Here is a 43340-nt window from a genome sequence, read left to right on the forward strand (position 1 = left end):
GGCGCGCCGTCGACTGGGGCCGGCCCGGCGTCACGCCGGGCAGGCCCCTTTCGACGGTCGGCTCACAGGAAGCGCCGGATCGGGGTGACGGCGGCTTCCTCGGCGCGTTGCAGCACTGCCCGTCGTCTCCATCGAGTGGGCTGGACGCCCAGGCTGTGGCGCAGGTCCGCCTTGTGGTCGCGGTCGAGGAAGGCAGTGAACTCGTCGTCCAGGACGGCGAGCATCACTTCTTCGTCGTGGTCCATGGACCGGCGGTTGAATTTGTGGATCCGACGAGAGAAGCGACCGAGTCCACGGTGATGATCTTGGCGTGCATCATGGTCGGCTGGTACCGGCGGATGTGCACGCCGGCCTGCGGCAGACGCGTGTAGTGGTGTTGACCGGCGAGTTGGCAGGCGCGCTGGTCGGTGTGGGGGCCAGGCAGCAGGATCTCGACCTGCACGCCGCGACGTGCGGTCTGGCACAGTAGGTCGCTGAAGTAGGCGTCAGGGGCAATGTAGGCCGTGGCCCGCCGGAAGCGTTCCTCGGCGGAGGCGAGCACGACCCGGATGAGGGTTTGCAAGTCCTGCCGGCCGATGCTTGCGGAGCCGCGCACGACCTGCTCGGCCCAGTTCTGCGCGAACGCGGCCGCGATGCCGTCCACGGCCTGGCCTTGCACCTGGACGTGGGTGTCGCGCCGCTCGGCAGGGTTGCGGGCATTACCGCTCCATTCCTCCGCGATGCCGACGCCGCCGGTGAGGGCGGGGTGTTCGTCGACGATGAGGGCCTTGCGGTGGCAACGGTGGTTCTGTTTGAACGGTGTCAGCCACACGGGTTTGCGGAACCAGGCCACCTGCACGCCCGCGGCGCTCACGCGGTCGAGCCGCCGCTCGATCTCCTTGGCGCCGAAACCGTCGAGCAGCAGTCGCACGCGCACCACGCGGTCGGCCAAAGTGACGACCGCCTGGCGTCGGACCCTCCTCTGTCCCTCGCTGGGCGCCATGTCGATGCCGGACTTCGCGATTGGCAGGTCTGGTGCGAAAACTGCTGCAACAGTGCAGAATTGACGGCCCGTCGCTATAGGGAAGCGGCCGGTGGGTTACGCACCTGGAGACTGCATGTCGGTGGGGAAGCAGGCGCTGTTCGAGCGGCTGGACAGGGGTCCGTCCTTCTTGTTCCTAGGACAGGGTTATCTATCCCTCGAGACCGGACAGGACCCGCTGGTAGGGCCTCTGACCAGGGCACTGGGCATGGCCAACTTGCCCGAAAACGTATACCAAGCAATTCTTGGCGCTGCTCCAGACAGCCGTGACGCTGCTGCCAGGGCGGTGAACGATGCTGGACGCGTACTGGTACTGCCGCCGTCGTTGAAGACCACACTGGAGTTCCCTTGGAACGGCGTGCTCTCGTCGGCCGTCGATCCGTCGTGGCGGCTGGGTCTCAAACAGCACTGGCGGACGGTTCAGGAGACTGTGCCCCAGCGCGACCGGACGCGCCTGTCACGTGACAGGGCCGACGTTCAGGCGCTCATGCTCTTCGGAGGCGTTGACCAGCCGGCTGACGAAAGACCGCCCGCGACGAAGATGGAGTTGTCGCGACGCAGAGCGCTGGCAGCCGAGGCCCTGTCGCGTATCGTGACGGACGGACTGACCCCGCGCGGTTTGCTGGTCCTGGAAGGGTGGTCCCTCAACGACTGGCTCGACCCCGAGACTCTCTACAGTCAGATCTGCGACGCGGTCCCGAACCAGGTGCACCTGTTCTCCGCGACCGATGAAATCCTCGCGGACGAGTTCATCCGTGAAGCGATCAATCTCAAGGTGCTTGTCCCACATCGGGAGACATTCGCCTCCCTGGTGGAGGAAGCGCGCAGTACGGGTCGTTTGAGCGATGGCGGACCGGCCACTGCCTCGACCCACGCGGTACGGGTCGGCGATCGGCGCCTGCCCATCGACCGGAGTCGCTGGCAGCGGATTCTGCCGCATGCCCGCCCGGTGGACGTGGATCTCCTCGATGATCCGCCTGCTGAATCCAGGCATCGGCGCTTCCAGAAGTTTCGCGAGTTTCTCGGCGCGAGTGACGGCTCGCCCACTTGGTGGGCGCATGCCCGCGCCCTCCCCTTCCAACGCGGCTTTGAGAAAGCCTTGACGGACTTGATCGAAGGTGCAGCCGCATCACCGGAGCGACGGGGACCACTTCTCGTCGTCGGCCAGTCGGGGACGGGCAAGAGCGTCGCTCTGGCTCGACTGGCCTTCCAGACGGCCCGGACGGGCAGGCGAATCGTTCTCCATATCCCGCGCAAGTCGACGCGTCCGGAGTATCAGGCACTTGATGACTTCTGCCTGTGGGCGGAGGAACAGTCGGGAGCCAACACTCTGATTGTGTGGGACGGCATGTTGGAGCCTGAGGAGTACCAGCGACTCTTCGACTATCTGCGCAGCCGGGGCCGAAAGGTGGTCATGGTTGGCAGTTGCTACTGGGATGCAGACCAGTTCGGCGACGGTGATAGGAGGCGTGGGAGAACCGACAAGCAGGTGAGGACGACGCCCCCCCGGTACCAGCGGGGGAGGGATTTCATCGAGGCGCCGGCCACCATCGCCGGCAAGGAACTTGGCCGCTTCACCCGATACCTGGCGGACTTCGGCATCGTTCTCAAAGGCGCGGACGAGGCGATCGTAGCTCGTGATCGATCGTTCCTTTCGGCTCTGTACCGCCTCCTGCCCGACGCGCATGCTCCTCTGTCCCGTGGCTTGGTGCTCGAGTTGAGGCGTTCAGAGGAGCGCCTCGGATATGCCGCCCGTACGAGAATCAGTTACGAGCCACCCACAATCATGGCGGCGGCCCTGCAGGACGCCGGCCTCCTTCACGGACTGGAAGTACTCCCGGGCACCACGCAGGAGGGAGCGGCCGCATGGAAGGACGACCCATACGAGCGCATCCTCAGCTTGGTCCTGCTGATTCACAGCCACGGCCTCCGCACGCCACTCGAACTCGCCCTTCGCACCATCGGTCGCGACGGCGTCCGGAATCTTCCGGACCTGCTGAGTGGCATAGACATCATCCGCTGGGACGAGGACGAACAGGGTAACTACACCCTCGGAGGACGTAACCAGTTGGAGGCAACCCTGCTGACTGGCCACCGCAGATGGGGAGAAGAGCGGGAGGCGGCTCAGATTGCCGAAGTGATTGAGCTGGTCCGGCCTGATTCGCGAGCCCGTAACGGGGGCCCGGAGATCGAGTTCGTCATGGCGCTCCTCACCGCGATCGGTCCGCAGAAGAACCGGGAGCAGCGGAAGTACGGGTCACAATACCTGCTGATCGCCGACTCCATCGCCAAGCTGAGAATGCTGGTCACGAACCCTGTGATTCATGCACGGCTCACCCACAAAGAAGTGAACATGCGGCGTGAGTGGGCGGTGTGGGACCAGCGTCGGCAGGGACCTGACGTCAACCTGCGACGCCGCGCCTTGGAGGCAGCACAAGAGGCAGTGGACGAGGCGCTGCGGGAAGCGGAAGACCTGGGTCACCGACGAGACATCCGCCTTAACCTCTACGTCGAGCAGGCCAGCGTCCGCGGCTCGCAACTATACGAACTGCTTCACTCTGGACCCAACGGCGGCATCCCTGATCCGTTGCCGAGCGAGGAGTATGTCTCGGGTGAACTCGGGGCTCTCAAACGAAGCGTCCAGTCGGCTCTGGAGTGCGAGGCGACCAACTACTACCCGGTGGATGTGCTCTGTTGGGCGACCCGGGACACGTTCAAATCGGGCGTGCTGCCCGACGAGGCTGCTGCCACTCTGATAGGTGACTGCCTGAGCGCTCTGACGGCGATCGACCCGGAGGCTCTTGAGCCGGGACAGGCCGGCCTCTATCACAGCAAGTTCGTCGAAATCGCCTCACTGGCGAGCAATCATTTCCTGGCTGAGCAGCAGTTGAAAAAGCTTGAGGCGTACGATGAGCCGCTGGCCGCCTTCTTCTACGCGCTGAAAGTCAGCGGCTTCATCAACAATGAACCCGACCATGACGGAGTTCAGCGTGCTCTGGAACATCTCAGGAGGAATCCCCTCCGGCTCCAAGACGAACGCTGCGTACGCCTTGCTGTTGACTTGCTGTGGTTCGCGCGAACCGGTGAGCGATTCCTGTCGGGCGAGCGCCAGACCTTGCCGCTGGACCAGACTGGTTGGCAGGAATGTCTCGAGCTCACGGAACTTGCGTCGGCCTACGACGCGATGCCTTCGCTCAGGGTCCACTTCATGCGCGCGCTGGCGCTCTTCCACCTGGGCAGTGTCGACCGGGCGATAGATGCATTCCGGGACCTGGATCGACTCTCACTGGAGCAGCGGGATCGCCGTCGCGTGATCAACGTCTATGTGTCGAGCTTGGAGGACGGTACTCCACGAATCTTCCGGGCCCGAGTCCTTCGGGTCGACGCGGACTTCCAGGGTGGCCGCTGCTGGGTCGAGGAATACCAGCGGGAGCTCCCCTTCGACCCGTCCGGCTTCGGTGCCGACCAGGCCGTCGAAGGCAGGACGCTTGACGCCTACATTTCCTTCAACATGATCGGTCCGCGACTGGAGCCTCCACGGGAACCTGGAGAGCGTCGTGGGCCCACGCTTCTGGGGCCCGCCGCCCGTCGCCAGAGCGAAGTGCGAGGTGCGCGGTGACAACGACGCAGCCCATCCCGCAGGTCGAGCCTGGGGCCGCCTGGAATCGCATCACCGGCGTCCAACGGAGCCTCGACCGCCTCGCCCGCCACCTGTTGAAGCGTGCAGCGGGTACGGACGTCAGTCTGCCTCCACCCGACTTCACGCACCCGCAGACCGCATTCTTCTTCGCCACGATCTGGATGCGGGCGTGGTACTCGGAGGCATGGGCGGCGTCCAGCAGGTGGCTTTACGAACAGTCTGCGGTCCTGGGACACACGCCGCCCGAGAAGGATTTTGCGGACACGATGCGCCGGTTGCGCGCGTTCCTGGTCCATCACATGGATGCGTCGGAATCCGAGGGCGAGGAGACCGAGCGAATCTGCAACGAGTGGTTCGAAAGAGCCTGCGGGTCCGTAGTACCCCAGTCCACCGTTGAATGGCAGCACTGCTTGGCCAAGCTGCTCGAACAGAATGAGGCGTATGCCCACTTCATGCTGGCCATAGCCAAGTCCGTTGAGCGGAGTCCGGAGAAATCCACGCTGGTGTTGCAGTGGTGTGCCGCCTTGGAGCGTCAGGATTATCCGCGTTACAGGCAAAGTCTTCAGGAGGCTGCGGGAGATCTGGGGCTGCAGCGGCTCAACGATCAAAAGCTGAACAGCATTCATGCTCGGTACCGAATGCGGTGGGCGAGGGCACTTGAGAAGCTCGCGCACGACGCCGATTTCGATCACGAGATCCGTCTGCGCGCCGAGTGGGCGCTACTCGCCGACACGAGCGGGGTGTTGATCGTTTCCGCATCGAACGTCATGGAGGCACTCGGCCTTTCCCCCGGCCCCCAGGTGGCCCGCGCTCTGCGTCTCGCACAGGTCCTCCAGGAGTTCCACCCCGATGACTCGGCCGAGCAACTGCTGCAGCGTCTTTCCGTGCAGTGGGACGCTGTGCGTCAATAGCCGCGCGCCGACACATGAGGGGACAGACCACGGATCGGGAATCGCGGCCCGCCCCCTCGTGAGGGAAAGATCAGGTTGGTGGGGGCCTTATGCCACCTCGTCGGCGGGCGCGTTCGTACATCGCGTCGACGGGGGCGTCGCCGACGATCCGCTTCCGCACGGCGAGCCCGTCCGCCGCGCGGGCGTTGGGCGTGGTGGTGGACCGGCCCTCCAGCGGAAGCCGGACGCCGCGGTCCGTGCGGACGTCGTTGGTGGCGTGCTGGCGTGCAGGAAGTCGAAGACCCGAGCCATGCCGGCGTACGGCACCGCCTGGTGGACGACCTCCTTGGCCTCCACCGGAGTGACACCGACGGTGAGGGCGGCGCCGAGCGTCACCCGGTACTCCGCGACCGCGCCGACGCGATCATCGAGGCGAGCTGGGTCATGAGCCGGGTGCGTTCGGAAAGGCCGCCGGTGTGGCGCAGCACCTCGCCGAAGGCGAAGTTGTCGAAGTTACTCGATCAGCTCCGGGTCGGTGACGGCGAGGGTGGAGGCGTGACCGCAGAACCGTCGCTCATGTGCCGCTGCGGCGGCGGGGTTCGGCGTGCGGGCGGTCACGGGCGCACCAGTGTCTTCAGGGCCTCGCGGTCGTTCATGGCGCGGTAGCCGTCGGCGATCTCCTCCAGGGAGACCGTGCGGTCGAAGACGCGTCCGGGCCGGATCGAGCCGTCGAGAATGTGCGGCATCAGCTCCTCGATGTAGGCCCGGGCGGGCGCGACGCCGCCGGTAAGGGTGATGTTGCGCATGAAGTCGGCGAAGCCGAACGGCACGTCGGTGAACTGCGGGGCACCGACGCGGCTGACGGTGCCGCCGTCGCGGACCACGCCGAAGCTCTGTACGAGCGCGTCCTTCAGGCCGACGCACTCCAGGACCTTGCGGGTGCCCTCGCCGCCGGTGAGTTCGCGGACCCGGGCGACGCCCGCGTCGCCTCTCTCGGCCACGACGTCGGTGGCGCCGAAGTCGCGGCCGAGGTCGGTGCGGGCCTGGTGGCGGCCCATGAGGACGATCTGTTCGGCGCCGAGCAGCTTGGCGGCGATCACGGCGGAGAGCCCGACCGCGCCGTCCCCGATGACGGTGACGGTGTCACCACGGTGGACGCCGGCGGTGCGGGCGGCGTGGTAGCCGGTGCACAGCACGTCGGAGAGGGTGAGGAGGTCCGGGAGGAGTTCGGAGTCCTCGGCGACGGGCAGCTTCACCAGGGTGCCGTCGGCCTGCGGGACGCGGGCGGCCTGTCCCTGGCCGCCGTCGACGCCGTTCACTCCCCACTGTCCGCCGTGCCGGCAGGAGGTCTGCAGGCCCTCGCGGCAGTAGGCGCAGGTGTTGTCGGCCCAGACGAACGGTGCGACGACCACGTCCCCGGGCTTGAGGGTGCGTACCTCGGAGCCGGTCTCCTCGACGACGCCGAGGAACTCGTGGCCCATGTGGCGGGGGGTGTCGGTGGGCGCCAGTGACTTGTAGGGCCACAGGTCGCTGCCGCAGACGCAGGACAGCACGATGCGCACGACCGCGTCGGTGGGGTGCTGGATCTTCGGGTCGGTCACGTCCTCGACGCGGACGTCTTCGGCGGCGTACATCAGGGTGGCTCGCACGGGTGGTGCTCCTTGGAGAGGGGGAAGAGGTGCGGGGGCGGTCAGCGGGGTTCGAGTCGCAGGGTGGAAGCGCGGGCCTGGTCGGTCAGGACGTGCTCGACGATGCTGGTGTAGCGGCCGTACTTCTTCCGGTAGGCCGCGTCCACCTCGGCGTACTCGTGGGGGTCGGCGTGGCGGAAGGTGACGTCGGCCCGGACGCCACCGGCCTCTACGCGTCCCTGGTGGCGGGAGCGGGTGCCGCGGTACCAGGGGCCGTCGACGCCCTTGACCGAGCGGACGTAGAGCCGGTCACCGGCCCGAACGACCCACATGGTCACGGGGGCGCGGAGGCTGCCGTCGCCGCGTTCGGACTCCAGGTCCAGTTCTTCCGCCGCACCGATGCTTGCCAGGTCGGAGCCGTTCCAAGTGGTCATGGTTCTCACCTTCCACGGATGGGGGGAATGCCGGCGTCCTCTGGACGCGTGGCGGATGTGCCTCGGGCACCGCGCCGCCGTCACCGCTGAGACGGATCGGGCGCGTCATGCCTTCAGACCGGCGAAGGTCGAGCCGTCGACCACGAACCGGTACCCGACGCCCGAGGCGTGGATCCGCTCGTAGGCGGTGTTGACGTCCTGCGGACCGACGTCGCGGCGCTCGATGGTGACCGGGGAGAGCGGCCGGTGGCCTCGTGGGCGCCGAACGCCCTGACGGTGGCGGACATGTGGGTTCCTCCTTACGGGTTACGGGTGGTGCGGGGTGGGCCGTCAGGCTTCGGGGATGGCGCGGCCGTAGTCCGCGAGGGTGACGGCCTCGGGCTCGGGGCCGCCGCGCCGGCCGGTTTCCAGCGCGTCCAGGGCGGTCAGCTCCTCCGCGGTGAGCTCGAAGTCGAAGACGTCGATGTTCTCGGCGATGCGGTGCCGCTTGGTGGACTTCGGGATCACTGAGCGGCCCTGCTGGAGCCCCCAGCGCAGGAGCACCTGGGCCGGGCTTTTGCCGTGGGCCTCGGCGATACGGGTGACGGCCGGGTCCTGAAGGACACTCCTGCGGTCCTCGCCGTAGCCCCGGTAGAAGGTGATGCCACCGATGGGGGACCACGCCTGGTTGAGGATGCCGTGGGCGTCGTCGAAGTCGAGGACGGCGCGCTGCTGGAAGTAGGGGTGGATCTCCAGCTGGTTGACGGCCGGGACGACGGAGGTGGCGTCGAGCAGTGTCGCCAGGTGGTCGACCATGAAGTTGCTGACGCCGATCGCGCGGACCTTGCCGTCGGACAGCAGCTTCTCCAGGGCCCGGTAGGCGGCAAGGGTCCGCTCGAAGTCCGACGGCAGCGCCTGGTGCAGGATCAGCAGATCGATCTGGTCCACGCCGAGCTTCGCCGCGCTCTTGTCGAACCCGTGCAGGGTCTCGTCGTGGCCGTAGTCGCTGATCCAGATCTTGGTCTCGACGAAGAGCTCCTCGCGGGGGACACCGGAGTCGCGGAGCGCCTGGCCGACCTCGCGCTCGTTGCCGTAGGCGGCGGCGGTGTCGATGTGCCGGTAGCCGAGGTCGAGCGCGGCCTCGACGGCGGCCCTGGTCTCTTCGGGAGGGGTCTGGAAGACGCCGAGTCCGAGGGCGGGCATCTCGACGCCGTTGTTGAGGGTGAGGGTCTGCATCAGAGGGTCCTTTCCTTGCGGGGTGTCCGCGACGGCACGATGAGGATCAGAACGGTGGCGACGGCCAGGGCGAGTAGGACGGCGGAGCCGGTCAGGGCTGCTCCGGAGCGGGCCGCGATGTCGGCGGCCGAGTGGCCGGTGGAGACGGAGGCGGCCACGGCGGTCAGGATGCTCAGGGCCAGCGCGCTGCCGATCTGGTGGACGGTGTTGACCAGGCCGGAGGCGGCGCCCGCGGCGGAGGGGGCGACTCCGTCGACGCCGCTGGAGGTCAGCGGGGCCAGCGTCAGGCCCTGCCCGGCGCCGATGAGTACCATCGGCAGGCCCACCCCGGTCAGGTAGGGGGTGTGCAGGCCCAGACGGCTCAGCCACGCCATGCCGGCCGTGGTCAGAGCGACCCCGGTCACCAGGACCAGCGGCCGCGCGACCCGCTCCAGAAGGCGGGGCACCTGGACAGCGAAGACGAAGTTGACCAGCGTCATAGGCAGGAACGCCAGGCCGGCCTGCAGCGGGGTCCAGTGGTAGACGCTCTGCACGAACTGGGCGGTGAAGAAGAATCCCATCATCGCGCCCATGTAGAGCATCCGGGTGACGTAGGCGCCGCTGCGCTCCCGGCCGGCGAACAGCCGCAGCGGGACGATCGGCTGTGCGGCCCGCCGCTCCACCGCCACGAACGAGGACAGCAGCACTGCGCCCGCTGCCAGCGGTATCAGGGTGGCGGGGGCGGTCCATCCGACGTCGGCGGCGTCCACGATGCCAAGGACCAGCGCGGTGGAGCCCAGTGTCGCCAGCAGCGCCCCCGCCACGTCGAAAAGGCCGCCCCGGCGCTCGGTCTCGGGCAGGTACCGCAGGGCCATCACCATCATCAGGACGCCGACGGGGACGTTGAGGAAGAACCCCGCCCTCCACGAGATCAGGTCCGCGGTCAGCCCTCCGACCACCAGGCCGAGAGCCGCGCCGAGGCCGGCCACGGCGCTGTAGGCGGCCATCGCCCGGTTGCGGGCCCTGCCCTCGGCGAAGCTGCGCGTGAGCAGCGACAACGCGGACGGGGCCAGGACGGCAGCGCCGACGCCCTGGAGTGCCCGGGCACCGATCAACCACCACTGGGTCTGCGCGGCGCCCACCAAGAGCGAGGTGAGCGAGAAGACGACCAGGGAGAACAGGAAGACCCTGCGGTGTCCGAACAGGTCACCGGCCCGGGCGCCCAGCAGCAGCAGTCCGCCGAAGACCAGGACGTAGGCGTTGGTGATCCAGGACAGGCCGGTCTCGGAGAACCCCATGGCGGAGCGGATCTGCGGCAGCCCGGTGAAGACGATCGAGTTGTCGAGGATGACCATGAAGTAGCTGACGCAGATGATCGCGAGGACCACCGTCGCGTGGGCCGGGGTCCTGCCCGCCCGCTTTGCCGCGGGCGCCGACGTGCGCTGTGCGGTGGTGGTCAAGGTGTCACCGGCCCCATCGGCAGCTTCCCGGCGTCGGTCGTCGTGGTGAGCGCCCGAGCGGCGGGTACGGTGGCGCCCCCACGCGCGGTGGCGTCCATCGCGTTGATCGCAGGTTGCCTGTTCACGGTCGCACCAGCACCTTGAGCGCCTCGCGCGCGTCCATGGCCCGGTATCCCTCGCCGACCTCGTCGAGAGCGACGGTGCGGTCGAAGACCCGGCCGGGCTCGATCCGGCCCTCCAGAACGTCGGGGAGCAGCTCCTCGATGTAGGCGCGGGCCGGGGCGGGCCCTCCGGTCAGTGTGATGTTCGGGCCGAAGAGGCTGCCGAAACCGACCGGTGCCTCCTCGTACTGTGGTACGCCCACCCGGCTGATGGTCCCGCCGGCCCGGACCACTCCGTACGCCTGCTCATAGGCGGGCCGGTGCCCTACCGCTTCCACGACGATCGGGCTGCCGCCATCGGTGAGCTCGCGGACCTTCTCGATGCCTTCGCCGCCGCGCTCGGCGACCACGTCGGTCGCCCCGAACACACGGCCCAGGTCGGTGCGGGCGGTGTGTCTGCCCATGAGGACGATCTGCTCGGCGCCGAGCCGCTTGGCGGCGAGCACGGCGAGCAGACCGACCGCACCGTCTCCGATCACGGTGACGGTGCTGCCGCGCCGCACCCCGCCGCGCACCGCGGCGTGGTGCCCGGTGCCCATGACGTCGGAGAGGGTGAGCAGGGACGGGATCAGCGCGTCGTCGGCACCGACCGGCAGCTTGACCAGGGTGCCGTCGGCGAGCGGAACGCGGGCGGCTTCGCCCTGCCCGCCGTCGATGCCGTTCAGGGCCCAGAAGCCGCCGTGCACGCAGGAGGTCTGCAGCCCCGCCCGGCAGTGTTCGCAGGTGCCGTCCGAGTAGGCGAACGGGGCGACGACCAGGTCGCCCTTCTTCACCGTGCGGACGCCGCTGCCGGTCGCCTCGACCACGCCGATGAACTCATGTCCCATCCGGACCGGGCCGTCGGCACCGGGCATGGACCGGTAGGGGTGCAGGTCGCTGCCGCACACACACGCAGCGGTGATGCGGACAACGGCGTCGGTGGGCTCCTTGAGGGTCGGATCGGCCACGTCGTCGACGCGGACGTCACCGGCTTCGTACATGAGCGCTGCGCGCACGGTGCTCCTCCAGATCGGTAAAGGCCGAGCTCAGGATCCTGCTTCCACGGCATCGGGTTCTCGGTCCTCTCCAGGAGACCGCGCGCGGCCCCGCAGGTGGGAGTCACTGCTCTTCCAGGTACCGGCAGTACCTCGCAGGCGCTCGCCGACCGCCCTACGGTGGAGAGGCCGGCGCAAGATTCACGCCGATCCCGAGGAGTTCCCCGTGCCCCTGCCCCCCCGCCGCGGCCACCTTCCGCCGCATTCCTTGCCGTACGGACGCGGGGCCGATCCCCTGCCTGGAGTGCGACCGTGGCCGGCACTGAGAAAAAGAGCCTGGCCGGCGAGGTGCGCGAGTTCCTCAGCACGCGGCGGGCCAGGATCACGCCGGAGCAGGCCGGGCTGCCGGTCTACGGCGGAAACCGCCGTGTCGCGGGTCTGCGCCGCGAGGAGGTCGCCCTGCTCGCCGGCATGAGTGTGGATTACTACGTCCGCCTGGAGCGCGGAAACCTCAGCGGCGCCTCCGACTCCGTCCTCGAAGCCCTTGCGCACGCCCTGCAGCTCAACGAGGCCGAACGCACCCACCTGTACGACCTGGCCCGCGCGTCGGCCCCGTCCGGACGGCGGCCGGCGGTGACCTCCTCGCGGGTACGGCCCACGATCCTGCGGCTGCTCGACTCGATGACCGGCGTACCCGCGTTCGTGCGCAACGCCCGCTTCGACATCGTGGCCGCCAACGCCCTGGGCCGGGCGCTGTACGCGCCCCTCTTCGACTCCCCGCTGTTCGCCCAGCGCGGGCCGGTCAACAGCGCCCGCTTCCTGTTCCTGGACCCCGCGAGCCAGGACTTCTGGGTCGACTGGGACAAGAACGCCGACGACGCGGTCGCCTTCCTGCGCACCGAGACGGGCCGAGCACCGCACGACAAGGCGCTGACCGACCTGATCGGGGAACTGACGACCCGGAGCAGCGAATTCGCCCGCAGGTGGGCACAGCACGACGTGAAGTTCCACCGCTCCGGCGTGAAGAACTTCCACCACCCGCTGGTCGGCGACCTCGCGCTGCCCTACGAGGCGATGGACCTGCCCTCCGACCCGGGCCTGCGACTCAACTTCTACACCCCCGAGCCGGACTCCCCGGAGCGAGAGGCCCTGGACCTGCTCGCCAGCTGGACGACCACCGGCACGGTCGTCCCCGGGGGGAACGACTGACCACGCACACGAAAGAGGAGATCCACCTCATGCAGTACCGACCGCTCGGCCGCACCGGCGTCCGGGTCAGCCCGCTCTGCCTGGGCGCGATGATGTTCGGCCCCTGGGGCAACGAGGACGAAGCCGACTCGATCCGGATCATCCACCGCGCCCTCGACGCGGGCATCAACTTCGTCGACACCGCCGACGTGTACTCCGCCGGCGTCTCCGAGGAGATCGTCGGCAAGGCGCTGAAGGGCCGCCGCGAGGACGTGTTCCTCGCGACCAAGTTCTTCATGCCGATGGACCAGGACGACCCCAACCAGCGAGGTGGCAGCCGACGTTGGATCATCCGCGCGGTCGAGAACTCCCTGCGGCGGCTGGGCACCGACCACATCGACCTCTACCAGGTCCACCGCCCCAGCCCGGACACCGACGTGGCCGAGACCCTCGGCGCTCTCTCCGACCTCGTGCATCAGGGCAAGATCCGCTACCTCGGCTCCTCGTCCTACTCCGGCTCCCAGATCGTCGAGGCCCAGTGGACCTCGCGGGAGCGCCACCTGGAGCGGTTCGTGACCGAGCAGCCGCCGTACTCGATCCTGGTCCGCGGCATCGAGGAGGACGTGCTTCCCACCGTGCGCCGCCACGGCATGGGCACCCTCACCTACAGCCCGCTCTCCGGCGGCTGGCTCTCCGGGCGCTACCGCAGGAACGCCATCGAGGGCCCCGCCTCCGCGGCACGCCCCCAGGCCCGCTTCGACATGAGTACCCCCGCCAACCAGCGCAAGCTGGACGCCGTCGAACAGCTCGCCGTCCTCGCGGAGAAGGCCGGTCTCACGCTGATCGAGCTGGCCGTCGCCTTCGTCATCAACCACCCCGGCGTCACCTCGGCGATCATCGGCCCGCGCACCATGGAGCAGCTGGAGGCGTTCCTGCCCGCCGCCGACGTCACGCTGTCGGCCGACGTGCTCGACGCCATCGACGAGATCGTCGCCCCCGGAGTCACGGTCAACCCCGTCGACAACAGCTACGGAGACTTCGAGCTGGGCGCCGACCAGCGGCGGCGCTGACGTGACCCGGCTCGGCCGATCATGGCCGGTCGAGCCGGGTCACCGTGACGGCATACCGGCCGGGTGATCGGCCCCGGGACTGTGCCCCGCTCGACCGCCGACTCCCGCGAAGAGCCTCGCCTGCCCGCTCCTGCACACGCGGGCAGGTGTGGCGCCTCGCAGTGGATCGGCATACGGCGTCACCGCTGCCCGGCGTGAGGCACATGTGACGCTCCGCGCGTCCGATCGCTCCTGAGAGAGTCACAAATCCGCTCTGACCCCCCGTGACCTGGCGCCCGGGCCTGGGCGAAGACGGACCTCGACGCATAGGGGTTCCTGGTCGGGGAGTGCCCGGCGCCGGCGGACCCGGGTCTGCGGCCGCAGAGCCGGCTGTGCTCGGACCACGGGCTGTCGGAGGTGGCGGAGGGCGTCTGCCAGGTACGCGGCTTCGACCTGTCCGACATGACCGTCGCGGTGGTGTCGCCCACCGCGAGCGACGAGGGGCCGTCGGCCCGATGCCCTCGGTGTAATCCACCGCTCGGCCAATCCGCCGCGCGACCTGTTCCGGATTACGCGCGGGCCCCCGATCGCGGGGGGCGGGACAGGAGGGCAGCGATGGATCCGACGGCGAGGGGCGCCCCGCGCGGCCCGGTACGGCGCGGGCGGCGTACGGCCGTACTGGGGTCCGGGGTGGCGGGACTGACCGCCGCGTACCTGCTGGGCGGCGCCGGTCACGTCACGCTGTACGAGGCCGACGACCGGCTCGGCGGACACGCGCACACCCACGAGCTGACGTCGCCGTACGACGGACGGGTGCACCGCGTCGACTCCGGGTTCATCGTCCACAACCGGCGCACCTATCCGTGGCTCCTGCGGCTCTTCGACGAACTCGGCGTACCCACGCAGGAGTCGGAGATGAGCATGTCGGTGCGGTGCGAGGGCTGCGGCCTGGAGTACGCCGGTGCCCGCGGCCCGGCCGGACTCCTCGCCCAGCCCCGCAACCTCCTGCGCGGCCCCTACCTGCGGCTGCTGGCCGAGGTGCCCCGATTTCACCGAGCGGCCCGCCGGCTGCTGGCGGACGGGGACGAACAGGGGCTGACGCTGGGGGAGTTCCTGGACCGGGAGGGCTTCTCCCCGTACTTCCGCCGCCACTTCGCGACCCCGTTGGTGTCGGCCGTGTGGTCCTGCGACGCCGCCACGGCCCAGCGTTATCCGGCTGCCTACCTGTTCCGCTTCCTTGAGCACCACGGGATGCTGTCGGTGGGCGGCTCACCGGTGTGGCGCACGGTCATCGGCGGTTCGCGCACCTATGTGGACCGGGTCGCCAAGCAGATCGGCGACGTCCGCACCGGCACGCCCGTACGGTCCGTACGGCGCCACGCCGACGGCGTGGAGGTCACCGCCGGGGACGGCACCACCGAGCCGTACGACGCCGTGGTGGTCGCCGTCCACCCGGACCAGGCGCTGCGGCTGCTCGCCGATCCGACCGAGCGGGAGCGGGCGGTGCTGGGCGCGTTCCGCTACTCCCGCAACACCACCCTGCTGCACACCGACACCCGGCTGCTGCCCCGTGCCCCGGGGGCCCGCGCCTCCTGGAACCACCTGATGCCGTCGTGCACGGCCGACTCCGGCCGGGTGCAGGTCAGTTATGACATGAACCGGCTGCAGCGCCTGGACGCCGCCGAGACGTACGTGGTCACCCTGGGGGGCGAGGACCGTGTCGACCCCGGCCGGGTGCTGGCTCGCATGGTCTACGAACACCCCGTCTACACACCGGAGTCGGTGGCCGCGCAGCAACGCCTGCCCGAACTGGCGAGTGGGGTGTGCGCGTTCGCGGGCGCCTATCACGGCTGGGGGTTCCACGAGGACGGCTGCCGCTCCGGTGTCGAGGCCGCCGCCGCGCTGGGGGTGCGCTGGTGAACGACGTACCCGCCCTCTACGCCTGCCGGATCACGCACGTGCGCACCACACCCCGGCGGTACCGGCTGCGGCACCGCACCTACATGTGGCTCGTCGACCCCGACCACCCGCCCCGGCTTCCGCTCCCGCTGCGGCCGTTGGCCCGTTTCGATCCGCGTGACCACTTCACCGGCGACCGGCCCTCGATCCGGGCCGGTCTGGACGACTTCCTCGCCGGTCACGGCGTGCACCTGGACGGCGGCCGGGTGGTGATGCTCACCCACGCGCGGGTACTCGGGTACGTGTTCAACCCGCTCACCCTGTACTGGTGTCACGGCCCCGGCGGGGAACCGCGCTGCGTGGTCGCGGAGGTGCACAACACCTACGGCGGGCGGCACTGCTACCTGCTGCGGCCGGACGGGTCCGGGACCGCGCGCGCCGAGAAGGAGTTCTACGTCTCGCCGTTCTTCCCGGTCGACGGCGGCTACCGGATGCGGCTGCCGCGGCCCGGGGAACTGCTCGGCCTGACCGTGCACCTGGACGGCGCGGACGGCCGGGCCTTCACCGCGACCGTCCGCGGCACCCGCCGTGCGGCCACCTCGGCGGCCCTGCTGCGGCTGGCGCTCCGCCATCCCTGGTCCACCCTCGCCGTGTCGGCCGCGATCCGCGTCCACGGCATCCGCCTCTACCTGCGGGGACTGCCCGTCCAGCCCCGCCCCGGACACCACACCCCGGAGAACGCGACATGAGGACAGCAGAGCCCCGCACATCCGCCGACGACCAGCCGGTCACGCCCGACGACCAGCTGGTCAGGCCCGACGAGGACCCTGCCACCTCCGACGGACCCCCGGCCGCTCCCGGCGAGCTCCCCGCCTCCCGCCCGCACACCGCAGCCGTCGACGCCGTCCGCCTGGCCGACGTCGACGCCGCCCACTGGCCCGACGTCGCCGCGGTACCGGCCGCCTCCCGGCCCCGTACCGCCGTCACCGCGGCCCTCGTCCGCCGGGCCCTGGACCGGCTGCCCCTGCGAGCCCGGTTCGCGGGTGCCGCGGACGCCGGGCTGGGCGGACCGCTGATCGAGGTGCGCGACCCGGCCGCCTTCCACGCCCGGATCGGGACCGGCGGCCTGGTCGGGTTCGGCGAGTCCTACCTGGCGGGCGAGTGGGACGCCCCCGACCTGGTGGCCGTCCTCACCGTCCTAGCGGGACACGCCGCCGAGCTGATCCCGGCCCCGGTGCAACGGCTGCGCGGCCTGTGGGCACCACGCCGGCCACCTGCCGAGCGCAACACCCCCGACGGTTCCCGCGCCAACATCAGCCGCCACTACGACCTGTCCAACGACCTGTTCGCCCTCTTCCTCGACGACACCCTCAGCTACTCCTCCGCCCTCTTCCGTGGGTTCCCGGCGAGTTGGGACCGGCTCGCCGCGGCCCAGCACCGCAAGATCGACCGGCTCCTCGACCTGGCCGGCGTGGGCGCGGGCACCCGGCTGCTGGAGATCGGCACCGGCTGGGGCGAACTGGCCCTGCGGGCCGCCGCCCGAGGCGCCCGCGTCACCTCGCTCACCCTCTCCCGGGAGCAGCGGGACCTGGCCCGGGAGCGGGTGCGCGGGGCCGGCCTCGCCGAGCGCGTCGACGTCCGGCTGTGCGACTACCGCGAGGCCCGCGGGGAGTACGACGCGATCGTCAGCGTGGAGATGATCGAGGCGGTCGGCGCGGAGTTCTGGCCGGTGTACTTCCGCACCCTGGACGAGCGGCTGGCACCGGGCGGCCGGGTGGCGCTCCAGGCCATCACCATGCCGCACGAGCGGATGCTCGCCACCCGCTCCACCTTCACCTGGATCCACAAGTACGTCTTCCCCGGCGGCTTCATCCCGTCCACCCGGGCGATCGAGGAGACCGTCCGCGACCACACCGCGCTGCGCCCGGCCCGCCGCGACGCCTTCGGCGCCCACTACGCGGAGACGCTGCGGCTGTGGCGGGAGCGGTTCACCGAGCGCGCCGACGAGGTCACGGCACTCGGCTTCGACGACGTCTTCCGCAGGCTGTGGACCTTCTACCTGGCCTACTCCGAGGCCGGGTTCCGGGCCGGGTACCTCGACGTGCAGCAGTACCTGTTCACCAAGGAGAACCCCGCCCCATGACCACCGCCGACACCGCCGCCACCGCCCGGCCGGGCGCCGCCCACCTGCTCGCCGCCCTCGCCGGGGACGCGCTCGGCGGCCCGGTGCCGCTGCGGTTGCGCGCCTGGGACGGCAGCGAGACCGGCCCCGCCGACGCCCCCGTGGTCGTCGTACGTTCCCGGCGCGCGCTGCGCCGCCTGCTGTGGCAGCCCGGCGAACTCGGCCTGGCCCAGGCGTACGTCACCGGCGAACTGGACGTCGACGGCGACCTCGCGCACGGCCTGCGGACGATGTGGGCCGCCCAACGCGAACGTGGCCTGCGCCCGCCCCGGCTCACGCCCGCCGACCGGGCCCGCGCCCTCGCCACCGCCGTACGTCTCGGCGCGGTCGGCCCGCGCCCGGCCGCGCCCGCCTCCCAGGCCCGGCTGCGCGGCGGCCTGCACAGCCGGGCCCGCGACCGGGCCGCCGTCAGCCACCACTACGACCTCTCCAACGACTTCTACGGCCTCCTCCTCGACGACACCATGGCCTACTCCTGCGGCTACTGGGCCGCCGAGCGCGACGGGTTCGGCCCCGCCGACGCCCAACGGGCCAAGCTGGAGCTGATCTGCCGCAAGCTCGCCCTCGCCCCCGGGTCCCGGCTGCTGGACATCGGCTGCGGCTGGGGCTCGCTCACCCTGTACGCGGCCGAGCGGCACGGTGCTCGGGTCACCGCGGTCACGCTGGCCCGCGAACAGGCGGCGTACGTGCGCGAGCGGGTGCGCGAGCGCGGCCTGACCGACCGGGTGACGGTGCTGTGCCGGGACTACCGGGACATCGAGGACGACGGCGGCGGAGGTCACGGGCGCGACGGAGGTCACGAGGGCGGCGGATACGACGCCGTCGCCACCGTCGAGATGGGCGAGCACGTCGGTGACGCCGAGTACCCGGCGTTCGCCGCCGCCCTGCACCGGCTCGTCCGGCCGCGCGGCCGGGTGCTGGTGCAGCAGATGTCGCGCGGCCGGGTCGCCCCCGGCGGCGGACCGTTCATCGAGGCGTACATCGCCCCCGACATGCACATGCGCCCCCTGGGCGAGACGGTGAGCCTGCTGGAGGCGGCGGGGATCGAGGTCCGGCACACCGAGTCGCTGCGCGAGCACTACGTCCGCACGGTGGAGGCGTGGCACCGCACCCTGGAGGAGAGCTGGGAGCGGTTCGTCCGGCTGGTGGGCGAGGAGGTCGCACGGGTGTGGCGGCTCTACCTGGTGGGCGGGGCGCTGGCGTTCGAGGAGGGCCGGATGGGCGTGGACCAGATCCTCGGCGTACGGCCCGGCCCCGGCGGCGCCGGCGGCCTGCCGGTGGCGACGCCCGCCTGGTACCAGGGGCTGGACCGGCCGTGAGCGGATTCCCGTGGAGCGCGTTCGCCGTCAACCTCGCCTGGGCCGCCGGCGCGGCCCTCGCGGTCATGCTCGTCACCTTCGCCGTCGCGGTACGCGCCGGCGTCCACCGGGTCGTGGACGTGGCGTGGGGCATCGGGTTCACCGCGGTGGCCGCGGTCACCCTGGCCGCCTCCGCCGGGCACGGGGACCTCGTACGGCGCCTGCTGGTGACCTCGCTGACGGCGGTCTGGGGGGTGCGGCTCGCGGCACACATCGCCCGCCGGGGCCGGGGCCACGGCGAGGACCCGCGGTACGAGGCGATGCTGACGAAGGCGCCGGGCAACCGGAACGCGTACGCGTTCCGCATGGTCTACCTGCTCCAGGGCGCGCTCGTGTGGCTGGTGTCCCTGCCCGTGCAGGCCGCGCAGTACGTACCGGGGCCGCCCTCCGCTCTCGCCTGGACCGGTACGGCGCTGTGGACGGTCGGGATCGGCTTCGAGGCGGTGGGGGACGCCCAGTTGGCCCGCTTCCGGGCCGACCCCGCCAACCGGGGAAGGATCATGGACCGGGGGCTGTGGGCGTGGACCCGGCACCCCAACTACTTCGGGGACTTCTGCGTCTGGTGGGGACTGTTCCTGCTCGCCTGCGACTCCCCGGCGGCGGCCGCGGTGTCCGTGGTGTCGCCGGTGGTGATGACCCTGCTGCTGACCCGGGGCAGCGGAAAGCGGCTGCTGGAACGGCACATGGCCGACCGGCCCGGGTACGCCGGATACCGGGCCCGCACCAGCGGCTTCTTCCCCCGCCCGCCACGAGGAACCCGGTCCGGCGGACGGCGTGGCTGACCCGGCCGGGCCCGCTACGGCCCGCCCCGCGGGCCCGCCGCACCGGCCGGAGCGGCGAGCTCGGCGGCGAACTGCGCTCCGGTGAGCAGCGCCAGGTTCGACAGCCAGAGCCAGACGAGGAAGACGACGATGCCCGAGAGCGAGCCGTACAGCCTGCTGTAGGCGCCGAGCGTGGCGGCGTACGACGAGAAGCCCGCGGAGACGGCCAGCCACAGCGCGGCGGCCAGCACGCCGCCGGGCAGACTGTGCCGGCGCCGGCGCGCGACCGCCGGACCGGTGTGGAAGACGACCACGACCAGCAGCGCGACCAGGCAGAGCAACACCGGCCAGCGCAGCAGACTCCACGCCCAGGCCACCGTGGTGTCCATGCCGAAGGAGCGGCCGACGGCCTCCGCGAGCGGCCCGGTCAGCAGGAGGGCGAGCGATCCGACGAGGAGCAGACCGAGCAGCACGAGCGCGGTGAGCACGATGCGGGGCGCCGTGCGCCAGGTCGAACGCCGGTCCTCGACGCGGTGCATGCGGTGCAGGGCGCGGCGGAACACGGCGAGATAACTGGACGCCGACCACAACGCGCTGGCCGTGCCCGTCACGAGCAGCGGCCAGGCCGTCCCGTCCGTGTCCAGCGCGTGGACGAGGGCGGTGTGCAGTTCGGCGCCGGACTCGGCCGGGGCGTAGGCGGTGACGTGGCCGACGAACTCCGCGGCCGTGCCCGGGCTGATCAGACCGACCGCCGGCACCGTCGCCAGCAGGGCGGGAAGCACGGTCAGGATCGCGTAGTACGTCAGCGCCGCCGCGTAGTCCGTGATGTCGTCGTTCCACAGCGACACCGGCGTGCGCCTCAGCGCGGGCCACCAGGCGGCGGGCGGCCGGAACGCGGCGGTGCGGCGGGCCCGGTTGGGGTACGGCTCAGCGGACATGGGGCTTGCGGTGCGAGACGGCACTCAGACGGACCCTTGCGTGTGTCGTGTACGGGGCCACCGCGGTGGCGGCTTCCGCCATCATCGCGTGGAGAGCGGGCAGCACGGGTTCCGGGGCCGTGCCGGTTTCCAGCCAGACCCGCAGCTCCACCTCCAGTCGTCGTCCCCGGCGGGGGAGCACCCGGGCGCGCCCGCGGGCGACGCCGGGGACGGTCGCCACGCGGTCCGCCAGCGCCTCGGCCAGCGCCCGGGCACGCACCGTGCAGCCGGGGGACGGCAGGGCGAACCGCCGCATCGGGCCCCGCCGGAACCGGCTCAGGAACCAGAGCGCGAACAGCACGGTCAGCGCGATCGACGCGGTCATGACGGCGGGCGTCCACCAGCCCGCGCCGTGCGGCCCTACCCAGGAGGAACGGTCCGCGCGGGCACGGTCCGCCGTGGTCGCCCACCAGCCCGTGAGGAGAAGGGCCAGTCCCATGACGCCGAGGACGCACCGGTTGACGGCCGTACTGGTCGAGCGCGTCACCGGTCGCCTCCCGGGAGACCGCCGGTGACGGGTACGGCTTCGGGCGGGACCGGGCCCGCCGTCGGGGCGGGCGGTCGCCAGGCCGGCTCCGGGACGACGGTGACCCGCACCCGGGGGCCGCGGCGGAGGAGGCAGGCGGCCAGGGCCGTGCGGGCGGCGGCCGTAGCGGCGGTGTGCGCCTGCTGCCGGTCGCCGAAGGCGAGTACGGCCCGCACCGCGACCCGCCGGCTTCGCACCCGTACCCGTACCGGTCCGATGCCGGCCACGTCTCCCACCGCGTCACGGACCAGGGCCGTCACCGCCGAGCGGTCGACCGCGACACCGAAGCGGTCCGTTGTGCCGCGGACGGTGCACTGCCGACGGCGACCAGGGGTGAGGGCGAGCACGATCAGCCAGGTCCCGGCCAGGGCCACCAGCCCGCCCGCGACGGTGACAGCGGGACCACCGGGCCGGTTCCCGGACAGCCAGTGCACGGTGGAGGTCCGCCAGGCGGCGGCGGCCCGGTGCGCGAGGTGCACCCGCGCCAGGTCGAAGGCGAGCGTGCCGAAGGCCAGGGTGGCCGCCCAGGTCAGCAGGGCGACGGGGATCCGGCGCTCGGACCACCAGCGCCGCGGGGTGCTCTTCGCGTCGGCCGTCCCGGCCGGGGCGGCCAGGGGACCGGCGAGCATCGCCGGGGCCAGTGAGGTGACGCCGACACGCGCGGTCGGCACCTCAAGCCCCGTCAGCTCCCGGATACGCTCCACCACATGCCGCTGGACATCGTGCACGGACTCGGCCAGCGGTGCCGGATACGGCAGCGTCACCCTGAGGGACACCTCCGCCCTCCGGCCGCGTACGGACGCCGACGCCCGGGCCGTGCGGGCACCGTCCCGGGTTCGGAGCGCCTCGGCGGCCGCCTGCTCGGCGACCCTGCGCACCACCCGCTCCGCGACGACGGTGGTACCCCGCTCCGCGGCGGCGGTCATCGGCGCATCCGCTCGAACGCGTCCCGCGCCGCCCGGACACCTCCGCCGTCCTCGGCCCACCGGCCCAGCACCCAGCCCAGCGCGCCCAGCGCCGCCACCAGCAGGAAGGCGCCGAACCCGCCGAACCAGCCGGCGAACGCCAGGGCCGTACCCGCGACCATGCCGACGAACGGTGTGCTCATGTACCCGTCCACCTCTCACCCGGATCCGCTTCTGCCCGTGCCCGGACGCGCTACTCCACCCGCGCCCCGGTCACGGCCGCCGACTCCTCGTCGTCGGGCAGCCGGACGTCGTTGACCGTGATGTTCACCTCGACGACCTCAAGGCCGGTGACGCGTTCCACCGCCGAGACGACGTTCTCCCGTACGTCCTGGGCGACGTCCATGACGGACACCCCGTACTCGACGACCAGCTCCAGGTCGATCGCCGTCTGCCGCTCGCCCACCTCGACCTTCACGCCGCGCCCCACGTTGGGGCGGCCGCCCGGCACCCGGTCGCGCACCGCGCCGATGGTGCGCGAGAGGCCGCCGCCCATGTCGTACACGCCGGGGATCTCCCGGGCGGCGATGCCCGCCACCTTCACGACGACGACGTCGGCGATCGACGTGCGGCCGCGGTCGGCGGCCGGCTGGTCGGCCCCCACGGTGCCGCCGGACACGGCGGTCGTCCCCTGGGGCGGCCTGCCCGGCTGCGTGGTGGGCAGGTTCCTGGCGACCGGAGCGGTCTGTGTGGTCATGGCGTTCCTCTCTCCGTCTCGCTGTGCTCTCACTTCCTCAGACCCGCCCCTGCCGGATCCGTGACGGGGAATCCGCAGAAAACCTCGGGGCGCCGCCGAAGCGGCACCCCGAGGTGGCACCCGGAGGTGGCGGTCCGTCAGCCGGCGGGCATCAGGACGCTGTCGATGATGTAGACGTTGGCGTTGGCGGTCCTGACGTCGCCGCAGACCACCTTGGCGGAGTCGTTCACGGTGTAGGACTCGCCGGAACCGGACGTGGTGACCTTCGACTTCTCCAGCGTGTCGAAGGAGCCCTTCGCCAGGTCCTTCGGGGCCAGCTTCCGGCCCACCACGTGGTAGGTGAGGATCTTCGTCAGCTGGGCCTTGTCGTTCAGGACCTTGTCCAGGGTGGCCTTCGGGATCTTCGCGAAGGCGTCGTTGGTCGGCGCGAACACGGTGATGTTCTGGGCGTTGTTGAGGGTGTCGACGAGCCCGGCCTTCTTCACCGCCGTCACCAGCGTGGACAGGGCGGGGTTGTTGGAGGCGGCGGTGGCCACCGGGTCCTGGGCCATGCCGTCGAAGGAACCGGCGCCGTCCTTGGGGACCGAGGAGCAGGCCGGGCCGAACGGCTTGTCCGCGGCCGCGGTGGCGGAGCCGCCCATGTCGCCGCCGGACGCCGACGCCGTGCTTGCGGAGCCCGACTTGCCGGAGTCGTCGCCGTTGTCCGAACAGGCACTCAGGGCGAGCGGGAGTACGGCGGCCGCGGCCACGGTGACGGCGACACGGCGGATACGGGTGTTCATGGTGTTTCTCCTGGTGATCGATTACAGGTCGGTGCGGCCGGGGCGGCAGCACACGGGGATGGGAACGGGTGGCTGTGGGGATCAGTCGACGGTGACGACCACGGAGTGCCATCCGCCGGCGCCGTCGGGGATGGTGCGGGTGCGCTCGGCGGTCTGCACCCGGCCGGTGCGGTCGGTGGCGCGGACGGTGAGGGTGTGGCCGCCCCTGGTGGCCCGCCAGGGGAAGGACCACTGGCGCCACGTGTCGCGCGAGTCCTCCGCCGCCAGCCGGGCCTCCTGCCAGGGGCCGTCGTCGACCCGTACCTCGACCCTGTCGATGCCGCGGTGCTGGGCCCAGGCGACTCCGGCGACCATCACCGTCCCGGCCGTCGGCCGTGCGAACGGCCTCGGGGTGTCGATCCGCGACTCGGTCCTGACCGGTGCCTGGCGGGCCCAGCCGCGCTTGACCCAGTACGGGTCGTAGGCGTCGAACCTGGTCAGCTCGATGTCCTCGATCCACTTGCAGGCGGAGACGAAGCCGTACAGGCCGGGCACCACCATGCGGACCGGGAAGCCGTGGGCGAAGGGCAGCGGTTCGCCGTTCATGCCCAGGGCGAGCAGGGCGTCGCGGCCGTCCATGACGTCCTCGACCGGGCTGCCGATCGTCATCCCGTCCACGGAACGGGCCACCAACTGGTCGGCCGGGCCACCACGGGAGGGCGGCTCGACCCCGCACTCGGCCAGCAGCTCCGCCAGCCGTACGCCGATCCAGCGGGCGTTGCCCACGTACGGGCCGCCGACCTCGTTGGAGACGCACGTGAGCGTGATGTCCCGTTCGACCAGCTCGCGGCGGAGCAGGTCGGTGTAGGAGAGGACGACCGGGTGGGTGACGCCGTCGCCGTGGATACGCAGCCGCCAGGTCGTGGCGTCCACCTCGGGCACCACCAGGGCGGTGTCCACGCGGTAGAAGTCGCCGTTCGGCGTGATGAAGGGGCTCACCCCCGGGATGCGCAGGCCGGCGCCCCTGGGCACGGCCGGGGCGGGCGAACCGGGTGCGGGCAGCACCGCGTTCCGGCGGGAGGCGACCGCGTCCCGCGCGCCGGCCACGCTCAGCGAGCGGCCGAGCAGGCCGGCACCGGCCGACGCCACGGCCGCGGTGCCCGCCGCGATCACGAAGCCACGCCGGTCCCAGCCCGCGCCGGGCGACGGAGTGCCGGGCCCGGCGGCCCGGGGCTGCAGGAGACGCCCCACGAGGACGTACAGCAGGACGGCTCCGGCGGCGGCGCCCGCCACGGAGGGCAGCGCGTCCGTGACGCCGGCCGAGTCCGGCCTGCTCGTCGCCGCGACCGCGCCGACGGCTCCGAACACCAGCACGCCGGCCGCGCCGGTGCGCCTGAACCGGAGCGCGAGAACTCCCAGCGCCAGTGCGAAGAGCGCGAGCACCGCGAGAATCCCGAGCCGGAGCACCAGTTTGTCGTCGGAGCCGAAGTGCCGGATCGCCCAGTCCTTCACGGCGGCGGGCGTACGGTCGATCGCCGCACCGCCGACCGCGACGACCGGCCCGGCCTGCGGACGCACGGCTCCGGCCACCGCCTCGGCCACCGCGAGCGCGGCGCATCCGGCCAGGGCGCCGCTGAGCGCGCCCAGCGGCAGCGGTGCCCTGGCGGGTTTCCTCTCGTTCTCCGTCACGGGGGGAATCCGGCTCCGAAAGCCGGGCGGATTGGTCGCTCCCACGATCGGGTGAAGGTGGATTTCCGACCAATCCGCGTCGGCTCCGGTTACGGAAAAAGAGGGAAACCGAACGACGGGAAGGGACGGACGGAGTCTCCCTCCGCACGGTGACCGTCCCTGCTCGAAAGCCCTCCGTAACGGCGGCGGCGCGACGGTGTCCAACCTTCTGAAGGCCGGACGGGAGACGAGAGGAGCCGCCCAGTGGCGGGGGACCGCACACCGAGCGCACCGCCGGACGCCGGTGCCGACATGCTTGGCAGGGCCGGTGCCGACCTCCCTGCCGACCCGCCCGACGACGTCCTGCTGGCGGTCCGGGCCGGGGAGGGCGACGAGGACGCCTTCGCCGTGCTGGTGCAGCGGCACGCACCGGCGCTGATCCGGCTCGCCACGCGTCTGCTCGGGACCGGCAGCGAGGCGGAGGACGCCGTGCAGGACGCCTTTCTGAGCGCCTGGCGGCGGCTGCCGGAGTTCCAGGGGCGGTCCTCGTTCGGCACCTGGATGTACCGGATCGTCACCAACCGGTGCCTCAACGTGCTGCGGGCCCGCCGGCCCGTGGCCCCGCTGGAAGCGGCCGGCGACCTGCCGGCGGCCGAGCACACCGCCTCCCCGGCCCGCATCACCGAGGCCCACGAGGCCGTCCGCGAACTGCGCGACGCCCTCGACCTGCTGTCGGCCGAGCAGCGGGCCTGCTGGGTGCTGCGGGAACTGGACGACCGGTCCTACGAGTTCATCTCGGACACGGTGGGCATCAGCCAGGAGGCCGTCCGCGCCCGGGTGTTCCGCGCACGCCGTTGTCTGACACAAGCACTGGGGGCCTGGCGATGACCGACCGCACCGAGCCGCCGAACCGCGCGCCCGACGACGACGAACTCCTGCCGTGCGGACGGCTGTTGTCCCGGACCTGGGACGACTGGGAACGACAGGCCGACGACCCGCACGCACGGTCCTGCCCGCACTGCCGGGAGGCGGTGAGCGAACTCGACCGGCTGGAGTCCGCGGTGCGCGGCCTCCGGCAGGAGACCGGGGACACCACCGCCTACGACGCCGGGCCGCTGACCCGGCGGATCATGGAAGTCGTCCGTCTCGAACTGCGTCCGGGCCGCCCGGTGCCCCTCGGTGAACCGGCCGAGGACCTGTGGATCATGGAGGCGGTCGCGGCCCGCGCCCTGCGCGCGGCGGCCGAGACGATCCCGGGCGTCCGCGCCGGTTCCTGCCGCCTCTTCGCCACCGCCACCGCCACCGCTGCCGACAGCGACGCTGACGCCTGTCTCGATGCCGACGGTGCGGTCGGGGTCCGCCTCGACATCCATGCCCCGGCCGACGCCCCCCTGCCGGACCTAGCCGCCCAGGTGCGCGCCCGGGTGTGGGAGGCCGCGGAACGCGAACTGGGCATGGTCGTGGCGGCGGTGGACATCCGTGTCACCGACCTCGTGGAGACCATGGCCGACGACGGCCGGGAAGGCCGTACGCCATGACCGTGAACCGCGAGAACAGCGCGCACGGAACGCTCGTCGCGGAAGTCGCCACGGCGGTGGAGGGCGTGCCGGGGGTGGCCTTCCTCAGGCCGGGGCTGGCCGACCGGCTGCGCTCCGCCCTCCCACGGCCCACGGCGGGCGCGCCGGGCACGGGCGGGACACCGCCCGCCGGTGTCCGCATGACCCGTCCGGACGGTGCCGGCCCCTGGCACGTCGAGATCCACGTCGTCGCGCTCCGGCAGGAGAGGGCCGTGGACGTGGCCCGCCGCGTCCGGGACGCCGTCGAGCACCGCCTGGACGTCCTGGTGCCCACGCGGCCCGCGACGCGGGTGACCGTGACGGTCACGGGCCTCGTCTGACGCCCCGGCCTCCTCGTCGAGCCCGCGTACGGGGCGCTCGCCGAGCCCGCGTACGGCCCCCGTACCGACCGCGTACGGCCCCCGCGCAGCCCTCTCGCCCAGCAGCCCTCTCGTTCAGCCCGGGAAGGCCAGCAGGGCGAGCGGGGCGGAGGTGGGCCGCTTCGAGCCGCCGGCGGGTTCGACGGTGACGCCCACACCCGACGCTCCGTCGACGGCACCCCGCAGCAGGACGGTCTGGTCGCTGCGGCCGGGGTCCATCAGGCCCGCCGACCGCATGGTCCCGGCGTCGTCGAACCACAGCTGGTAGACCTTCCCGCCGGGCGGGTGGGCCATCCCCGAGACGGCGAACACGGCCCGGTCCTGGCCGCGGGAGACGACGACGGTGCCGGTGGCGCCGCCGGTGAGGGCGGCGGCCCGGGTCCTGGCGTCCGGCGCGGCCAGTACGGCGGCGATCTCGTCCGTCGCCTGCGTGGCGTGCCGCGCCCGGTCACGGGCGTCCTCGGCCTGCTGGTGCTGCCACAGGGCGGTCCCGCCGAGCGCCGCTGTCGCCGCGAGGCAGGCGGCGAGCGCCCACCTGGACAGCGCCCGGGCCCGCAGGCCGGACCGGACGGACGGGGACTGGGGAGCTCTGCCGGGCGTCTCCTGACGGACCGTGGTGATCCGGCGCAGCACCTGTTCACGGAGGGCGGGAGCGGGCGGCACGGCGACGGCGAGGCCCAGCCGGGCCGCGGTCGCGGACAGTTCGGCCGTCTCCTGCGGGCACGTCTCGCAGCCCTTCAGATGACGCTCGAACGCCGCGCTCTCCTCGTCGGACAGGGCGTGCAGGGCGTAGGCGCCCGTCAGCCGGTGCAGGTCTGCGGTGGTCGTCACGCGGTCACCCCCAGGCAGTCGCGCAGCCGGATGAGCCCGTCGCGCAGCCGGGTCTTGACGGTCCCCAGCGGGAGCGCCAGCGCCTCCGCCACCTCGCGGTAGGTCAGCCCCCGGTAGTACGCCAGCGTGACGGCCTGGTGCTGGAGCTCGGTGAGGGTGCGCAGACAGCGGCGCACCTGTTCCCGCTCCAGTCGTGCCTCCACGTGCTCGGCCACCTCGTCGAACTCGGGCACCCGTTCCAGGAGCGCGGCCTTGTGGTCCCGGGCGGCCGCCGCGTCGACCGAGCGCACCCGGTCCACCGCCCGGCGGTGCGCGAGCGTGAGGATCCAGTTGATGACCGTGCCCCGGTCGCGCCGGTAGCGGGGAGCGGTCCGCCAGACCTCCACCAGCACCTCCTGAGCCACCTCCTCCGACTGCGCCTGATCACGCAGCACGGCACGCACGACACCCAGCACCGGTCCCGCCACCGAGTCGTAGACGCCGGCGAACGCCTCCTCGTCCCCGAGCGCCACCCGGCCCACCAACTCCTCCAGGTCAGGCCCGTTCGAGGGTTTCGGGCTGATATTTACCGCTTCTTTCACCGAGGGCCTCCACGGTCGGGACATGTCCGGGCGTAATCCGTTCCCGCCGGGACTGCGGATTGGTCGCGGTGACGATGAAACCCGCAGATCGCGTGCGCGCCGCTCGAGCCGCCCGAGCCGCGGGGGTCGCCTCGGGCGGGCGAGGGTGTTCGAGGCCGGTTCGATCGTGCGGGCGTCACACCGCCGGTGGGTCTTCGGCAAGGGCTTCTTCCGCGAACTCCGGCTCGAAGCTGACCCTCCACAGCCGGTTCAGCATGATCTCCACGGGGGGCAGCGGGGCGCGGGACATGACTTGCGCGGTGACCCGGAGGTAGACGGCCTTCTCGGCGGCAGCGGAGCGCAGCAGTGCGCAGGCAGCCTTTCTCACCCAGACCGGGTGGGCTCCGGCACCCTCGCGCTCGTACGGGCGGTGTGCGGTCAGCATGTGCTGCTCGGCCAGGTCCATCCGGCCGTCCAGCGCTTCAACGGCGGCCTGCGTGAGAAGTCGGCTCGCCGAGCTGTCCTGTGGGCCGCGATATGCCGGCTCTCTGGCCGCGGCCGGCTGCCCCACCCTGAGGATCTCCGTAATGATCATCCCCTCCAGATCGCGGTTGTTACCGAACCGGCGGGCCGGCCGGCGAGACCTGCCCGCCGGGTCGGAGCAGGGGCCGAGCCGCAGATAGGGGAGCAGCTCTCCAACGACCCTCTTGTGTGTGAAGGGATGAAGGACCGTCAGGGGTGCCGGCATATGGCACGCGGCCGTGAATCCCGTCCGTTCGGTCATGGCTTCGAAGTACTGCCCGGCGGCACCGCGCACTTCTCGATCTCCTCGGTCCGCCACCGCCGCCAGGAGCTGACGGGCCTGGTCCGCGGGAGGGACGGGACTGGCGGCGGTGGCGGCGACGAGGGTGAGCCGACGCCACCGAGGACATCGCCCGCCGGGTACGGGAAGGCGGTCCCGGCGTCGCCCCCTGCCCCGACATCCTCGACCTGTACGTGTTCACACCGCCCCGCAGGGCGCGCTGAGACGGGGCGGACCGTGGAGCAGCCGGCCAGACCGGGCCGGCCGAGCCGGAGGGGGGCTACGTACACCCCGCATCCGGTGGGAAGTCCCATCCTCCCGCGGGTCCCGTTCCGGTTGGCTGGTGGTCGTCACCGACCGGGACACCCACCAGCAACGGGGGATTCGACCATGCAGATGCCGTCGTCGAGGAAGGCCGGGGTCGCCCTGCCGGCCGCAGCGCTGCTCGCCCTGGCCTCACCCGTGACCGCGACCGCCGTCACCGCCGGGCACCACCCGGCCGCGCCGCACTCCTACGGCGTGGCCGCCCTCCGCCAGGACCTGGCAGCCGTACGGCAGGCCGGGGGAGGCGATGTGAACGTGCTCGCCCGGGTCGACCGGGCGGACGGGGCGGCGCTCGTGGCGCGCCTCGGCACCCGGGCCGCCGGCTCCTCGGCACCGGTCCCGTGGAACGCGCACTTCCGTGTGGCGAGCACGACGAAGACGTTCACCGCCACCGTGGTCCTCCAACTCGCCGCCGAGAAGAAGCTGTCGCTGGACGACACCGTCGAGCACTGGCTGCCGGGGGTCGTCGACGGCAACGGCAACGACGGCGGCCGCATCACCGTCCGCGACCTGCTCCGCCAGACCAGCGGCCTGTACGACTACGTGGACGACCCGGAGATCCGGGACCGGCTGGTCAACCACTTCGACGAGAACCGCTACGACACCACCCCGGCCGCCGACCTGGTGGCGGTGGCGATGAGGCACCGGCCGCTGTTCGTGCCGCGGCCCGGCGGAGCCACCCGGTGGGCGTACTCGAACACCAACTACCTGGTCGCCGGAATGATCGCCGAGAAGGCCGGCGGCGCGAGCTGGCAGGACCTCGTCGCTCACCGGGTGATCGCGAAGCTGGGGCTGCGGAACACCTCCGTCCCCGGGCTCGACCCGTATCTGCCGGAGCCGTACGTACGGGCGTACCTGACGACCGCGGACGGCGGGCGGCTCGACGTCACCGAGCACAGCTTCCAGCACACCGCCGACTCCGGCGTGGTGAGCACCACCGCCGACCTGGACACCTTCTTCCGCGCCCTGGCCGGCGGCCGGCTGCTGCCCGCCGAGCAGTGGCGCGAGATGCGGCAGACCGTCGAGCGGACCGACGACCCGGAGGACGTCGCCGAGATGCCCGAGGGCACCTACGGCCTCGGGCTGCGCAGGATCCCGCTCTCCTGCGGCGGTTACTACTACACCCACGAGGGCGACGGGGCGGGCGTCAACACCCGCCCCGCGGTGAGCGCGGACGGCAGGCGCGCGGTGACCGTCTCCCTCACCACCACGACCGCGCCGCCGGACCTCGCCGTCCTCAACCGGGCCACGGGCGCGCTCGTCGACCACGCCCTGTGCGACCGGCCCGCCGAGGGCTCCCGCAAGCGGTAGGTCAGCCCCGGTCCTCCTGCGTGAGGGCGTCGCGGAGCTGGGCCCTGGCCGTGATGCCGAGCTTGGGGAAGATCTTGTGCAGGTGGTAGCCGACAGTACGGGGGGAGAGATAGAGACGGGCCGCGATGTCGCGGTTGGTCAGGCCCTGGGCGGCCAGTTCGGCGATCCGGCGTTCCTGCGGGGTGAGTTCGCCTGCGGGGGCGGGGCCGGTCGCCGCGCCTGCCGCCCGGAGCTCCGCCGTCGCCCGCTCGGTCCACGGGCGGGCGTCCAGGCGCTGGAAGCACTCCAGGGCCGCGTTCAGGTGCGGGCGGGCCTCCGCGCTGCGGCGGCGCCGGCGCAGCCACTCGCCGAAGTCGAGGTGGGCGAGGGCCTTCTCGAACGGCCAGCAGTCGGTGGCCGGGGCGTCGAGGGCGGCACGGAAGTGCCGTTCGGCGTCGTCGGTGTCGGTCAGCAGGGCGGTGGCCCGGTGCAGTACGGCGGCCAGCCGCGGGGACGGGTCCGGCTTCAGCTCCTGCCGCACGGCGTCGGCCACCGTGCGCGCGTCGTCCGCCCGCCCCGCGCGCACCGCCGCGGCCGCCAGGTCACCCAGGTGGTAGAGCGAGGCGTGGTAGTGGACGGGGGCCGGCCGGAAGTCCCGGGTGAAGGTGGCACGCAACTGCTCGTAGGCGTCCGCGTGGTCGCCGGCGGCGAACGCCGCCATGCCCATGGCGTACCGGTGGCGGACCTGGAGGCTCAGCGACCTGCGCAGGTCCACCCCCCGCACGGCGTGCATCGCCGCGGTCCTGGCGGCCGCGTGGTCGCCCCGGAGCGCGCGCAGGGTGGCCCGCAGCACCCCGGCGCCCACGGTCACGTTGTCCGCCCCCGCCTCCGTCGCCATCCAGAACGCCTCGTGTGCCGCGTCCTCGGCCGCCGTCCACGAGCCGCTCTCGAACAGGGCGAGGGCGAGCGCCTGGGTCACGGTCGCGTTCGTGCCCGCGCTGCCGGCCCGCCGCAGGACGTCCATGGTCAGCCCGAGGACGCGCACGGCCTGCTCGGTCTCGTCCAGGATCCAGGTCGTGCCGCCCAGCGCCGTGAGGTTGCCGAGCGACTCCTCGCGCGCCAGGGCGGCCAGCCCCGCCGCCAAGTGCCCTTCCAGAAGGGGCCGTTCGTGAACGGGGTCGATGACCGCCCGGGCCCAGGCGCGGCCGGCCGGGTCGTCGTCCCCGTCGATCAGACCGCTGATCCGGTCGAGTTCGGCGCGGTGGCGGGTCGCGCCGGAGTTGTAGACGGAGGTGGCGGCGGTGCTCAGCGCACCGAGGGCGAGGTCCGGAGCCGAGGCGGCGGTGGCCTCGGCCACCTCCAGCAGAAGCGCCAGCGCCTCCTCGTGACGGAGGGTCACCCCGAGGGCCCAGCCGCCCAACAGCGAGGCCTCGGCACGCAGCCGGGGATCCCCGGTCAGCTCGCCGACCCGGCCGCTCAGCTCGCCGACCCACTGCGGATGACCGGCGAACATCGCCGCCTGCGCGGCCGCCAGCAGGCGCCGGGCCCGCAGATCCGGCGCCGGGGTCAGCTCGGCGGCGCGTTCCAGCGCGGTCGCGGCCGCCGCGTAGCCGCCCCGGCCCCGGGCCCGCTCGGCGCTCTCCGCCAGGGCGTCGGCGACCTCCGCGTCCTGGCCGGTCGCCGCGGCGGCCAGATGCCAGGCCCGGCGGTCCGGCTCCCCGGCCAGCGCGGCGGCCAGGACGAGATGGGCCTGCCGGCGCTCCTGGAAGGAGGCCGCGTGGTAGACGGCCGAGCGCACCAGCGGGTGCCGCAGCAGCACCGCGCCGTCCGCCACCCGCACCAGCCCGGCCCGCTCGGCGGGGTCCAGCGCCGCCACCACGTCCAGCTCGGGGGCGGCCCGTATGAGGTCGCTCAGCCGGGCCGGGCCGGCCGCGGCCGCCAGGAGCAGGGCCGCCCGGGTGGGTGCGGGCAGGCCGGGCAGGTCGGCGGCGAACAGGTTCTCCAGGCGCGCGGTCAGCGGCAGCGTGGCACCCCCGGCCCCGCCGGCCCCCGTGTCCCCGGTCCGGCCCCGGGCCAGCGCGCGGGGCAGCTCGATCAGGGCCAGCGGATTGCCGGCCGCCTGCCGGAGGATCTCGGCCCGTGCCTTGCCACGCGGCGCATCCGGCTGCGCGTCGAGGAGCTGCCCGGCCGCGGAACGGCTCAGCGGGCCCACCGTGATCTGCGGGAAGGCCCGGTCGAAGCGGGCCGGCACGCCGTCCTCGCGGGCGGCGAGCAGCAGTACCACCGGCCTGCCCTCCAGCCGCCGGGCGAGGAAGGCCAGGACGTCCACCGAGCCGAGGTCCAGCCACTGGGCGTCGTCCACCAGCAGGAGCAGGGGCCGGCGCGCGGCGGCCTCGGTGATGAGCCCGAGGACGCCGACGCACAGGGTCAGCTGGTCGAGTTTCAGCTCGTACTCCGCCGCCTCCGGGCCGAAGGCGCGGTCCAGCACCTCCCGGTGCGCCGCGGGCAGGCCCTCGCCGGGCAGCAGCGGGTGCAGCAACTGGTGCACGCCCGAGAGCCCCAGACCCGCCTCGCCCTCGCTGCCGCGCACCCGCAGGACCCTAAGGCCCCGGTCCCGGCCCCGCTCGGCCGCCAGGTCCACGAGAGTGCTCTTGCCCGCACCCGGCTCCCCGGTCAGCACCAGCACCTGCGGACCGCTGCCGTCCACCGCCCCCAGCAGCCGGTCGAGGCGGGCCAGCTCGCCGGCCCGGCCCAGGATGCCCTGGCCGAAGGGGTGCTCGGTACCGGCGTGCATGAACCGTCCTTGTCGTCGGGGCCGCCGAGGCGCTGATACCGCAATCCTGCCAGCGGCCGGCGGCAGGACGGGAACCGCGGGCAGCGCGCACCGGCCGGCCGCGGGCGCCGGTGACCGGTCATGTGACAGAAGCGCCCCTGTCCGGTCTCCGCGACAATGGCCCTGGTCAGGGAAAACGCACCAGCGGGGGAGTACGTGCATGACGGTCCGCCCATCCCAGCAGTCCACGACCGGCGACGAGAGCGCCGTACTGGGCCGGGACGGTGAGATCGCGCGGATCCTGCGGTGCGCGACGCGCGAGCCGGGCACGCCCCAGACCCTGCTCCTCCTCGGCGGGGAGGGGACCGGGCGTACGGCACTGCTCCGGCACGTCCGGGACCGGGCCACCGCCGAGGGCGTACTGGTGCTGGCCGCGCAGGGCTGGGCCGAGGACCCGCAACACGCGCACGCCTGCCTGCACCAGCTGCTGACGCCGTCCGTGCGCGACGAACTCGCCGCGCTGCCCGCCGCCCAGCAGCGGCTGCTGACGGCCGCACCGCACCCGGACGGTCCGGCGGCGGACGGGACCGAGCTGCACGCGGCGGTGACCGCGTTGCTGGACCGGCTCGCCGGGACGGGTCCGGTACTGGTGTGCGTGGACGACGCCGACCTGTGCGGCCGCGCCTTCCCGGAGGCACTGTTCGCCGCGGTCCGGCACCTGACCGGCCGCGCGCTGTCGGTGCTGCTCACCGCACGCCACGAGGCGGCCCTGCCCGCTCCGCCGCCCGGCACCGAGACCCTGTGGCTGGGCCCGCTCGACGGCACCTCGGCCGCGGCCCTCCTCGACCGGCAGCCGGCCGCGCCCACCGGCCGGCACCGGCTGGAGATCCTCGCGGAGGCCGAGGGCAACCCGCTGGCCCTCGTGGAACTGGCCCGCGGAGCGGCGGACCCCGCCACCTCGGTGCGGCGCACGCACGTCTTCGGCGCCCGGGTCGACGCACTGCCCGCCCGGACCCGCCGGGCCCTGCTGTACGCGGCGGCCGCGGGACCCGGCGGGACCGTCGCCGCGGTCATGGCCGCCCTCGGCAGCGGCGACCTGGCGGTGTGGGCGCCGGCCGAGGCGGCGGGGCTGATCGCGCTGGCCGAGGACCGGTTCGCCTTCGGGCATCCGCTGGCCCGCTCGGCCGCCTACCTCGGGCGCCCGGCCGGCGAGCGCCAGCAGGCCCACCGTGAGCTCGCCAGGGTCGCCGTGCGGCCCGAGGTCAAGGCCCGGCATCTGGCCGTCGCCACCGTGGGCGCGGACGCGTCCGTCGCCGCCGCCCTGGAGGTCTCCGCCTGGCGGCGCGGGGACGCGGTGGAGGCCGCACGCGCCCTGGAACAGGCGGCCCGGCTCAGCCCACGGCCGCCGGAACGCGCCCGCCGGCTGGCCGAGGCCCTGACCGCGGCCCACGCGGCGGGCGACCCCGGCTGGGTCCGCGAGCTGTACGAACGCCTCGTCCAGGAAGGGGCCGGGCCGGAGTCCGGGTGCGTCGCGGCAGGTGCGCTGGCCTCCGCGCTCTCCCAGGAGTCGGCCCAGCGCGCGGCCTTCGAGCTGCTGACGGACGCCTCGGAGCACTTTCCGGCCGTCGACCGGTCCCTGGCGCTCGCCCTCGCCGGCCTGGCGGCGGGCATCGCCGCCCAGTCCGGGCTCCCGGAGCACACGGCGGCCCTGCCCGGGCTGCTCGACCGGGCCCGGCAGGCCGAGGCGTCCGGGCGGTGGCGGCCCGCGACGACCGGACCGCCGACCCGGCTGGACACCGCCCACACCCGGCAGTCCCTGGCCGCGCTGGTCCCCGCCATCGCCCGGCCCCGCTCCGCCGTCACCGGTGCTCCGCCGAGCCGCGGCACGGCGCACGGCACGCCGCCTGCCGACCGCACAATCCTCGCTGCGGCCGCCCGCCAGGCCGACGGGGCGGACGTGGACCTGGGGCAGTCGCGGACGGCCGACGAGCGGCTGCGCGGCGCCCGCGCCTTCGGGCTGCGCGGCTGGTCGGTGCTCCCCCTGGTGGACACCCTGCTGGCCACCGGGCGGCTCGCCGAGGCCGGGAGCGTGATCGAGGACGCGCTGACGGAGGCCGCGGTGCTCCGCCTGCCGCGCCTGCGGGCCGACCTGGAGACGCAGGCGCTGACCGTACGGGCGCTGCGCGGCACCCTGCCGCCGGAGCCCTGGTTCACCCCCTCCGTGTGGCGGGCCGTCTGCCTGAACGAGAACCGGGCCACCCACGCCCGGCTGCTGCGCGCCCGCGGACTCGCCTCCGTCACGCGCGGCGACATGGAGGACGCCTGGCGGCGGTTCAGCGGCCTGTTCACCGCCGACGGCGCACCTCTGCACCCCTTCCTGTCCGCGCGGGCCGTGGCCGAACTCGCCGTCACCGCCCAGCGCACCGGACGGTCGGCCGAGGCACTGCCGATCCTGGACCGGGTCAGGGCCGAACAGGGGGACCGCCCCAGCACCAGGATGACGCTGCTCCTGCACCACGCCACCGCCCTGGTCGGCCCGGACCGGGACGCCGAGCAGCACTTCCAGCTCGCGCTCGTCAACCACGGGGCGAACCGCTGGCCCTGGGAGTGCGCCCACGTCCGCCTCAACTACGCGATCTGGCTGCGCCGCTGCCGCCGTACCCTGGAGGCGCGCCGGCAGCTGACCACGGTCCTGGAGACCGCCGAACACCTCGGCGCCGGCGCCCTCGCGGCCGCCGCCGGCAGCGAGTTGCGCGCGAGCGGTGCGGCCCCGGCCCCGGCGGACGCGGGTCTGCTGGAGCAACTGACCGCGCAGCAGCGGCAGATCGTCCAGCTGGCGGCGCGCGGCCTGTCGAACCGGGAGATCGGCGAGCGGCTCTTCCTGTCGCCGCGTACCATCGGCTCGCACCTGTACAACGTATATCCCAAACTCGGCATCAGCAGCCGCCATCAGCTCCGTGACCTGGTACAGGGCCGGTGAGGGCACCCGAGGACCGGCCGGAGGAACGCCCATGACGTCCGCAGGACCGGGGGGCGCCGTCGTCCTCGACCCCGTGGTGCAGCGCCTGGTCAGCGCCGCCGCCGTGCCGCCCACCCTCGACGACCTCGGCCCGGACGCGGCACGGCAGGCGCTGCGGGAGACCCAGGCCGACCGGTTCGAGGACTTCGCCGTGGACGCCGTCTTCCACGTGGCACCCGTCGGCCCCGCGGGGCTGCTCGGCTTCTGGACCGTACGCCCGGCCGGGGCGCGCGGTCCGCTCCCGGCCCTGCTGTACCTGCACGGCGGCCGGTGGGCGCTCGGCGACGCCCAGACCCACGCCCGGCTCATCAGCGAACTCGTCACCGGCGCCGGTGTGTGCGCCCTCGTCCCCGAGTACAGCCGCGCCCCCGAGGCCCGCTACCCGGTGGCGCTGGAGGAGTGCTACGCCCTGCTGACCTGGGCGGTCACCCAGGCCGACGCGCTCGCGCTGGACCCCGGCCGGCTGGCGGTGGCCGGCGACTGCGCGGGTGCCACGCTGGCGGCCGCCGTGACCATGCTGGCGAAGACCCGGCACGGACCGCGGATCAGCGCGCAACTGCTCTACTACCCGCTGACCGACGCCGGTTGCGACAGCCCCTCGCAACGCCGGTTCGCCACCGGCTACCTGCTCACCGGCCGGGCGCTGCGCGCCTACTGGCAGCGGTACGTCGCCGACCCGGCGTACCGGAGCGAGCCCACCGCGGCTCCGCTGCGGGCGCGCCCGGAGGAACTGGCGGGGCTGCCGCCGGCCCTGGTCGTCACCGCGGAGGCCGACGTGGCCCGTGACGAGGGCGAGCAGTACGCGCGGCAGCTGTCCGAGGCCGGAGTCGACGCGCTGGCCGTGCGGTTCCTCGGGACCATCCACGACTTCGTGGCGCTGCACGCCCTCGCCGACAGCGCGCCCACCCGGGCGGCCCTGCTGACCGGCTGTGCGTTTCTGCGGGCCCGTCTGCGGTGACGGGCCCGGCACCGGCGCATGACCAGTCGGCCGACTGATGCGCCGGTACCGGCCGCCGGGCGAGGCTGAGGCCATGGCAACCGCGATCGGCTCCCACGAGGAGATACGCCGGCCCCCGGCCGGCGCGACGAGTGAACGGGCCAGGGTGCTGACCACCCGCTCGGTTCCGCCGGAGCAGAGCCTTGAGTACTGGCACGACGCCGTGCTCGACACCCTGGTGGGGATGGACATCGCCGCCGAGGGCGATACCTACGACGCCACCCTGCGCACCGACCGCCTCGGGGGCCTCCGGATCACCACGGTGGAGGCCGACCCCGGCCGGGTCCACCGGACGCCGCGCCTCATCGCCCGCGGCGACGGCCGGGAGATCTTCGTGGCCGTCCAGAGCACCGGCCGGGCCCGGGTCGAACAGGACGGCCGCGATGCCGAGCTGGGCACCGGCGACATCGCCTTCTTCGAGACCCTGCGCCCCTTCCGCACCGCCTTCCCGGACCGCTTCCGGCTGAAGATCTTCGCGGTCCCGCGCCCGCCGCTGGGGCTCTCGGAGGCCGACGTGCGACGGCTCACCGGCCGCGCGATCCACCCGCACGACGGGCTCCCCGCCCTGCTCGGGCCGCTGCTGGAACGGCTGGCCGACACCTCCGCGTCGTACACGTCGCCGACGGCGGAGCGGCTGGCCGAGAGCGTCGTCGAACTCGTCGCGGCCACCGCCGCGGACCGGCTCGGGGCGGACCCCGCCGACCTGCCCGGCGCCGAAGGCGTGCTGCTGCTGCGCATCAGGACCTACATCAGCTGGCACCTGTCGGACCCCGCGCTGACCCCGGCCGTCATCGCCCGGGCGCACGGCATCTCGGTGCGCTACCTGCACCGGCTCTTCCAGGCCGAGGACACCACCGTCTGCCAGTGGATCCGCGACCGGCGGCTGCGCGAGTGCCGCCGGGAACTCGCCGCCCGCCCGGCGGGCCCGGTCAGCCTGGGCCAGGTCGCCCGGCGCTGGGGGTTCACCGGCGCGGCCGGGTTCGGCAAGGCCTTCCGCAGCTCCTTCGGGCTCTCCCCGACGGACTGGCTGGACCGGGTGCGGACCGAGGGGCCGCCGTGCTGACCGCCGTGTCCTGCACCACCCGGGACCTGGCCCCCGGCGACCGCCTCGACGCCTGGCAGCGCGTTTTGTCCCGGACCTTCGTGGACGTCGAGGTCACCGTCCAACCGGACCGCCCGTGGACCGGCGAACTGACCGCCGAACGGCTCGGCGCCCTCCAGATCGCCACCGAGGACTTCGGCCCCGGCGCGATCCTGCGCGCCGCCCGCACGGCCGCCGCCGATCCCCGTACCCATATCCTGGTCCGCCGCCAGCTGACCGGCACCGCCCTGCTGCTCCAGGACGGCCGCACCGCCGAGCTGCACCCCGGCGCCCTGGCCTTCCACGACGCGCGGCGCCCGTTCCGGATCGTGCTCCCCGAGCCGCAGCGGGCCCGGATCCTCATGGTGCCCCGCGCCCTGCTGCGCCTGGACGAACGGCAGTTGCACGCCCTCACGGCCGGCACCGTGGACGAGGCCGAAGGGGGCGCGGCCGCCCTGCTGCTGCCGCTGCTCGACGGACTCGTCGACGAGGTCACCCGGGCCACCGCGGCCCGCCGCGAACAGCTCGCCCGGACCGTCGTGGAGATCCTCGCGACCGTGGCCCTGGAGCGGACCGGCCGGCCGCCCGAGCCGGTCCTGTGGGAGCGGATCACCGCGTCCGTCCGGGACCGGCTCGGCGAACCCGGGCTCGGCCCGCGGGACATCGCCGACCAGCACGCCATCTCGCTGCGCTACCTGCACCGGCTCTTCCAGCGCGAGGGCACCACCGTGGGCGCCTGGATCCGGGCCCGCCGCCTGGAGGCCGCCCGCGCCGAGCTGGCGCTGCCCGGCGCCGCCCACCGGTCGATCGCCGCGGTGGCCGCCCGTTGGGGATTCGCCAGCCCCTCCCACTTCAGCCGGGCGTTCCGCGACACGTACGGGATGCCGCCGGCGCAGTGGCGGCGGACCGCGGGCGCCGCCGGGCCGGACGGCTGACCGCCCGCTGTCCGCCGCGCCCTGACGGCGACCATTTCGTGATCGCGGCCCTCGGCCGGGACCACGACCTCCTACCCTTTCCGGTTGACGGCCGGATCGAACTGACGGCCCGAGTGACGATGGAGTGCGCATGACCGACGAGGCGATGGGTGACGAGGTCTACCAGCCGGACGGTTCGGAGGTGCAGGACGACGCCGGGCTGCTGGACGCCTCGGACACGCTGGACTACCGGGCCGGCGAGGAGGCCCTGGACGAGGGCTACTCGCCGCCGGAGCGGCCCTGGGCCGTGGAGCACACGGGAGTGACGGCGGCGGAGGGGCTGCGCGGGGAGACCCTGGACGAGCGCCTCGCCGAGGAGGTGCCGGACATCGGCGTCCCGGACGGTGACGACCTCGGCGACACCTGGGACACGGACGGCGAACTCCTCGACGACGAGGTCGGCGACGGCCGCGCCGGACGGCTCCTCGCGCCGGACGAGGGCACGCACGAGGTCACCGACTCCGACCTGTTCGCCTCCGACCGCGGCCTGGACGGCGCCGGGGCGTCCGCGGAGGAGGCCGCGATGCACGTGATCCCCGAGGCGGACGACTTCTGACGCCCCGGAGTCCGGCGACTCCCGCTCAGGTGATGTGGCGCAGCAGCGCCGCGACGGCCGCCGGGGGCTCTCCCGGCGGCCGTACCACCATCACCTTCCAGCTCGGTGCGTGCCGGGCGAACCGGTAGGCCGTCAGGTCCGGGAAGCGGTGGGCGACGGTCGGCGGCATGACGCAGACGCCGAGGTCGGCGCGGACCAGTTCGTACGCGGCCACGATGTCGTTGACCTCGAAGGTCGTGGCGCGTTCGACGCCGGCCGCCCGGAACGCGCGGTCGGCCGCGTCCCGGATCGCCCAGCCGGGGGTGAACTCCACCTGCGGCAGCTCGGCGATGTCGGCCAGGTCGACCGTGCCCTGCGCACCGTTCACGGTGAGGCGGCGGCTGGGCGAGGCCACCAGGACCATCTCCTCGCGGGCCAGCAGCCTGGTGACCAGCCCGCGCTGCTGCTGGCGGTCCAGCGCCACCACCGCCAGGTCCACCGTGCCCTCGCGCAGCGCCTGCCGGATGTCGATGACCGCCGCCTGCCGCAACCGGACCACCACGTGCGGATGTTCCGCCCGCAGCGCGCTCAGCGCGTGGTGCAGGTTCGCCCACACCCCCTGCATGGTGCCGACCGTCACCCGGCCGTGCAGCTCGCCCCTGGTCGCGTCGACCGCCTCGCGGGCCAGCTCGGCGGCGCGCAGGGCCTGCCGGGCCGCCGGGACGAACGCCTCACCGGCCGGGGTGAGCCCGACCCGGTGCGTGGTCCGGGTGAACAGCGGGGTGCCCAGCTCGCGTTCGAGGGCCCGGACCGTGCCGGAGACGGCGGACTGGACCACGTGCAGCCGGCGCGCGGCCGCCGTGAACCCGCCCGCGTCCGCCACGGCGACCACGACTTCCATCTGCCGCAGGTCCATGATCCGCTCCCGGTGGCACGGCGCCCGCCTCGGTACGGCGGGGATCTCCGCCGCATCCTAGGCAGGCATCCGCTGCTCCCGGGTCCGCTCGGGCCCGGACCGGGGGAGTGTCGACCGGGTGCTCCGCCGGGAACCGCGCCTGCGGCTGTCCGGCGCGGATCACCCGCGAGACCGGGAGGGGGCCCTGGCACCGGCAGGGCACTCTGGGACCAGCAGGGCACTCTGGGACCGGCAGGCGTGAGGAAGTGGTGCCCCGGGGGCCCTACGCCGGGCGCTTCACCCCGTTCCGGCGCTCGGTCAGCCAGTACAGCAGCGCCAGGACCGGCAGGGCGGCCCCGAACAGGCTGACCGCACTCCACCCGCCGGACCGGAAGGCCATCGAGCCGAGCTGGGAGCCGACGGCGCCGCCGACGAAGAAGATCGCGATGAAGGCGCTGTTCAGACGCGCCCGGGCGAGCGGGTCGAGTTGGTAGACGGTGTGCTGGCCGAGGATCAGGCTGGTCTGCACGGCCATGTCGAGGGCGATGGCCGCGAGCCCGATCAGGACGACACTGCGCCCGCCGAACCCGGCGATCGCGAAGGCCAGCGCGGCGAGGCCGAACGCGGCGCCGGTCATCCGGTGGGTCAACCCGCGGTCGGCCCAGTGCCCGGCGAACGGGGCGACGGCCGCACCGGCCGCGCCGACCAGCGCGAACACCCCGACCCCGACGGCGGAGTAGTGGAAGCGCGGTCCGGTCAGCACATACGAGACGGTGGTCCAGAAGGCGCTGAAGGCACCGAACATCGCCGCCTGGTAGAGGCCCCGGCGCACCAGCGCCGGGTGCGTGCGCACGAGTGCCGCGGTGGAACGCAGCACGCGGTGGTACGGCACGGAGGTGGTGGGCGCGTGCCTGGGGAGGGCGAGCCGCAGCGCCACGCCCAGCAGGGCCATCAGGACGGCCGAGCCGAGGTACACGACCCGCCAGCCGGCCACGCCGGAGACCAGGCTGCTGAGCGTGCGGGACAGCAGGATGCCGGTGAGCAGGCCGCTCATCACCCGGCCCACCACCCGGCCCCGGGCGTGGTCGGGCGCCAGGCTCGCGGCGAACGGCACGAGGATCTGCGCCACCACCGAGGTCGCGCCGCTGATCAACGAGGCGATCAGGAGCATCGGGAACCCGGTCGCCAGACCGGCGGCCACCAGGGCGAGCGTGGTGACCGTCAGGAGCGCGGTGATCAGGCTCCGCTTCTCCAGCCGGTCGCCGAGCGGCACCAGGAAGATCATGCCGATCACGTAGCCGACCTGGGTCAGCGTGATCAGCAGACCCGCGGTGGTCTCGCCGATGTGGAAGACACCGCGCAGCTCGGACAGCAGGGGCTGGGCGTAGTACAGGTTGGCGACCGTCATGCCGGAGGCGACGGCGAACAGCGCGATCAGCCAGCCGGGCACCCCGTGGGCGGACTGCGCGGCCGCCTCCCGGCGCGGGGAGCGTATTTCGGACGACGACATCTGGGACACGGGACCTTCCTCACGAGCGGTGTTGCTCTCGTCATTGCACAGCGCTCCGCGGCCCGCCGTGCTTCCCCGCGCGCGGCGATGGTTCGGGATGGCAGTCATCTCGGCAGGAGATCGCAAGGCCGCGGGTGCGCTACGGGGCGGGTGGCCGTGCACTCGTGGGCAACCGCACGGCACACCGGGTGCCTACGGTGAACCGCGGCCGCACCGGAACGCCCGGTGCGGCGCACGCACTGCAGGGAGACGCGCATGTCCGAAGCCTTCACGCCCGTCACGCCGGTCCTCGAACCCGCCGCGCAGGCCTTCGTCGAGGCCACCGCCAACCCGCCCTACCTCTTCGACCTCGCCCCCGCCGAGGGCCGCAAGGCCGTCGA

37 protein-coding genes and 3 pseudogenes are annotated in these 43340 nt (G+C 73.0%); 20 read left to right on the plus strand and 20 right to left on the minus strand.

Translation table 11 applies throughout. From position 1 onward, the window contains the following. Positions 1-62: 62 nt before the first annotated feature. Positions 63-931: pseudogene (locus AB0472_RS42745) on the minus strand (phospholipase D-like domain-containing protein); the annotation flags it as partial. A gap of 166 nt (positions 932-1097) precedes the next feature. Between AB0472_RS42745 and AB0472_RS42750 the strand changes: the two are divergent. Continuing rightward, positions 1098-4640 (plus strand): hypothetical protein, encoded by a 3543-nt coding sequence (locus AB0472_RS42750; protein WP_366364785.1) that lies wholly within the window; start codon positions 1098-1100, stop codon positions 4638-4640. Next, positions 4637-5572, plus strand: coding sequence for a hypothetical protein (locus tag AB0472_RS42755; protein WP_366364786.1), 936 nt, complete (start codon positions 4637-4639; stop codon positions 5570-5572). Before AB0472_RS42750 ends, AB0472_RS42755 begins: the two co-directional genes overlap by 4 nt. A 593-nt stretch (positions 5573-6165) precedes the next feature. Here the strand turns inward: AB0472_RS42755 and AB0472_RS42760 are convergent. The 6 genes from AB0472_RS42760 to AB0472_RS42785 form a co-directional block, all read right to left on the minus strand. Next, positions 6166-7200 carry a zinc-dependent alcohol dehydrogenase family protein gene (locus AB0472_RS42760; RefSeq protein ID WP_366364787.1) on the minus strand — a complete coding sequence of 345 codons (1035 nt, stop codon included), beginning with the start codon at positions 7198-7200 and terminating at the stop codon, positions 6166-6168. Positions 7201-7241: 41 nt separating this feature from the next. Then, positions 7242-7613, minus strand: coding sequence for a DUF2255 family protein (locus tag AB0472_RS42765; RefSeq protein WP_366364788.1), 372 nt, complete (start codon positions 7611-7613; stop codon positions 7242-7244). A 330-nt stretch (positions 7614-7943) separates the two neighbouring features. Beyond that, positions 7944-8828, minus strand: a complete 885-nt coding sequence (locus AB0472_RS42770) for an aldo/keto reductase (RefSeq protein WP_366364789.1) — start codon at positions 8826-8828, stop codon at positions 7944-7946. Then, positions 8828-10267 carry an MFS transporter gene (locus tag AB0472_RS42775; protein ID WP_366364790.1) on the minus strand — a complete coding sequence of 480 codons (1440 nt, stop codon included), beginning with the start codon at positions 10265-10267 and terminating at the stop codon, positions 8828-8830. Before AB0472_RS42775 ends, AB0472_RS42770 begins: the two co-directional genes overlap by 1 nt. Continuing rightward, the gene (locus AB0472_RS42780) at positions 10264-10392 is read right to left on the minus strand and encodes a hypothetical protein (protein WP_366364791.1); all 129 of its coding nucleotides are present in this window, start codon (positions 10390-10392) and stop codon (positions 10264-10266) included. Before AB0472_RS42780 ends, AB0472_RS42775 begins: the two co-directional genes overlap by 4 nt. Next, positions 10389-11423, minus strand: a complete 1035-nt coding sequence (locus tag AB0472_RS42785) for an alcohol dehydrogenase catalytic domain-containing protein (protein WP_366364792.1) — start codon at positions 11421-11423, stop codon at positions 10389-10391. Before AB0472_RS42785 ends, AB0472_RS42780 begins: the two co-directional genes overlap by 4 nt. A gap of 291 nt (positions 11424-11714) precedes the next feature. Here AB0472_RS42785 and AB0472_RS42790 point away from each other — a divergent pair, with 291 nt between their 5' ends. From AB0472_RS42790 to AB0472_RS42820, 7 genes are all read left to right on the plus strand, one after another. Further along, entirely contained in the window at positions 11715-12611 is an 897-nt protein-coding gene (locus AB0472_RS42790; protein WP_366364793.1) for a helix-turn-helix transcriptional regulator, read from the plus strand. A 29-nt stretch (positions 12612-12640) separates the two neighbouring features. Beyond that, positions 12641-13660 (plus strand): aldo/keto reductase, encoded by a 1020-nt coding sequence (locus tag AB0472_RS42795; protein WP_366364794.1) that lies wholly within the window; start codon positions 12641-12643, stop codon positions 13658-13660. Positions 13661-14254: 594 nt separating this feature from the next. Then, positions 14255-15559 (plus strand): FAD-dependent oxidoreductase, encoded by a 1305-nt coding sequence (locus tag AB0472_RS42800; RefSeq protein WP_366364795.1) that lies wholly within the window; start codon positions 14255-14257, stop codon positions 15557-15559. Beyond that, positions 15556-16287, plus strand: a complete 732-nt coding sequence (locus tag AB0472_RS42805) for a DUF1365 domain-containing protein (RefSeq protein WP_366364796.1) — start codon at positions 15556-15558, stop codon at positions 16285-16287. The genes AB0472_RS42800 and AB0472_RS42805 overlap by 4 nt, the downstream gene beginning before the upstream one ends. Then, positions 16284-17681, plus strand: coding sequence for a class I SAM-dependent methyltransferase (locus AB0472_RS42810; RefSeq protein WP_366364797.1), 1398 nt, complete (start codon positions 16284-16286; stop codon positions 17679-17681). Before AB0472_RS42805 ends, AB0472_RS42810 begins: the two co-directional genes overlap by 4 nt. After that, a complete protein-coding gene (locus tag AB0472_RS42815) occupies positions 17678-19039 on the plus strand; it encodes a cyclopropane-fatty-acyl-phospholipid synthase family protein (protein WP_366364798.1) in 1362 nt (453 codons plus the stop codon). Before AB0472_RS42810 ends, AB0472_RS42815 begins: the two co-directional genes overlap by 4 nt. Then, a complete protein-coding gene (locus tag AB0472_RS42820) occupies positions 19036-19860 on the plus strand; it encodes a DUF1295 domain-containing protein (protein ID WP_366364799.1) in 825 nt (274 codons plus the stop codon). Before AB0472_RS42815 ends, AB0472_RS42820 begins: the two co-directional genes overlap by 4 nt. Positions 19861-19874: 14 nt before the next feature. On the opposite strand, the gene AB0472_RS42825 is transcribed toward AB0472_RS42820, so the two are convergent. The 7 genes from AB0472_RS42825 to AB0472_RS42855 all read right to left on the minus strand — a co-directional run bounded on the left by AB0472_RS42825 (position 19875) and on the right by AB0472_RS42855 (position 25454). After that, the gene (locus tag AB0472_RS42825; RefSeq protein WP_366364800.1) at positions 19875-20777 is read right to left on the minus strand and encodes a YihY/virulence factor BrkB family protein; all 903 of its coding nucleotides are present in this window, start codon (positions 20775-20777) and stop codon (positions 19875-19877) included. Next, positions 20767-21303 carry a hypothetical protein gene (locus tag AB0472_RS42830; protein WP_366364801.1) on the minus strand — a complete coding sequence of 179 codons (537 nt, stop codon included), beginning with the start codon at positions 21301-21303 and terminating at the stop codon, positions 20767-20769. The genes AB0472_RS42825 and AB0472_RS42830 overlap by 11 nt, the downstream gene beginning before the upstream one ends. After that, positions 21300-22268, minus strand: a complete 969-nt coding sequence (locus tag AB0472_RS42835; protein ID WP_366364802.1) for a DUF6286 domain-containing protein — start codon at positions 22266-22268, stop codon at positions 21300-21302. Before AB0472_RS42835 ends, AB0472_RS42830 begins: the two co-directional genes overlap by 4 nt. Continuing rightward, positions 22265-22450 carry a hypothetical protein gene (locus AB0472_RS42840; RefSeq protein ID WP_366364803.1) on the minus strand — a complete coding sequence of 62 codons (186 nt, stop codon included), beginning with the start codon at positions 22448-22450 and terminating at the stop codon, positions 22265-22267. The genes AB0472_RS42835 and AB0472_RS42840 overlap by 4 nt, the downstream gene beginning before the upstream one ends. Positions 22451-22500: 50 nt before the next feature. Then, positions 22501-23004, minus strand: a complete 504-nt coding sequence (locus AB0472_RS42845; protein WP_366364804.1) for an Asp23/Gls24 family envelope stress response protein — start codon at positions 23002-23004, stop codon at positions 22501-22503. Between the two features lie 137 nt (positions 23005-23141). Continuing rightward, positions 23142-23786 (minus strand): fasciclin domain-containing protein, encoded by a 645-nt coding sequence (locus AB0472_RS42850; RefSeq protein ID WP_366364805.1) that lies wholly within the window; start codon positions 23784-23786, stop codon positions 23142-23144. Between the two features lie 81 nt (positions 23787-23867). Further along, entirely contained in the window at positions 23868-25454 is a 1587-nt protein-coding gene (locus AB0472_RS42855) for a molybdopterin-dependent oxidoreductase (protein WP_366364806.1), read from the minus strand. 291 nt (positions 25455-25745) lie between these two features. Between AB0472_RS42855 and AB0472_RS42860 the strand changes: the two genes are divergently transcribed. Genes AB0472_RS42860 through AB0472_RS42870 form a run of 3 tightly spaced genes read left to right on the plus strand, consistent with a single transcriptional unit; the run spans position 25746 to position 27330 of the window. Then, positions 25746-26321, plus strand: a complete 576-nt coding sequence (locus AB0472_RS42860) for a sigma-70 family RNA polymerase sigma factor (protein ID WP_366364807.1) — start codon at positions 25746-25748, stop codon at positions 26319-26321. Then, the gene (locus tag AB0472_RS42865; RefSeq protein WP_366364808.1) at positions 26318-26971 is read left to right on the plus strand and encodes an Asp23/Gls24 family envelope stress response protein; all 654 of its coding nucleotides are present in this window, start codon (positions 26318-26320) and stop codon (positions 26969-26971) included. The genes AB0472_RS42860 and AB0472_RS42865 overlap by 4 nt, the downstream gene beginning before the upstream one ends. Then, on the plus strand, positions 26968-27330 hold the full coding sequence (locus tag AB0472_RS42870) for a hypothetical protein (RefSeq protein WP_366364809.1): 363 nt from the start codon (positions 26968-26970) through the stop codon (positions 27328-27330). Before AB0472_RS42865 ends, AB0472_RS42870 begins: the two co-directional genes overlap by 4 nt. Positions 27331-27444: 114 nt before the next feature. On the opposite strand, the gene AB0472_RS42875 is transcribed toward AB0472_RS42870, so the two are convergent. The 3 genes from AB0472_RS42875 to AB0472_RS42885 form a co-directional block, all read right to left on the minus strand. Next, positions 27445-28200, minus strand: coding sequence for an anti-sigma factor (locus AB0472_RS42875; RefSeq protein ID WP_366364810.1), 756 nt, complete (start codon positions 28198-28200; stop codon positions 27445-27447). Further along, positions 28197-28781 (minus strand): ECF RNA polymerase sigma factor SigK, encoded by a 585-nt coding sequence (gene sigK / locus AB0472_RS42880; RefSeq protein ID WP_366364811.1) that lies wholly within the window; start codon positions 28779-28781, stop codon positions 28197-28199. Before sigK ends, AB0472_RS42875 begins: the two co-directional genes overlap by 4 nt. Before the next feature lie 175 nt (positions 28782-28956). Then, positions 28957-29577 (minus strand): hypothetical protein, encoded by a 621-nt coding sequence (locus AB0472_RS42885; RefSeq protein WP_366364813.1) that lies wholly within the window; start codon positions 29575-29577, stop codon positions 28957-28959. Between the two features lie 98 nt (positions 29578-29675). On the opposite strand from AB0472_RS42885, the pseudogene AB0472_RS42890 reads away from it, so the two are divergent. Together AB0472_RS42890 and AB0472_RS42895 are read left to right on the plus strand one after the other, a co-directional pair. After that, positions 29676-29786 (plus strand): annotated as a pseudogene (locus AB0472_RS42890) ((2Fe-2S) ferredoxin domain-containing protein); the annotation flags it as partial. 166 nt (positions 29787-29952) lie between these two features. Beyond that, positions 29953-31197 carry a serine hydrolase domain-containing protein gene (locus AB0472_RS42895; protein WP_366364814.1) on the plus strand — a complete coding sequence of 415 codons (1245 nt, stop codon included), beginning with the start codon at positions 29953-29955 and terminating at the stop codon, positions 31195-31197. Position 31198: 1 nt separating this feature from the next. On the opposite strand, the gene AB0472_RS42900 is transcribed toward AB0472_RS42895, so the two are convergent. Then, positions 31199-33970: a LuxR family transcriptional regulator gene (locus AB0472_RS42900; RefSeq protein ID WP_366364816.1), complete on the minus strand. Its 2772-nt coding sequence runs from the start codon at positions 33968-33970 to the stop codon at positions 31199-31201. A gap of 199 nt (positions 33971-34169) precedes the next feature. Between AB0472_RS42900 and AB0472_RS42905 the strand changes: the two genes are divergently transcribed. The 5 genes from AB0472_RS42905 to AB0472_RS42925 all read left to right on the plus strand — a co-directional run bounded on the left by AB0472_RS42905 (position 34170) and on the right by AB0472_RS42925 (position 40576). Further along, the gene (locus AB0472_RS42905; protein ID WP_366364817.1) at positions 34170-36929 is read left to right on the plus strand and encodes an AAA family ATPase; all 2760 of its coding nucleotides are present in this window, start codon (positions 34170-34172) and stop codon (positions 36927-36929) included. A gap of 31 nt (positions 36930-36960) precedes the next feature. Further along, a complete protein-coding gene (locus AB0472_RS42910) occupies positions 36961-37926 on the plus strand; it encodes an alpha/beta hydrolase (RefSeq protein ID WP_366364818.1) in 966 nt (321 codons plus the stop codon). A gap of 73 nt (positions 37927-37999) precedes the next feature. Beyond that, positions 38000-39028 (plus strand): helix-turn-helix domain-containing protein, encoded by a 1029-nt coding sequence (locus tag AB0472_RS42915; protein ID WP_366364819.1) that lies wholly within the window; start codon positions 38000-38002, stop codon positions 39026-39028. Further along, entirely contained in the window at positions 39022-39981 is a 960-nt protein-coding gene (locus AB0472_RS42920; RefSeq protein ID WP_366364821.1) for a helix-turn-helix domain-containing protein, read from the plus strand. The genes AB0472_RS42915 and AB0472_RS42920 overlap by 7 nt, the downstream gene beginning before the upstream one ends. 130 nt (positions 39982-40111) lie before the next feature. After that, the gene (locus AB0472_RS42925; protein WP_366364822.1) at positions 40112-40576 is read left to right on the plus strand and encodes a DUF5709 domain-containing protein; all 465 of its coding nucleotides are present in this window, start codon (positions 40112-40114) and stop codon (positions 40574-40576) included. Between the two features lie 25 nt (positions 40577-40601). On the opposite strand, the gene AB0472_RS42930 is transcribed toward AB0472_RS42925, so the two are convergent. Together AB0472_RS42930 and AB0472_RS42935 are read right to left on the minus strand one after the other, a co-directional pair. Beyond that, entirely contained in the window at positions 40602-41471 is an 870-nt protein-coding gene (locus tag AB0472_RS42930; protein ID WP_366364824.1) for a LysR family transcriptional regulator, read from the minus strand. A 262-nt stretch (positions 41472-41733) separates the two neighbouring features. Continuing rightward, the gene (locus AB0472_RS42935) at positions 41734-42960 is read right to left on the minus strand and encodes an MFS transporter (RefSeq protein ID WP_366364825.1); all 1227 of its coding nucleotides are present in this window, start codon (positions 42958-42960) and stop codon (positions 41734-41736) included. 255 nt (positions 42961-43215) lie between these two features. On the opposite strand from AB0472_RS42935, the pseudogene AB0472_RS42940 reads away from it, so the two are divergent. After that, a pseudogene (locus AB0472_RS42940) lies at positions 43216-43340 on the plus strand (esterase); the annotation flags it as partial.

Origin of the sequence: Streptomyces sp. NPDC086777, from assembly GCF_040702065.1 — a bacterium.
Lineage (GTDB): Bacteria > Actinomycetota > Actinomycetes > Streptomycetales > Streptomycetaceae > Streptomyces.

What these genes read in the sequence shown, in the direction of transcription:
- AB0472_RS42800 (WP_366364795.1), top strand. Translation starts at nt 14,255, where the DNA reads ATGGATCCGACGGCGAGGGGCGCCCCGCGCGGCCCGGTACGGCGCGGG.
- AB0472_RS42935 (WP_366364825.1), bottom strand. Translation starts at nt 42,960, where the DNA reads ATGTCGTCGTCCGAAATACGCTCCCCGCGCCGGGAGGCGGCCGCGCAG.
- AB0472_RS42860 (WP_366364807.1), top strand. Translation starts at nt 25,746, where the DNA reads ATGCTTGGCAGGGCCGGTGCCGACCTCCCTGCCGACCCGCCCGACGAC.
- AB0472_RS42840 (WP_366364803.1), bottom strand. Translation starts at nt 22,450, where the DNA reads ATGAGCACACCGTTCGTCGGCATGGTCGCGGGTACGGCCCTGGCGTTC.
- AB0472_RS42895 (WP_366364814.1), top strand. Translation starts at nt 29,953, where the DNA reads ATGCAGATGCCGTCGTCGAGGAAGGCCGGGGTCGCCCTGCCGGCCGCA.
- AB0472_RS42900 (WP_366364816.1), bottom strand. Translation starts at nt 33,970, where the DNA reads ATGCACGCCGGTACCGAGCACCCCTTCGGCCAGGGCATCCTGGGCCGG.
- AB0472_RS42905 (WP_366364817.1), top strand. Translation starts at nt 34,170, where the DNA reads ATGACGGTCCGCCCATCCCAGCAGTCCACGACCGGCGACGAGAGCGCC.
- AB0472_RS42915 (WP_366364819.1), top strand. Translation starts at nt 38,000, where the DNA reads ATGGCAACCGCGATCGGCTCCCACGAGGAGATACGCCGGCCCCCGGCC.
- AB0472_RS42795 (WP_366364794.1), top strand. Translation starts at nt 12,641, where the DNA reads ATGCAGTACCGACCGCTCGGCCGCACCGGCGTCCGGGTCAGCCCGCTC.
- AB0472_RS42770 (WP_366364789.1), bottom strand. Translation starts at nt 8,828, where the DNA reads ATGCAGACCCTCACCCTCAACAACGGCGTCGAGATGCCCGCCCTCGGA.
- AB0472_RS42850 (WP_366364805.1), bottom strand. Translation starts at nt 23,786, where the DNA reads ATGAACACCCGTATCCGCCGTGTCGCCGTCACCGTGGCCGCGGCCGCC.
- AB0472_RS42835 (WP_366364802.1), bottom strand. Translation starts at nt 22,268, where the DNA reads ATGACCGCCGCCGCGGAGCGGGGTACCACCGTCGTCGCGGAGCGGGTG.
- AB0472_RS42810 (WP_366364797.1), top strand. Translation starts at nt 16,284, where the DNA reads ATGAGGACAGCAGAGCCCCGCACATCCGCCGACGACCAGCCGGTCACG.
- AB0472_RS42825 (WP_366364800.1), bottom strand. Translation starts at nt 20,777, where the DNA reads ATGTCCGCTGAGCCGTACCCCAACCGGGCCCGCCGCACCGCCGCGTTC.
- AB0472_RS42765 (WP_366364788.1), bottom strand. Translation starts at nt 7,613, where the DNA reads ATGACCACTTGGAACGGCTCCGACCTGGCAAGCATCGGTGCGGCGGAA.
- AB0472_RS42865 (WP_366364808.1), top strand. Translation starts at nt 26,318, where the DNA reads ATGACCGACCGCACCGAGCCGCCGAACCGCGCGCCCGACGACGACGAA.
- AB0472_RS42750 (WP_366364785.1), top strand. Translation starts at nt 1,098, where the DNA reads ATGTCGGTGGGGAAGCAGGCGCTGTTCGAGCGGCTGGACAGGGGTCCG.
- AB0472_RS42845 (WP_366364804.1), bottom strand. Translation starts at nt 23,004, where the DNA reads ATGACCACACAGACCGCTCCGGTCGCCAGGAACCTGCCCACCACGCAG.
- AB0472_RS42930 (WP_366364824.1), bottom strand. Translation starts at nt 41,471, where the DNA reads ATGGACCTGCGGCAGATGGAAGTCGTGGTCGCCGTGGCGGACGCGGGC.
- AB0472_RS42910 (WP_366364818.1), top strand. Translation starts at nt 36,961, where the DNA reads ATGACGTCCGCAGGACCGGGGGGCGCCGTCGTCCTCGACCCCGTGGTG.
- AB0472_RS42925 (WP_366364822.1), top strand. Translation starts at nt 40,112, where the DNA reads ATGACCGACGAGGCGATGGGTGACGAGGTCTACCAGCCGGACGGTTCG.
- AB0472_RS42870 (WP_366364809.1), top strand. Translation starts at nt 26,968, where the DNA reads ATGACCGTGAACCGCGAGAACAGCGCGCACGGAACGCTCGTCGCGGAA.
- AB0472_RS42815 (WP_366364798.1), top strand. Translation starts at nt 17,678, where the DNA reads ATGACCACCGCCGACACCGCCGCCACCGCCCGGCCGGGCGCCGCCCAC.